Annotated in this window: 46 protein-coding genes, 3 tRNA genes and 1 other RNA gene (1 of these 50 running past the window's edge); 26 read left to right on the top strand and 24 right to left on the bottom strand. The window is 65.6% G+C overall.

Annotated elements, in window-relative coordinates; all coding sequences use genetic code 11:
• On the bottom strand, positions 1 to 1,687 hold the 5' portion of the coding sequence (locus FPP74_RS06820) for a hypothetical protein (protein ID WP_144717634.1). Its footprint begins 470 nt before the window's first position; the window shows 1,687 of its 2,157 coding nt (coding positions 1–1,687); it begins with the start codon at positions 1,685 to 1,687; the stop codon falls past the left edge of the window.
• A gap of 276 nt (positions 1,688 to 1,963) precedes the next feature.
• Here FPP74_RS06820 and FPP74_RS06815 point away from each other — a divergent pair.
• From FPP74_RS06815 to FPP74_RS06805, 3 genes are all read left to right on the top strand, one after another.
• Positions 1,964 to 2,036: transfer RNA gene (locus FPP74_RS06815), tRNA-Arg, on the top strand.
• A 1,030-nt stretch (positions 2,037 to 3,066) separates the two neighbouring features.
• A complete protein-coding gene (locus FPP74_RS06810) occupies positions 3,067 to 9,957 on the top strand; it encodes a carboxypeptidase regulatory-like domain-containing protein (RefSeq protein WP_186439403.1) in 6,891 nt (2,296 codons plus the stop codon).
• 169 nt (positions 9,958 to 10,126) lie between these two features.
• Positions 10,127 to 12,550: an LPXTG cell wall anchor domain-containing protein gene (locus tag FPP74_RS06805; protein WP_144717630.1), complete on the top strand. Its 2,424-nt coding sequence runs from the start codon at positions 10,127 to 10,129 to the stop codon at positions 12,548 to 12,550.
• A 74-nt stretch (positions 12,551 to 12,624) separates the two neighbouring features.
• Here the strand turns inward: FPP74_RS06805 and FPP74_RS06800 are convergent, their stop codons facing one another.
• Positions 12,625 to 13,671, bottom strand: coding sequence for a prephenate dehydrogenase (locus tag FPP74_RS06800; RefSeq protein ID WP_144717628.1), 1,047 nt, complete (start codon positions 13,669 to 13,671; stop codon positions 12,625 to 12,627).
• Positions 13,672 to 13,713: 42 nt separating this feature from the next.
• On the opposite strand from FPP74_RS06800, the gene FPP74_RS06795 reads away from it, so the two are divergent.
• From FPP74_RS06795 to FPP74_RS06780, 4 genes are all read left to right on the top strand, one after another.
• The gene (locus tag FPP74_RS06795) at positions 13,714 to 14,205 is read left to right on the top strand and encodes a tRNA adenosine deaminase-associated protein (RefSeq protein ID WP_095275246.1); all 492 of its coding nucleotides are present in this window, start codon (positions 13,714 to 13,716) and stop codon (positions 14,203 to 14,205) included.
• The gene (locus FPP74_RS06790; protein ID WP_255456088.1) at positions 14,195 to 14,662 is read left to right on the top strand and encodes a nucleoside deaminase; all 468 of its coding nucleotides are present in this window, start codon (positions 14,195 to 14,197) and stop codon (positions 14,660 to 14,662) included. Before FPP74_RS06795 ends, FPP74_RS06790 begins: the two co-directional genes overlap by 11 nt.
• Positions 14,663 to 14,706: 44 nt before the next feature.
• Positions 14,707 to 14,919 (top strand): CsbD family protein, encoded by a 213-nt coding sequence (locus tag FPP74_RS06785; RefSeq protein WP_095275245.1) that lies wholly within the window; start codon positions 14,707 to 14,709, stop codon positions 14,917 to 14,919.
• A 50-nt stretch (positions 14,920 to 14,969) separates the two neighbouring features.
• Positions 14,970 to 15,057 (top strand) — tRNA-Ser (locus FPP74_RS06780).
• Between the two features lie 136 nt (positions 15,058 to 15,193).
• On the opposite strand, the gene FPP74_RS06775 is transcribed toward FPP74_RS06780, so the two are convergent.
• Together FPP74_RS06775 and FPP74_RS06770 are read right to left on the bottom strand one after the other, a co-directional pair.
• Positions 15,194 to 15,487, bottom strand: coding sequence for a hypothetical protein (locus FPP74_RS06775; protein ID WP_144717626.1), 294 nt, complete (start codon positions 15,485 to 15,487; stop codon positions 15,194 to 15,196).
• A gap of 17 nt (positions 15,488 to 15,504) precedes the next feature.
• The gene (locus FPP74_RS06770; RefSeq protein WP_133064068.1) at positions 15,505 to 15,729 is read right to left on the bottom strand and encodes a hypothetical protein; all 225 of its coding nucleotides are present in this window, start codon (positions 15,727 to 15,729) and stop codon (positions 15,505 to 15,507) included.
• A 278-nt stretch (positions 15,730 to 16,007) separates the two neighbouring features.
• Between FPP74_RS06770 and FPP74_RS06765 the strand changes: the two genes are divergently transcribed.
• Entirely contained in the window at positions 16,008 to 18,434 is a 2,427-nt protein-coding gene (locus FPP74_RS06765) for an MMPL family transporter (protein ID WP_144717625.1), read from the top strand.
• Entirely contained in the window at positions 18,431 to 19,696 is a 1,266-nt protein-coding gene (gene tgt / locus FPP74_RS06760; RefSeq protein WP_144717623.1) for a tRNA guanosine(34) transglycosylase Tgt, read from the top strand. Before FPP74_RS06765 ends, tgt begins: the two co-directional genes overlap by 4 nt.
• Positions 19,697 to 19,787: 91 nt before the next feature.
• Here tgt and FPP74_RS06755 read toward each other — a convergent pair whose 3' ends face one another.
• The 3 genes from FPP74_RS06755 to FPP74_RS06745 all read right to left on the bottom strand — a co-directional run bounded on the left by FPP74_RS06755 (position 19,788) and on the right by FPP74_RS06745 (position 22,319).
• Positions 19,788 to 21,176, bottom strand: a complete 1,389-nt coding sequence (locus FPP74_RS06755) for a WHG domain-containing protein (RefSeq protein ID WP_144717621.1) — start codon at positions 21,174 to 21,176, stop codon at positions 19,788 to 19,790.
• A 163-nt stretch (positions 21,177 to 21,339) separates the two neighbouring features.
• The gene (locus tag FPP74_RS06750; protein ID WP_095275241.1) at positions 21,340 to 21,504 is read right to left on the bottom strand and encodes an antitoxin; all 165 of its coding nucleotides are present in this window, start codon (positions 21,502 to 21,504) and stop codon (positions 21,340 to 21,342) included.
• Positions 21,505 to 21,623: 119 nt separating this feature from the next.
• Entirely contained in the window at positions 21,624 to 22,319 is a 696-nt protein-coding gene (locus tag FPP74_RS06745; protein ID WP_144717619.1) for a queuosine precursor transporter, read from the bottom strand.
• A gap of 15 nt (positions 22,320 to 22,334) precedes the next feature.
• On the opposite strand from FPP74_RS06745, the gene gluQRS reads away from it, so the two are divergent.
• Complete coding sequence (gene gluQRS / locus FPP74_RS06740; RefSeq protein ID WP_144717617.1) at positions 22,335 to 23,240, top strand: tRNA glutamyl-Q(34) synthetase GluQRS; 906 nt, start codon at positions 22,335 to 22,337, stop codon at positions 23,238 to 23,240.
• Between the two features lie 12 nt (positions 23,241 to 23,252).
• Here the strand turns inward: gluQRS and FPP74_RS06735 are convergent, their stop codons facing one another.
• Together FPP74_RS06735 and ffs are read right to left on the bottom strand one after the other, a co-directional pair.
• A complete protein-coding gene (locus FPP74_RS06735; protein ID WP_095275238.1) occupies positions 23,253 to 23,744 on the bottom strand; it encodes a ferritin in 492 nt (163 codons plus the stop codon).
• A 281-nt stretch (positions 23,745 to 24,025) separates the two neighbouring features.
• Positions 24,026 to 24,124: signal recognition particle sRNA small type (ffs, locus tag FPP74_RS06730), an RNA gene on the bottom strand.
• 149 nt (positions 24,125 to 24,273) lie between these two features.
• On the opposite strand from ffs, the gene FPP74_RS06725 reads away from it, so the two are divergent.
• The 6 genes from FPP74_RS06725 to recR all read left to right on the top strand — a co-directional run bounded on the left by FPP74_RS06725 (position 24,274) and on the right by recR (position 29,742).
• Positions 24,274 to 24,362 (top strand) — tRNA-Ser (locus tag FPP74_RS06725).
• 121 nt (positions 24,363 to 24,483) lie between these two features.
• On the top strand, positions 24,484 to 25,764 hold the full coding sequence (locus FPP74_RS06720) for an aminotransferase class I/II-fold pyridoxal phosphate-dependent enzyme (protein WP_095546866.1): 1,281 nt from the start codon (positions 24,484 to 24,486) through the stop codon (positions 25,762 to 25,764).
• Positions 25,754 to 26,296 carry a hypothetical protein gene (locus FPP74_RS06715; RefSeq protein ID WP_233125664.1) on the top strand — a complete coding sequence of 181 codons (543 nt, stop codon included), beginning with the start codon at positions 25,754 to 25,756 and terminating at the stop codon, positions 26,294 to 26,296. Before FPP74_RS06720 ends, FPP74_RS06715 begins: the two co-directional genes overlap by 11 nt.
• An 11-nt stretch (positions 26,297 to 26,307) precedes the next feature.
• Complete coding sequence (locus FPP74_RS06710) at positions 26,308 to 28,521, top strand: DNA polymerase III subunit gamma and tau (protein ID WP_144717615.1); 2,214 nt, start codon at positions 26,308 to 26,310, stop codon at positions 28,519 to 28,521.
• Positions 28,522 to 28,629: 108 nt separating this feature from the next.
• Positions 28,630 to 29,016 carry a YbaB/EbfC family nucleoid-associated protein gene (locus tag FPP74_RS06705; protein ID WP_095275234.1) on the top strand — a complete coding sequence of 129 codons (387 nt, stop codon included), beginning with the start codon at positions 28,630 to 28,632 and terminating at the stop codon, positions 29,014 to 29,016.
• A gap of 99 nt (positions 29,017 to 29,115) precedes the next feature.
• Positions 29,116 to 29,742 carry a recombination mediator RecR gene (gene recR / locus FPP74_RS06700; protein WP_095275233.1) on the top strand — a complete coding sequence of 209 codons (627 nt, stop codon included), beginning with the start codon at positions 29,116 to 29,118 and terminating at the stop codon, positions 29,740 to 29,742.
• A gap of 10 nt (positions 29,743 to 29,752) precedes the next feature.
• Here the strand turns inward: recR and FPP74_RS06695 are convergent, their stop codons facing one another.
• The 6 genes from FPP74_RS06695 to FPP74_RS06670 form a co-directional block, all read right to left on the bottom strand.
• On the bottom strand, positions 29,753 to 30,457 hold the full coding sequence (locus FPP74_RS06695) for a type 1 glutamine amidotransferase (protein WP_144717613.1): 705 nt from the start codon (positions 30,455 to 30,457) through the stop codon (positions 29,753 to 29,755).
• Positions 30,450 to 31,727 carry a MurT ligase domain-containing protein gene (locus FPP74_RS06690; RefSeq protein ID WP_144717611.1) on the bottom strand — a complete coding sequence of 426 codons (1,278 nt, stop codon included), beginning with the start codon at positions 31,725 to 31,727 and terminating at the stop codon, positions 30,450 to 30,452. Before FPP74_RS06690 ends, FPP74_RS06695 begins: the two co-directional genes overlap by 8 nt.
• A gap of 10 nt (positions 31,728 to 31,737) precedes the next feature.
• Complete coding sequence (locus tag FPP74_RS06685) at positions 31,738 to 32,757, bottom strand: DNA polymerase III subunit epsilon (RefSeq protein WP_144717609.1); 1,020 nt, start codon at positions 32,755 to 32,757, stop codon at positions 31,738 to 31,740.
• A 47-nt stretch (positions 32,758 to 32,804) separates the two neighbouring features.
• Positions 32,805 to 34,145, bottom strand: coding sequence for a hypothetical protein (locus tag FPP74_RS06680; RefSeq protein ID WP_144717607.1), 1,341 nt, complete (start codon positions 34,143 to 34,145; stop codon positions 32,805 to 32,807).
• Positions 34,146 to 34,545: 400 nt separating this feature from the next.
• Positions 34,546 to 36,381, bottom strand: a complete 1,836-nt coding sequence (leuA, locus tag FPP74_RS06675; protein WP_144717605.1) for a 2-isopropylmalate synthase — start codon at positions 36,379 to 36,381, stop codon at positions 34,546 to 34,548.
• Between the two features lie 215 nt (positions 36,382 to 36,596).
• The gene (locus tag FPP74_RS06670; RefSeq protein ID WP_144717603.1) at positions 36,597 to 37,448 is read right to left on the bottom strand and encodes a DMT family transporter; all 852 of its coding nucleotides are present in this window, start codon (positions 37,446 to 37,448) and stop codon (positions 36,597 to 36,599) included.
• Between the two features lie 121 nt (positions 37,449 to 37,569).
• Here FPP74_RS06670 and FPP74_RS06665 point away from each other — a divergent pair, with 121 nt between their 5' ends.
• From FPP74_RS06665 to FPP74_RS06655, 3 genes are all read left to right on the top strand, one after another.
• A complete protein-coding gene (locus FPP74_RS06665) occupies positions 37,570 to 38,832 on the top strand; it encodes an aspartate kinase (protein WP_144717601.1) in 1,263 nt (420 codons plus the stop codon).
• 51 nt (positions 38,833 to 38,883) lie between these two features.
• A complete protein-coding gene (locus FPP74_RS06660; RefSeq protein WP_144717599.1) occupies positions 38,884 to 39,915 on the top strand; it encodes an aspartate-semialdehyde dehydrogenase in 1,032 nt (343 codons plus the stop codon).
• A gap of 101 nt (positions 39,916 to 40,016) precedes the next feature.
• Positions 40,017 to 40,697 carry a hypothetical protein gene (locus FPP74_RS06655; RefSeq protein WP_144717597.1) on the top strand — a complete coding sequence of 227 codons (681 nt, stop codon included), beginning with the start codon at positions 40,017 to 40,019 and terminating at the stop codon, positions 40,695 to 40,697.
• A gap of 7 nt (positions 40,698 to 40,704) precedes the next feature.
• Here the strand turns inward: FPP74_RS06655 and FPP74_RS06650 are convergent, their stop codons facing one another.
• From FPP74_RS06650 to FPP74_RS06640, 3 genes are all read right to left on the bottom strand, one after another.
• Entirely contained in the window at positions 40,705 to 42,150 is a 1,446-nt protein-coding gene (locus FPP74_RS06650) for a hypothetical protein (protein ID WP_144717595.1), read from the bottom strand.
• A 116-nt stretch (positions 42,151 to 42,266) separates the two neighbouring features.
• Positions 42,267 to 43,703, bottom strand: a complete 1,437-nt coding sequence (locus FPP74_RS06645; protein ID WP_186439402.1) for a hypothetical protein — start codon at positions 43,701 to 43,703, stop codon at positions 42,267 to 42,269.
• An 83-nt stretch (positions 43,704 to 43,786) separates the two neighbouring features.
• Complete coding sequence (locus tag FPP74_RS06640; RefSeq protein ID WP_122086096.1) at positions 43,787 to 44,332, bottom strand: RNA polymerase sigma factor; 546 nt, start codon at positions 44,330 to 44,332, stop codon at positions 43,787 to 43,789.
• Positions 44,333 to 44,413: 81 nt separating this feature from the next.
• On the opposite strand from FPP74_RS06640, the gene FPP74_RS06635 reads away from it, so the two are divergent.
• From FPP74_RS06635 to FPP74_RS06615, 6 genes are all read left to right on the top strand, one after another.
• A complete protein-coding gene (locus FPP74_RS06635) occupies positions 44,414 to 45,979 on the top strand; it encodes a catalase (protein WP_144717593.1) in 1,566 nt (521 codons plus the stop codon).
• 143 nt (positions 45,980 to 46,122) lie between these two features.
• Positions 46,123 to 47,064 (top strand): ABC transporter ATP-binding protein, encoded by a 942-nt coding sequence (locus FPP74_RS06630; protein ID WP_144717591.1) that lies wholly within the window; start codon positions 46,123 to 46,125, stop codon positions 47,062 to 47,064.
• Positions 47,061 to 47,222 (top strand): hypothetical protein, encoded by a 162-nt coding sequence (locus tag FPP74_RS12230; protein WP_186439401.1) that lies wholly within the window; start codon positions 47,061 to 47,063, stop codon positions 47,220 to 47,222. Before FPP74_RS06630 ends, FPP74_RS12230 begins: the two co-directional genes overlap by 4 nt.
• Before the next feature lie 3 nt (positions 47,223 to 47,225).
• On the top strand, positions 47,226 to 47,870 hold the full coding sequence (locus FPP74_RS06625; RefSeq protein ID WP_144717589.1) for an ABC transporter permease: 645 nt from the start codon (positions 47,226 to 47,228) through the stop codon (positions 47,868 to 47,870).
• Between the two features lie 26 nt (positions 47,871 to 47,896).
• Positions 47,897 to 49,060: a sensor histidine kinase gene (locus tag FPP74_RS06620; RefSeq protein ID WP_144717587.1), complete on the top strand. Its 1,164-nt coding sequence runs from the start codon at positions 47,897 to 47,899 to the stop codon at positions 49,058 to 49,060.
• Positions 49,057 to 49,665 (top strand): response regulator transcription factor, encoded by a 609-nt coding sequence (locus tag FPP74_RS06615; protein ID WP_095554334.1) that lies wholly within the window; start codon positions 49,057 to 49,059, stop codon positions 49,663 to 49,665. Before FPP74_RS06620 ends, FPP74_RS06615 begins: the two co-directional genes overlap by 4 nt.
• A gap of 3 nt (positions 49,666 to 49,668) precedes the next feature.
• Here FPP74_RS06615 and FPP74_RS06610 read toward each other — a convergent pair whose 3' ends face one another.
• The 6 genes from FPP74_RS06610 to FPP74_RS06585 are packed head-to-tail and all read right to left on the bottom strand — an operon-like array spanning position 49,669 to position 55,625.
• Entirely contained in the window at positions 49,669 to 50,007 is a 339-nt protein-coding gene (locus FPP74_RS06610) for a Na+/H+ antiporter subunit G (RefSeq protein ID WP_095546852.1), read from the bottom strand.
• Positions 50,007 to 50,273 (bottom strand): cation:proton antiporter, encoded by a 267-nt coding sequence (locus FPP74_RS06605; RefSeq protein WP_095554533.1) that lies wholly within the window; start codon positions 50,271 to 50,273, stop codon positions 50,007 to 50,009. The genes FPP74_RS06610 and FPP74_RS06605 overlap by 1 nt, the downstream gene beginning before the upstream one ends.
• 3 nt (positions 50,274 to 50,276) lie before the next feature.
• Entirely contained in the window at positions 50,277 to 50,741 is a 465-nt protein-coding gene (locus tag FPP74_RS06600; protein ID WP_144717585.1) for a monovalent cation/H+ antiporter subunit E, read from the bottom strand.
• 1 nt (position 50,742) lies between these two features.
• Positions 50,743 to 52,281: a monovalent cation/H+ antiporter subunit D family protein gene (locus tag FPP74_RS06595; RefSeq protein WP_095546850.1), complete on the bottom strand. Its 1,539-nt coding sequence runs from the start codon at positions 52,279 to 52,281 to the stop codon at positions 50,743 to 50,745.
• Entirely contained in the window at positions 52,281 to 52,709 is a 429-nt protein-coding gene (locus FPP74_RS06590) for a cation:proton antiporter subunit C (protein ID WP_095275212.1), read from the bottom strand. The genes FPP74_RS06595 and FPP74_RS06590 overlap by 1 nt, the downstream gene beginning before the upstream one ends.
• A 3-nt stretch (positions 52,710 to 52,712) precedes the next feature.
• Positions 52,713 to 55,625: a DUF4040 family protein gene (locus FPP74_RS06585; RefSeq protein WP_144717583.1), complete on the bottom strand. Its 2,913-nt coding sequence runs from the start codon at positions 55,623 to 55,625 to the stop codon at positions 52,713 to 52,715.
• A gap of 253 nt (positions 55,626 to 55,878) precedes the next feature.
• Here FPP74_RS06585 and FPP74_RS06580 point away from each other — a divergent pair, with 253 nt between their 5' ends.
• A complete protein-coding gene (locus FPP74_RS06580) occupies positions 55,879 to 57,270 on the top strand; it encodes a hypothetical protein (protein ID WP_144717580.1) in 1,392 nt (463 codons plus the stop codon).
• Positions 57,271 to 57,671: the final 401 nt, after the last annotated feature.

The raw sequence follows: 57,671 nt of genomic DNA, 5'->3' as shown, positions 1-57,671 counted from the left end.
CATCGGGGTTGCCGTTGTCCGTGACATTGACGTCCGCCTTGGCATTGTCGGTGACCTTCACATCCGCCTTGGCGTTGTCGGAAATCTTCACGTCTGGGTTGCCGTTGTTGTTGGCGTTGTCCTTGATCTCTGCCTTGGCGTTGTCTGTGACCTTGACGTCGACGGTGGCCTTGGCATTGTCGGAGATTTTCACGTCCGGGTTGCCGTTGTTGTTGGCGTTGTCGGTGACCTTGACGTCGACGGTTGCCTTGGCATTGTCGGAGATCTTCACATCCGGGTTGCCGTTGTTGGACAGGTTGTCGTGCGGGTTGGCGTTGTCCGTGATCACCACGGTCGCCTTGGCGTTGTCCTTGATGTCCGCCTTGGCGTTGTCGGAGATTTTCACGTCCGGGTTGCCGTTGTTGGACAGGTTGTCGTGCGGGTTGGCGTTGTCCGTGATCACTACGGTCGCCTTGGCGTTGTCCTTGATGTCCGCCTTGGCGTTGTCGGAGATCTTGACGTCCGGGTTGCCGTTGTTAGACAGGTTGTCGTGCGGGTTGGCGTTGTCCGTGATCACCACGGTGGCCTTGGCGTTGTCCGTGATCACCGGGTTGCCGTTGTTGGACAGGTTGTCCTTGATCTCGGCCTTGGCGTTGTCCGTGATCACCGGGTTGCCGTTGTTGGACAGGTTGTCCTTGATCTCGGCCTTGGCGTTGTCCGTGATCACCGGGTTGCCGTTGTTGGACAGGTTGTCCTTGATCTCGGCCTTCGCGTTGTCCGTGATGACCACGCTCGGGTTGCCGTTGTTGGACGCGATGTTGATGTTCACACCGCCGCCCTTGCCGTCCCCGGAGCCAGAGCCGGAGCCCGTGCCAGAACCCGAGCCGCCACCGGTCAGGCCGCCGAGCAGCCCGCCACCGGTTGCGCCGCCAACGATGCCGCCGAGGATCTTGCCAAGCACATCACCGGCGATGCCGGCGACCTCGCCACTCGAGGTCTGCGGGTTGGACGCGTTGATCTTCAGCGTGCGCTTCACGGTAGTGGTGCCGTCGGAGAACTCGACCGGCAGGTCTTGCGTGCCCGCAACGAAGTTGCTCGGCGCGGTGATCAGGACCTTTCCGTCCTTGGTGGACACGCCCCACAACGGCTTGCCCGTACCCTTCTTCACGGTCACGCCCTCGGGCAGTGTGATCTCGTCGACGGTCTTGGAAAGTTTGCCCTCAAAGTCCACGTCGTAGGGGCTGCCCAAGTCCGGCAGGTCCGCCACCCACGCCGCATCGTTCTTGGACACGTTGACCTTGAGCGTCACGTTCCGCTGTTCCTCGCCCGGCAGCGTCACCTTCGCGGGGATGCTCTGCAGTCCGTCCCTGAACGCGACGTCGCTCTGCGGGCGGGTCAGTTCAACGGAGCCGTCCTCGTTTGCAGCCAGCTTCCAGTTGAACAGTGTCGCTGCCGCGGCCTCGATTGTCGAGCCCTCCGGCAGCACAAGGCCCTCGACGGTCGCGGGCTCATTGCCGGCAAAGTTCGCGTCGTATTCCTTCTCCCAATCCACGGCGCTGTCCGGAACGCTCGTGGCGGAGGTCGCAGTCGTTTCGGTGGTCGTGGTGTCCTGCGCGTAGCCGTTCGGCACGACGATGGATGGCGCGGTCAGCGCGAGGGACAGGGCGCTCGCGGCGACGAGCGCGCGGCGGCGCGGAGTGTGGGCCATGGAGGTTCCTTTACGGTTGGGTGGGCACGTGCGTGCCCTGAGCTGGCAAGAGTTGGACAGAGTTGCAAGTACCTTAATATTTCTAGCACCTTACTGCCTGCGCGTATAGCGTTCCGTACATTCGCGTCGACCTTCTACATACATTCGGGGGCTATTGCTTATCGACGCCCCACCGCCCCTCACGTTCCATCAACTCCCCCATTCACCTGGCGTTTTGGCGCTTTGCGAGCAACGGTGTAACGTATCTCTTCGTTGTCAGAGAGAATCTGACAGGACGCGCCCGTAGCTCAACGGATAGAGCATCTGACTACGGATCAGAAGGTTGGGGGTTCGAATCCCTCCGGGCGCACAGCACAAACCCCGCTCCGGCGGGGTTTTCTTCTACCCGGTCAGGCGGGTGGAAACGCGGGGTGTTAAAGGGCGAGGGCACGCACTTATGCAGGTCAAGACTCAGTAAATATTGCATGAGTGAATCTTAAGTGTATCCTTAGGCGTAAAAGTTGGCATACGCCTGTCTACGGCATTATTGTCAATAGAGATTAAATGGAGAGTTTTCCCAGCTCTCGTAAAGGCCTCAAGTACTTACTCACGTATTGGAGAGAACTATGCGCGGAAACAATAAGCCTGCACGCGGGCTGTTTTCCGGAATGAAAAGGACCGTCGTTGCCTCGGCGACGGCCCTTTCGCTTGCCATCGGCGGCATGGCCGTCCCGGCGATCCCGACCCCCGCGGGAGACAGCCTGTTGCCGACGGCTTCGGCGCAGTGGACTGACGCTGACGTGCCCGATCTCGTAGATCCTTTGAAGGAATTGAACAAAACGCAAACTAAAGGGGTCGCGGGAAACACCTCTGCGTCTTTCGAAAATGCGGACCCTCTCACAAATTACGGAGAGAATTGGGCTCAGGCCCCAGAAGTATTGCGTGAGCTTTCTCAAAATGGGCAGACCGGGTATCGAGTTGAGATACTTGGAAGGGACGATAAAGAAATCCGTTTGCACGGCGTTGAGCTTTACGGCCCGTTAGAACTAAAAAGGGACGAATACAAAAGGGATTACTACGGGCCAGAGCAACAGAGTCGCGCCTTTGAGGAGGGGGAATACTACGTCTGGGTTGATGAGGCTCGCGCAGGCGAATATCGCGTCCTAGGCGACGGCCAAGATCGCGTGTTCAAGGTGAAGGCGACCGCCACGCAAGACGAGGAATATGGCGCCGAAGGTTACGGCAACGGGTTGCGGCTTGAATTTCCGAGGGAGTTGACGATCCCGAAGAGCGGTGGCGGTTCAAACGTTAGGCTAAACATATTCGGCCCGGGCTTAGGCGGTCCGGAGCTTAAGCGACTGAACAATTATGTTAAGCATGTGACAGAGCCTCAACGAGCTGTGATTAACGGCGTTGTCAAGGGTGCACCTGCCGACGGCGCGCCTGTGCTTGTCAATGGTGAGCAAAAGGGCACTGTTCAGGATGGCAAATTCTCCATCGACGACCTCGCTGCAGGCTCGTATGAGGTAAAGATCGGTGCGACCGAAACAACCGAGGAATCTGCGGCCCAGAACATCTCCGTGAGCGCTGGGGAGTCCCCGACTCGGGAATTCACCGTCAACGCGAAGACCGGCACCGTTTCGGGTACGGTGACGGCGCCGACGAGCTTTACCGATACCGCAAAGGTCGAGCTCCTGGACCAGGACGGTAACCCGGTCGGTCAGCCGCAGAAAGTTGGTCGCGGGAAGTTTGATTACGAGTTCAATGACGTGCCGGTGGGCGAGTACTCCGTGAAGGTTTCCCCGCAGGTTGACGGGTTTTACGGCGAAAAGAAGGGCCCATTCAACCTTGGGCACAACGCGAGCGTAACGCGTGACCTGACCATCAAGGCGAATGCCGCCACGATTCGCGGCAAGGTCGTCGATGAAAACGGAAACACTGTTAAGGATGCGACAGTGAAGCTTCGCGGGACCAACCATGAAGACACCACTGGCAGCGACGGCCTGTTCACGCTGTCGGGAATCACCGATCTCGACACTGCGAGCGGCGAGTACACGCTTGAGGTCGGTCAAACTGAGAAGACCGAAGCGGCTACGAAGACGGTCACCGTGAACGTCGGTAAGCCGACGAACGCCGGAGAGATTCAGGTCGAACTGCGTAAGGGCTCGGTGTCTGGCCGAGTCACCAATGAGGCTGGGGAAGCCGTCGACAATGCGACGGTACGCCTTGCCGGTGCTGGTCAGGAAGAGAAAGTCACGTCTACAGACGCTGATGGTAACTACACCTTCGGCGACGTAACTCCGGGTAAATACGACGTACGCGTCGAAAAGACGGCGAAGAACGGGGAGGGCGGTACCGGCGCTGTAGTGAGCCCGAACCAGGATGCCGAGGCAAACATTGAGGTCTCGCGGAACAAGGGGTCCGTCTCCGGCACCGCAAAATACGAAGGAACCAACGAAACTGCCTCTGACATCCCAGTCGTGCTTTACCGGGGTGCTGACGTTGTGAAGCGCACCAGTACTGGTGCGGACGGTACCTTCAATCTCTCTGGCCTGGACGCGGGAGATTATGACATTGAGTTCGAAGCAACCGAGTCCACGAAGAGCACGGGTAGGGGACACCTGACCGTTCCCGCAGGCGGCGGAAAGAACGTCAATGCGACTATTCCGTACAAGCCAACAACGATTGGTGGTCAGGTCAATTTGGACGGCCTTCCCCTTCGCGGCGTCGAGGTGACTGTCGAAGGTAACGGCGAAACTTTCACGACGGAGACCGATGCACGGGGTTTCTACGAGTTGCCGGATCTGAAACACGGCGACTACACGGCCTCGATCGCGGGGACCAATACCTACAAAGGTATTACCGTCGGCCCGGAGTACGCAGGCCCGGGCAAGACTCTTGATTTGAACCTCAGCGTGGTTTCCCTGCCTGGCACCATCACCGGCACGGTCGTTGATGACGCGGGTAACCCAGTTGAAGGCGCCGAGGTTTCCGCGGGCGGCAAGAAGGCCACGACGGACGCCGACGGCAAGTACACCATCCCCGGCGTTGTCCCTGGCAAGAAGACCGTGACCGTCAAAGACGGCGACAACTTCGCTGGAAACTCCACCGGCGTCACCGTGACCGTGAAGCCGAATGAAACCATCACGGCAGATGACATCACGGTGACCCGAGCAAACGGCTCCATTGTGGGCAAGATTGTCGACGACGCCGGTAACCCCGTCTCCCCGGATAACGTCACTGTGACGCGACCGGATGGAACGAGAGTCCCCGTATCGGTGGTAAACGGCGAGTTCGAGCTCAAGGATCAGAAGCCGGGTCAGTACAAGATCCAGGTCGGTAAGACGAAACTGACGAAGCCGTACACCGAAGAAAAGGTGAATGTAGAACCGAACAAGACGGCTACGCCCACGATCACGGTTGAGCGGTTTAACCCGGGGTACACGGTCACCGTGCTCAATGACCTCGGCGAACCCGTGGAAAATGCCGAGGTAATCCTTTCTCGCGACGGCCGGGAGCTCGAGCGCAAGCCGGCAGACGCGAATGGCAATGTTGATTTCCCGAACCAGGCCCCCGGAGTCGGCTACTCTGTCGCCGTTGTCCCAGGCGAGGACTATGTAAACGTCAAGGACAACAATCTGCCCGACCTGGTGGAGGACGCCAACGTCACCTGGAAGATCAGCGTGGCACCGCAGCCCGGGTCCGTTACCGGCACGATCACCGATGACGCGGGTAACGCGGTCACGGGAGCAACCGTTGTCATCGACGGTGAGCGTCGCGCCAAGGACGCGCCTGACGCCGAATTCAAGACCTCGACCACGACTGGCCAGGACGGTACCTACAAGTTCGCAAGCGTTCCCGCAGGTGAGTTCAGCGTTTCGGTGGTGCCTACCAACGCACGCAGCGGCGAACCCAAGGAAGTCACGGTGCGCCCCAACCGTCCGTCGACCGCAGACATTCAGCTCACCCGGGCGCCGGGCAACCTCGAGGGTGTAGTCACCAACGATGCTGGCGAATCTGTCAACGACGCTAAGGTGATCCTCAAGGACGCCGACGGCAACGAGGTGGCCACCGCACAGACGGACGCCAACGGCAAGTACCAGTTCAACGAGCAGAAGGCTGGCTCGTACACGGTTACCGTGGAGGCGGGTACCGCTCACGAGGCAAACTCCGTGGACGCGACCATTACCCCTGCGAACACTGAAGTTGCTGATGTCCAGGTCAAGCGCACCAACGGCTGGGCCGAGGGCACTGTAGTGGACGAAACCGGTGCACCGGTTGAAGGCGCAACCGTCACTATTGACGGCGCTGACACCTACACCACCGACGCGGACGGCAAGTTCACCACGGACAAGTTGAACCCGGGCCCGCACGAGGCGACCGTTGCAAAGACTGATGAGCACGGCGGTTACGTCAGGGGCTTCGAAGTTAACCCAGGTGTGAAGACCGACGTCGCCCTGACGGTGAACCGTGCGACGGACACCGTCAATGGCTTCGTGAAGGATGACAGCGGCAAGCCGATCGAGGATGTGGACGTTGTGATCCAACGCGGCGGGCAGACCGTCGACACCGTCAAGGCCGATAGCGATGGCCTGTTCTCCATGGACTCCGTGACGCCGGGCGACTACACCGCGGTTGTTGCGGGCACCGACGAATACAAGGAAGGCAAGACTGCCTTCACCGTTGTCGCCGGTACCCACACCGACCCGGTTGAGATCGAGGTGCAGCGTAATCCTGGTTCGGTCGATGGCTCCGTGAAGGACTCCACTGGTCAGCCGCTGGAAAACATCAGTCTGATGCTGACCCGCGGCGATGAAGAGCGCAACGCGGCAACCGCAAAGAACGGCTCCTTCAACTTCGATGGTGTTCCTGCAGGTCAGTGGACACTCAGCGTCGACGCACCGAAGACCTACAAGAAGGTCTCCAACATCGTGGTGGACGTCCCGGCGAACGGGAAGGTCACTAAGGACATCACGTTGACGTCGACAATCGGCTCCGTGCACGGCGTGGTCACGGGCGCGAAGAACGCGCCGATTGAGGGCGCGACCGTGACCATCACAAACGTTGAGAACGGCGCAAGCTACGAATCCACCACCGACAAGGACGGTAATTACTCGCGCGGCGACCTGTCTGTTGGCCAGTACCGCATCGAGGTCCGTGCGGCGAACTACGACTCGCCCGAGGCGCAGGTAGTGGACGTCACGCCGAGCGCGAACGTACAGAAGGACTTCCAGCTGGAGAAGACGCCGGACGCCCCGCAGACGGGTACCGTCAAGGGCTCCGTGCGTGACACCGACGGCAACGCAATTGACGGCGAGGTCGCTGTCGTGCTGGAGAACGTGGACACCGGCGACGTCATCCCGGCAACGGTTGACGCCAACGGCGACTACACCGCGGCTGACGTGCCGGCCGGTAACTACAGGGCGAAGGCGAGCGCGAACGGGTACCGCCCGACCAGCGCGCCGAGCGTGACCGTCAACGTTGGCAAGACCAGCTCGGTCCAGGCGATCGAGATGGCGAAGGTCGCCGCCCAGGACGCCAAGGTGTCCGGCAAGGTCACCAACACGGCCGGCGACCCGATCGAGGGCGCTGTCGTGGAGATGGTTGATGACAACGACCCGGAGAAGTTCGTGGTGTTTGTCACCAACGAGAAGGGCGAGTTCTCCGGTGAGGCTGCCCTGGGCGCCTACACCGCGACCGTGTCCAAGGACGACGGCAACTACGTGGCCAAGAGCGGCCTGAAGTGGGACGTTACCGACGCCGACGGTCACTCCTTCAACGTCGTGCTCGACTCCAAGCCGAGCGATCACCCGAACAACACGGGTAACTTCGAGGGCGGCGTGCGTGACCAGGAGGGCAAGCCCGTCCCGGGCACCACGGCCACGGTCCGTCACCCGGACGGTTCCACCTCGGAGCTGGAGATTGACCCCACGACCGGTGACTTCACGTCGGACGACCTGGAGCCGGGCGACTACGTTGTCGTTGTGGATCCCGCCGACGGCCACCGCACCCCGCGCTACACCGAGGTGACGGTCAAGGACGGCGAGAAGGTGACGGTGCCGCGCATCATCACCCCGACGACCAAGAAACCGATCAAGGTGGACAAGGGCGAGCCCGGCACCATCAACGGCTGGCTCGTTGATGACCTGAACGAGCAGATCCCGGGTGCCAAGGTCATTGTGAAGGGCAAGGGCACGGATGCCGACGGCAACCCGACCGAGACCTTCCCGGCGGTGACCGTGGACAAGGACGGCCACTTCACCACCGACAAGCTGCCGGCCGGCGACTACGAGGTTGACCTCGAGCTGCCGGAGGGCTGGACCAAGCCGAAGGATTGGCCGAAGACGGTCAAGGTCACCGACGACAAGCCGGCGCACCAGGGCATTGTCAACGTCAAGGCACCGCGCTCTGAGATCAAGGGCCAGGTTGTCGACGGCGACGGCAAGCCGATCGACGGCGTGCTGGTCACAGTCACCGACTCCCACGGCGACACCAAGGAAGTTCCGGTGGACAAGAACGGCAACTACACCACGGATGTGGTGCCGGGCGACGCCATCGTGGAAATCTTCACGCCGGAGGGCGTGCAGAAGGTCGACCCGATGTACATCCCGGTCCGCCCGGGCAAGGACGTCGAGCTGCCGACGGTCAACCTGACCAAGAAGGTACTGAAGCTGGAGAAGCGCGTGCGCGGCTACGACGCCAACACGCCTGACGACGCTCCGGGCCTGCCCAACGACGAGGACCTTATCTACGGCTTCATCGTCACCAACGAGTCCGACGTGACGGTCCACGACATTGAGATCGAGGACCCGTTCGCGCAGGGTGCCATCAAGGCACCGAAGGGCTGGGACGGCACCCTGAAGCCGGGCGAGTACAAGGTGTTCTCCGCGGTCATGGCACCGCCGGTGGAGAAGGGCGCGTTTGCCAACATCGCGGTCGCGCGCGGTAAGGACGACCAGGACAAGATGGTCGCCTCCACGCCGAACGAGGCTTACGTGAAGTTCATGGACATGAACATGCAGAAGAAGGTCAACGCCCGCTTTGCTACTAACGCGGATGACCCGGTCCACATGGCCGCGGACGAAGATCTCTACTTCACCTACGAGGTGGTCAACACCGGTTCCATCCGTATGGAAAACGTGACCGTGAACGACACCATCTACGAAGGCGATGAGGAGAGCTTCGACCCGAAGCACCCGGGCAAGGGCACGCCGATGGAGATCATCCCGCCGAAGGGCTTCAACGGCACCCTGATGCCGGGCGAGCGCGTCGTGTTCAAGGGCGTGCTGCCTCCGCTGGCCAAGGGCAAGCGCCACCACAACGCGGCAGAAGCCGCGGGCCAGGCCCCCGAGCCGCCGAAGCGCGCGAAGCCTGTCGACGGCGAGCCGGACTACGGCGAGGACGTCTCCGGTCTCCTGGTGATCACGCCGAAGGAGAACGTGGAGGGCAACGCCCACATTGTGGTCGAGGAAGGCGCAGCACTGCCGGCCGTGACCAACGTTGATGGCAACATTTGGGTTGACATGAACGAGGATGGCAAGCGCGATGCCAAGGACACCAACTTCGGTGGCATGGACATCACGCTGCACTCCCTCGACGGCCTGCCGGACGTGAAGACCACCAGCGACAGTGACGGCACGTTCAACTTCGCCGCCGCGCCTGCTGGCAAGTACACGCTGCAGATGCGCAACCCGGGTGGCGTGATCCTCGCGGAGCCGCTGGACCCGGACAAGAACGAGAACGGCATCGGCGCTGCGCTGGAGTCGAAGGAGTTCGAGATCACCGGCGACGAGGAGAAGATGGACGTTGACGTCCGACTCCTCGACCGCCCGATCGAGTACACCGAGACGACCACCCCGGCACCCGAGCCGAAGGGCAGCTCGCTGGGCAAGTGCCTGGCGGACACCTCCTCGGTCTCCAACCCGGCCACCTGGCTGATCCCGATCGGCATCCTGATCGCGGCCATGGGCGGTGCGGCGGTCCTGTTCGAGGACGAGTTCAACGCAGCAGCGGCGCAGTTCAACCAGGCCATGCCGAGCCTGAACATCCAGCGCCCGGAGTGGATGAACGAGATCTCCCGCCAGCTGGCGCAGATCGACCCGGCCGTCCCGGCGGGCGTCCTCGCGGCAGGCATCATCGGCCTGGGCGCGCTCGCGCTCGGCCTGACCTACGCCTCCTGCCAGTCCGGCGGAGAGATGGGCAGCAGCACGGGTGACGCGAAGGGCTCCTCCTCCAAGAAGGAAGAGAAGACCCTCACCACGGCCGCTGAGCCGACCAAGGTCAACGCCTAACGCCAGGCACCACTGAGGCGAAAGCCCGTCGCGGAAACGCGGCGGGCTTTACGCTTATATACAGCTAAGAAACTGAGCGGCGCTGCGTATTGAGAACGCCTGCCAACACGGATACATTAGTAATGGTTTTTGGGCTGAGTGCGCCCGCAATAACGCTGAGAGGTACCACATGATTTTGAAGAAGCACACCGGCAAACTGAGCTGCGTCGCGCTCGCGGCAGCGGTCGCGGGCACGGTTGCCCTCACGCCCGTCGCGAGTGCGCAGGACCCGTCGCTCGCTGCGGGTCTGGCAGACCTCGCCTCGAAGGCGAACGAGGCGCTCCCCTCCGTGCAGGAAGCACCTGCCGGCACGGGCTCCTACCAGGCGCACTTCACCTCCGGCGGCTGGGCCTACACCGCACTCGCACTCAACCCGTTCAATGACCGGGTTTACGCGGTGTCGAAAGCCGAGCAGGGCAAGCCGGCCAACCACCTCCTGCGTATCCACCCCGTCACCGGTGAGGTGCTCGACATGGGGCCTTTGGCGCTTGACGACGCCACGTCGACCCCCACCATCACCTCCGCCGCCTTCACCCGCGCCGGTGACCTCGTGCTCAACACCGGCGACGCCATCCACACCCTGGACCTCTCACAGGATGCGGCAGGCAGCCCCCACGAAGGCGCCCTCACCTTTGATTTCCACGCACTGGAGCAGCGCGGCGAGACCGACGCGAAAGCACCGCACGCGTGGGGCTCCCTCGGGGGCGACGCAGATGCCAACACCCTCTACGCCGTGTCTACGGGCAAGGACCCCAAGACGAAGAAGGAGGTCCCCTTCCTGTGGACGCTCGACGTGCGCGAGGCCACCGTCAGCGCCGAGCCGCTCGCCGTGGCGAAGGGCGTCGACGCTGCCAAGGTGGGCGACCTGAACTACGCCTACACCAACCGCGCCGGCAACCTGGTCTTCGCGGACGACAAGGCCTCCACCGTCGAGGTGAAGGACGCGGCAACCAAGCCGCTGCTCATCGCCGCGACCACCGAGGGCACCCGCGTCACGGACAACTTCCTCAACCTGGCCAGCCTGCGCGCCGGCGCCTGGTACAAGCCGGTGACGGAGCCGCAGAAGCCGTCCGCAGAGCCGGCGACGCCCCGCGTCGCTACCGGTGTCCCGACGGAGCCGACCGTGAAGGCCGCCGAGCAGGCATCCCCGAGCGCGAAGGAGCCTGCTCCGGCGCCGGCCCCGGCCGTGCCTACGGAGGTGGCAGAAGTGTCGGAGCCGAGCTCGTCGGTAAGCACTGAAGCCCCGGCGCCCACCGCGGCCGAGGCGCGCGACGTGCTGGTGACCGTGATGGACGAGAACGCGCACGCGGTCGGTGACTACGAAGTGATTGTGGACGAGGACCCCTCGATCTACGCCAAGACTGACCGCGAGGGCCAGGCGCGCCTGTCGCTGCCCGAGGGCATGGGCGACGTGAAGGTCGCGGCTGGTGACGAGCTGTTCCCTGTCGCTGCGGGCGAGACCTCGCTGCGCGTGCAGTTCAACGCGGGCGAGGCAGATGGGACCGCGACTGACACCACCTCGAAGACCGCCCCGGTGACCACGACCACGACGACCGGGGCCGACCTCGAGGCGGCGAAGGTGAAGCTCACGCTGCTGGACGAGGACGACAAGCCGGTGAAGCGCGTGCATCTGGAGGACCGCAACGGCGACGATGCCGGGCGTACGAACAAAGACGGCGAGTTCACTGTCACGATTCCCGCCGGTAAGAAGAGCGTCCGCGTTCGGTTGGAGGAAGACGACGTCCCGAAGGGCTACAAGAACTCCTACTTCACCGTCGACCGCGACATGGATGGGGATGAAATCGTCCTGAAGAAGGACTCCAACTCTGCTGACGGCAAGTACCCGGAGAAGAACGCGCGCATCACCGTCGTGGACGAGGACGACAACCCGGTAGAGAGCGCCGTCCTGGTGTCGGGCGAGTCGATCCTCGGCGTCACCAATGCCAACGGCGTGGCCGACGTGGTGATCCCGTCCGGCGACGAGCGCTACGTGCGCATCACCCTGGATGAGGTCCCGGACGGCTACAGCAACAAGGAGCTCGTGTTCAGCCGCGAGAACAACTCCGGCGAGATCGTGCTGAAGAAGAAGGGGAGCACCACCTCCACCAAGTCCAAGCCGAAAGAGATCCTGGAGGTCATGGATGAGGTGAAGCCGCTGCTGGCCGGCATCCTCGGCCCGGTGGGCGCCGCAGCCGGCGCGCTGGGTGGCGGCAAGGCCCGCAGCAAGACGACGGGCACCAAGTCCACCGCCACTTCCACCACCGGTACGTCCACGGAGAGCACCAGCTACTCCCGCGCGAACCTTACCGGCGGCGTGTCCACCGGGCGCACCACCAGCGTGGAGCAGAAGCAGTCCGTGGTGAAGCGCACGGTGAGCAACAAGAAGTCCGGCTCCTCCAAGGACGATTCGGACGAGACCACCAAGTCCTCCAGCCGCGACGGCGATCTGGCGGAGACCGGTACGCCGATGACCACCGTTATCACCCTCGGCCTCCTGCTGCTCCTGGCCGGTGGCGCCTACATGTACATGGGCCGCCGCCGCGAGGGCGAATAGCACCGGACGCAGAGGCGAACCCCCAGACACCGTGTCTGGGGGTTCTTCGTGTCTCAGGCCGCGCTAGAACACGGCTAGAACACCTCGACGCGCCCGCCCAGGGACTCGATCTGCTGGAGCTGGCGCACCCACCCCGGCGCACCCGGGTGCAGGCGCATGACGGGCCGTGAGGAGATCTTCACCGGGGAGACGGACTCGCGGCGGGCGCCGGAGCGGGCGCTCATCCGGGTGTAGGCGCGGTGGCCGGACTCGGCCAGCTGCTTCATCGACGGGGTGGCGCCGGCGAGGTCGGCGCGTGCGGTGCGGAGGACCTCGATGTATTCGTCAAGCACGCGGACCAGGGATTCCGCGTTCGTCTCGCACATGTTGCGCACCAGGACGGGGTCAGTGCCCGCCACGCGCGTGCCGCCCTTGTAGGAGCCGGCGGCCAGCGACTGCGCGAGGGTCCCGCCCTTGTCGCCCACCAGGGCGAGCGCCTCCGCGAGCACGTGCGGCAGGTGGGACACGCGGGCGACCGCCTCGTCGTGCGGGTTCACCCGCACCGGCACTGCCTCGGCGCCGGCGGCGGCCGCCAGCTTGCACACCTGGGCGAACAGCTGCGACCAGCACTCTGGCACGCGGTCCACTTCCAGGGCGTAGTCGTAGGTGACCACCCAGGCGGCGCGGGAGAACAGGCCCTCCTGGGACGCCACCCAGCCGGAGTGCTCGGTGCCCGCCATCGGGTGCCCGCCCACGTAGCGCTCGCCCATCCCGCGCGCGAGGACGAGGTCGTACACCGGCTTCTTCACCGAGACGACGTCCGTAAAGCCGCAGCTCGGGGCGTACTGGGCGATGGCGTCCAGCACGTCGGCTACTGCCTCGAAGGGGACCGCAATGACGATGAGGGCGTCGTCGCGCTGGGCGCGCTGGAGGACGTCGATAAGCGAATTGGTTGCGTCGAACCCGTCGCGCTGCGCGGCGCGGGTGCCATTGCGGGAGTGGGTGTAGCCGTAGGCGGTGTGTCCCTGGGCTACGAGGTCGCGGAGGAGGGAGCCGCCGATGAGCCCGAGGCCGACGATGCAGATGGGCTTGAGGCGGGTGCTGGGGATCCGGGATGCGTCGCTGAGATTCACGCCCCTCATTCTAATGACAACGGCCCGCCGTGCCGACTACTGTGGGCGAACATGAGCGAGGATTACACGGGCGGCTGGGCCGTGACGGTGGCGCAGCACAACGGGGTGTGGAATGTCCGTGGGTACGCGGATGATTTTGGGGACATGGGGGCGTCGATAAGCGCGGTGCGCGCGCTGCGCAACGAGGGGCCGGCGTTTGCGATGCTCAACGTCGAGGACGATTACCTGGTGGTCGTGCGGCCCGGGCCGGTGCGTGCGCGGGTGCTGCTGTCGGACGCGACGATGGCCGTGGATGACGAGTTCGCGGAGTCTGTGCTCGCGGAGGCGGGGATCGACGCGCCCGACATCGACCCCGATGAGCTGGACATGGTCGACGCGTGGGGCGACGGTGACTTTGACATCTTTGCGGACCTCGGGGTTTCCAGCGAACAGATCAGTGTGCTTATCGACGAAGACGCGGACCCCGAAGACCTCGCCTTCATGCTCGCCGACGAGCTCGGCTTCGGCGACGAGCTCGCGGACGCACTCGGGGATGCGGACTAGCGCACCGCAGCGCCGCGCCGAGGCCCGCATGCGCGAGGCGCTGGACCTGGCGCGCACGACCCCGGCCGGCGACGTGCCGGTCGGCGCGCTCGTCTTTGATGCGGCGGGGCGCGTCGTGGGCAGGGGAGTCAACCGCAGGGAGGCGGACGGCGACCCGACCGCGCACGCCGAGGTGGAGGCGATCCGCGCCGCCGCCCGTGAGCTGGGCACGTGGCGCCTGGACGGCTGCGAGCTGGTGGTCACGCTGGAGCCGTGCACGATGTGCGCCGGCGCCATCCTCGGAGCGCGCGTCGCCTCCCTGGTCTTCGGCACGTGGGAGCCCAAGACCGGGGCGGTGGGCTCGCTTTTCGACGCCCTCCGCGACCCCCACCACCTGCACACCGTCGAGGTGCGCGCGGGGGTGCTGGCGGAGGAAAACGCGGCGCTGCTGGGGGCGTTCTTCCGGGACCTTCGGTAAGCTGGGCTGCGTTAGCAACAGACTCGACCGAAAAGGAGACCGTCATGGGTTTTGAGGACAAGGCAGACCAGCTCAAGGGCAAGGCCAAGGAGGCAGCCGGCGAGGTTACGGACAACGAAAGCCTGGAGAACGAGGGCAAGGCCGACCAGCTCAAGGGCGGCGTGCGCGAGAAGCTCGAGGACGCTGGCGACGCAGTGAAGGACAAGTTCAACGAGGTCGCTGGCAAGGTCCAGGACCGCGTCGACGGCGAGAAGTAAGCCGCGGGCGGATTTGGTCTCCGGCGCACCCTACCGTTATTCTGTTTCACGGTAGCGTGTCCGAGCGGCCGAAGGTGCTCGCCTCGAAAGCGAGTGAGGGTCAAACCTCCGCGGGTTCAAATCCCGCCGCTACCGCCAAAGAAAAGTGGCGCATCCCCGGATGTTGGGGGTGCGCCACTTTTGCGTTCGTGTCCCAGTTTTACCCAGTTTTGGCCTGTTTGAGCCTCTAGACTGGCTAACTGTATTGGCCTTACAGCGGTTCCATATCTATTGACTATGCGAAGTTTCCATAGCCAGAAATGGTGCTCACCCATAAGAACGCTGATAAGACGAAAAACGCGACGAATGTGAAGGCAAAAGCACGCCATGATCGGTCGCTAAGCCGATCCTTTTTCAACATGTAGACAGACATGGCTAATACGCCCAACACCACCAATGAAGGTAGAGGTAGCCCATAGAAAACGAAAGGTATTGGAAGCCATGTGGACAGGAGCACTCCGCCATAAAGGGTTGCGAAGCCCAAGACAATTCCAAAAAGCACTTCCGGAATGATCGTTCTTTCTTTCACAACAAATTCCTTACCAATCAGTTTATCTTGATCAGACCACCGTTTTTAGCCTGCGCATGACATTCATTGATGGCGCCCGCTTCATCTCCTTCGTGTCGCAATCCAATGTCTCGACCAATGGCATTGTTTGTTTGATCCATGTGCCCAGCTTCAGGAGAACCAGGATGGTCTGTTTCGTGGGCATCGCCAATTTTTCGTGCAAAATCTGCGTTAACCCGGATCGTTGTCAGCGCCTGCCACACACAATGCCTATCAGCGTCCTGAATGTTATTCTGCCGAGTTCAAAGAGCGAGTTCAAAGAGAAGGCGGTCCATTGCCACTAACTGCACAAACAAAAGAGCCTGTTTGACGAGATCCCCGTGACGAGCCCCTGGCGTTCGGGACCGCATCTTCGTCAACCCGTCCTCGTCATCTGAGTTGTGACCCCTTTGGCCCAGCGTGCCCGACCACTATGATTGGCCGAGTACTTGAAACGTACGCAAGACCTCTCTTTCCCAACACCCGAAGGGCCGTGTGATCTGTGGCGAAGCTCCTCTTCCGGCTAGGACGATGGTCCTACCTGCGCAAATGGCGGGTGATCGTGGCGTGGCTGTGTATCCTCGGCGCGACCGCGGCGGGCGCCCTCTCGCTGATGCGGCCGTTTACCTCCGAGTTCTCCATCTCCGGCACGCCCGCCATCTCCGCGCTGGACACGTTGGAGGAGAACTTCCCCGGGGAGGGCAACGTGGCCACCGCGCCGGGCGTCAACCTGGTGTTCGCCGCGCCCGACGGCCAGTCGCTGGACAGCCCGGAATACATGCGGGCGATGGATGACACGGTCGGCTACATCGAGGACAACCTCGAGGGGCTGAGCGGCACCGACCGCTTTGGCAACCCGGTCGAGGTCAACCGCGAGCTGCAGGACATGATCGTCACCCAGATGACGGACATGGGCCTGCCGGAAGAGACGGCGAAGGCGGACGCGCACAACCTGCGCACGGTCTCGGACGACGGCCGGATCGGCTACACCACCTTCGAGTTCGGGGCCGAGTCCTCCATGACGGTGGAGCAGGCAGACCGCGACGTGGTGAACCAGGCGATGCAGATCGGCCGCGACGCCGGCCTGGAGGTGGAGGCCGGCGGCGCCGGCTTCGGCGACCCGATCGAGATCAACACCACCTCCGAGCTCATCGGCCTCGGCGTCGCCTTCCTGGTCCTGCTCATCACGTTTGGCTCCCTCGCGGCTTCCACGATCCCACTCATCACTGCGGTGGTGGGCGTGGGCATCGGCGCGCTCGCCATCGTGCTGACCACGCACTGGGTGGACCTGAACAACGTCACCCCGGTGCTCGCCGTGATGATCGGCCTGGCGGTGGGGATTGACTACGCCCTGTTCATCCTGTCCCGCTACCGCCAGGAGCGCAGGACGCTGCCCGGGCCCGACGCGGCCGGCATGGCGGTGGGCACCGCCGGGTCCTCCGTCGTGTTCGCGGGCACGACCGTGTTCGTCGCCCTCGTCGCGCTGGTGTTGGCGGGGATCGAGTTCCTCTCCTGGATGGGCCTCGCCGCCGCGCTGACGGTGCTGGTCTCCGTGCTCGTGGCGCTCACGCTCCTGCCCGCGCTGCTCGGCCTGTGGGGCGACCGCGCGTTCGCGGGCCGCATCCCGGGCGTTGCCGGCCAGCCCGGCCCCGGGAAGCGCCCCGCGAAAGATTTGGACGAAAAGTCCATGGGCCGCACCTGGGTCAACTTCGTGCGGAAGTTCCCGGCCGTGGTCATGGCGTGCGTGGTCCTGGGCCTGGGCGCGCTGGCTGCACCGGTGCTGGACTTGGAGATGGCGCTGCCGTCGGATAGCACCTCGAACCTCGACACCACCCAGCGCAAGTCGGCGGAGCTCATGGCGGAAGGCTTCGGACCTGGCGTGAACGCGCCGTTCCTCGTCGTGGTGGACGCGCACGCGGCGAAACCCGACTCGGAGATCCTGCGGCCGTACATGGACGCGATCCCGGACGAGCAGGGCGGCGACGCCGAGAAGGCGGCGCTTGCTTCCTTCCTCTACGCCGTTGGCGAGGCCGGCACGGTCAGCGGCATCCAGCACGCGCAGCTCATCGGTGTCAACGACGACATGACCGCGGCGCAGATGGTGGCCTACCCGCAGGGCGGCCCGGAGGAGGAGTACACGCTCGAGGTCGCGCACGGCCTGCGCGAGACCCTGCACCAGGTCGAGGACGCCACCGGCGTGACCATTGGCCTGACGGGGCTCACGGCGGTGCAGATGGACATCACCGAGGAGCTCAGCGGCGCGATGCCGCTCTACCTGGCGATCGTGGTTGGGCTGGCGATCCTGCTGCTCATGATCGTGTTCCGCTCCATCCTCGTGCCCGTGGTCGCGGGCCTGGGCTTCCTGCTCTCGGTCGGCGCGGCCTTCGGCGTCACGGTCCTGTTCTGGCAGGAGGGCTTCCTGGGCCTGGTCAACACGCCGACCCCGATTCTGTCCTTCCTGCCCATCTTCCTCATCGGCGTCACCTTCGGCCTGGCCATGGACTACCAGGTCTTCCTGGTCACGCGCATCCGCGAGCACTACCTCAAGCTGCGCCGCGAGGGCGACCCCGACGCGGAAATCCACGCCGTCCAGCACTCCACCGTCGACGGCTTCGCGCAGGGCGCGCGCGTGGTCACGGCCGCCGCGATCATCATGATCGCCGTCTTCGTGGCCTTCATCAACCAGCCGCTCCCATTCATCCAGATCTTCGGCTTTGCGCTCGGCGTCGCAGTGCTTTTCGACGCTTTCTTCGTCCGGATGGCACTCGTCCCGGCCACCATGTTCATCCTCGGTCGTTCGACCTGGTGGATGCCCCGCTGGCTCGACCGGATCTTGCCGCACGTGGACGTGGAGGGCACCGGCCTGGAGCGCGAGTTTGAAGACCACCGCACCCACCCCGACACTGCAGAACTGGAGCCCGCCCGATGAACCCCACACACACCGATCTTTCCTACACCGTCGGCACTGAGCTCGAGCCCGCGCCGGGCCGCCACGGCCGCACGGGCACGATCCACACTCCGCACGGCGACATTCAGACGCCCGCGTTCATCCCCGTGGCCACGAAGGCGACGGTGAAGACGCTGACCCCGGAGCAGATCCACCAGACCGGGGCCCAGGCCATCCTGTCCAACGCCTACCACCTATACCTGCAGCCGGGCCCGGACATCGTCGACGAGGCGGGCGGCGTGGCCGCGTTTGAGCACTGGGACGGGCCGACCTACACCGACTCCGGCGGCTTCCAGGTGATGAGCCTGGGCGTCGGCTTCAAAAAGGTGCTGGCGATGGACATCGCGGACCTGGACGAGAGCGACATCCGCGCAGCCAACAAGGACCGCATGGCGCGTGTCGACGACGACGGCGTCGACTTCAAGTCTGTCATCGACGGCTCCTCGCACCGCTTCACCCCTGAGGTGAGCATGCAGATCCAACACCAGTTGGGCGCGGACATTATGTTCGCCTTCGACGAGCTGACCACCCTGGTGGACACCCGCGACTACCAGGAGCACTCCGTGGAGCGCACCCGCCGCTGGGCGAAGCGCTGCCTGGACGAGCACGACCGTCTCACCCACGCCCGCGAGGGTAAGCCGCTGCAGTCGCTGTGGGGCGTGGTGCAGGGCGCACAGTACGAGGACCTGCGCCGATCCGCGGTGCGGGGCCTGCTGGACTTGGACCGTGAGGCCCGCGAGGAGGGCAAGCGCGGCTTCGGCGGCTTCGGCATCGGTGGCGCCCTGGAGAAGGAGAACCTGGGCACTATCGTCGGTTGGGTCACCGACGAGTTGCCCGCCGACAAGCCCCGCCACCTGCTTGGCATCTCCGAGCCGGACGACATCTTCACCGCCGTGGAGGCGGGCGCGGACACCTTCGACTGCGTCGCGCCGACCCGACTGGGCCGCCGCGGTGGCGTGTACACCCTAGATGGGCGAATGAACCTCACCGCAGCCCGCTTCAAGCGCGACTTTGCAGGGGTGGACGAGGAGTTTGGCGGCTACGTCTCTCAGAACTACTCCCGCGCCTACATCCACCACCTCCTCAAAGCGAAGGAATTCCTCGCTGGCACGCTGTGCACCATGCACAACCTGGAGTTCATGATCCGTCTCGTGGACAACATCCGCGCCGCCATCGACGCCGGTGAGTACGAGGCGTACCGCGACGAGTTCATGGGGCGCTACTACGCCAACGCCCGCACATAACCAGGGGAAATGAACTTTTCGCCCAAAAGTTAGTCGGCGATCGCGTCGAGCGGCGGGCAGGCCAGAGAGTGGACGCGTGACTTATGCGCTACTACTGCGGGCGCAGCTCGAGGATGTTGATCATGCCCCGGAGCAGGATGTCCATCACTCGGGAGGCAATTCGGTAGCTGAAGTCCTGGTTGTCGTAGGTGAGCACGCCGATCGTGGCGAGCTGAGAGACGCCGTGGATGGACGCCCACAGCGCCATCATCTGGGTGTAGAGCACCCAGGTGGAGCGCGGTCCTTCGGACTGCGAGATCGCGTCGCGCACGATGTTCATCAGGAAGGTGAACGCCTTGCCCATGTCGAAGGGCTGGGCGGTGCCGCCCTCGTCGTCGAAGGAGACGGGGACGATGGAGCGGCTGGAAATCTCGATGAGGGCGACGAATCCGACCGGGTCGGTCAGCGCGTACTGCAGGTAGCCGAAGCCGGTGGCCTTGATGTAGGTCAGTCCCGGCGAGCCTTCGGAGACGAAGCTGCTCTGGCGCAGGATCGCCTGGGTGTTGGCCTCGTCGAGGTGGACCTCAAGCTCGTGGAGGAGGGCCGCGTCGCCGTCGAAAAGCTGGCGCGCGGTGCTCACCGGGAGGCTGGCTTGCTCGGCGGCGGCCTCCAGGGTCATCTCGGCGACGCTGCGGGTGACGACGACCTCGGCGGCGCCGCGGAACAGGGCTTCGCGAACCTCGTCCCTGGTGTCACGCGGCATGTCCTTGGCCTTGGTGGTAAATGGCTCGAGAAGCTCGCCTTTGATGTGCTCCGGCTCGAAGGCCAGGATGTGGCCTTCCTTGATTGTGTCGACGAGGCCGGACAGCAGGGTCTGCAGGGCCGCCTGGAAGGTTTGTCGCTTTGCCGTGGGGGAGAGGTGGCGCATGATGCCAAACGTGGCCAGGTGGGTGAGTCCGTGCATCTCCGAGAGGACCGTTATGGTCTCGCGGAGGATGAGGGTGTTGTCCACCGGCATGCCCATCTCCTTGGTGAGCTCCACCAGCAGCCGGATAATGCGCGTCGTCGCCGGCGGGAAGGCGTCCAGGTCCGGGGCTTTGTCGACCTGCTCCTCAAAGTTGGGGAACTGGTGCGCCACCTTCGAGCGGCTGTACGCGGCGAAGTAGGTGGGGTTGTCCAGTGCCTGGTTGAAGTAACCGGTGGCGTTGGCGCGCAGCTTCTGCGTGACCGACGCGTCCGCGGGCAGCTTTGCCAGCTCTTGGTCGGTGAAACCACGGAGGCGCTCGTCAAGGAACGCGCTGACCTCGCTATACAGATCCTCGTCGGAGCTGAAGAGCGTCTTCGCTTCATCGACGGTGGCGCCTGCCAGGTCAGCGGCTGCCGGGATGGTCAGCGCGTCGCGGCCCCCGCGGCCGAGGAGGCGGGTGGCTTGGTCCAACAGGTGTAGCTTGGCGGAACCTGTGAGGCCTGTGGGCGAGGCGGGGCGTTGTTCTGCATTCACCCTCGCCAGTGTACCTCGTCTTCGACACCTGTCCCACCAAACCGCCGCTTCTTATTCGGTGTTTATGCACAACTTATGCGTAGCTTGGGTGACTAAAGTTTTTGCATGAAAAACGGGCCGCACCCCGGGAGGGGGTACGGCCCGTCAATACGGGAACCGAGGGTTACTCGGAGCCGAGCTTGCCGTCGATGGCATCGCGAGCCTGGTCGACCTTGTCGGCCTTATCCTCGCCGAGCTTGCCCTTGGCAGCGTCCGCAGCCTTGTCCAGGCCCTTGTCGGTAGCTTCCTCGGAGTTCAGTGCATCCTTTGCCTTGTCAAAAACGCCCATTGTGCTAATTCCTTTCGTTCGGGTTTTGCTAATCCGTGGCCCCTTTCGGAACCAGTGGTACCCAACGTAGCGACCATTTGCGGACGCGTCGACCAATCTGGCGGATTTTAAGAGAATTGTTACTTCGTCGTGAGGTCTGCGTGGCCAGCATGACGCTTTTCGACGCCACGCACCCACGCAATCGTCGGGTAGGTAACCGGCAATAGCACGACCTCCAGCAGCGTCTTCCACAGGAAGCCGACCAGGACGTAGTTGATGAAGTCGCCCGCCGTGCTGATGCCGATCACGCTCGCCGCGATCGCGCAGAACAGGAGCGTATCCACGAACTCGCCCACGACGGTGGAACCGATCAGGCGCGCCCACAGGTTGCCCGTGCCAAAGCGGTCCTTCATCTTCTGCAGGACCCACGCGTTGGAGAGTTGCCCCACCACGTAGCCGGCCAGCGACGCCGCCACGATCTGCGGCACCAGACCGAGCACGGAGGCGAACGTGTCCTGGGCGTCGTAGAAGTCCGCGGCGGGGAGCCAGATGGCGATGTAGAAGGAGACGACCGCGAGGATGGCGATGCCAAAGCCGGTGAACACGGCGCGGCGGGCCGCCTTGAAGCCGTAGACCTCGGCGAGGACGTCGCCGATGACGTAGGAGAGTGGGAAGAGGAAGAACGCGCCGTCGGTAAGCAACGGCCCCAACGCCACGCCCTTCTGCGCGGTGATGTTGGAGATGAGGAACACTGCACAGAAGACGGCGAGCAGGATCGGGTACGGGGAGCGGGAAACTGGGGTATCTGGGGTTGTCACGGATGAGTATTCAACCATAAGTAGGCTCGGGGCATGTCTGCTGGGAGATACGCGCCCTCGCCGAGCGGGGACCTGCACATTGGCAACTTGCGCACCGCCGTGCTGGCGTGGCTCTTCGCTCGTCGCACCGGCCGTGACTTCTCCCTGCGCATCGAGGACATCGATTCGGAGCGTTCCAGCGCGGAATCGGCCGCGCGGCAGATCGAGGACCTCGAGGCGCTGGGCCTGGACTTCGACCCGCCGGTGACTTACCAATCCGACAACGGAGAGCGCTACGCCGCGGCGCTGGAGGGGTTGGAGACCTACGAGTGCTACTGCACGCGCCGCGACATCCGCGAGGCCGCCAGCGCTCCGCACGCCCGCCCCGGCCTCTACCCGGGCACGTGCCGCGACCTCACCGAGGCCGAGCGCGAGGCGAAGCGGGCCGAGCTGGCCGAGCAGGGGCGGATGCCGGCGCTGCGGCTGCGCGCCGGAGTCGCCGAGTGGTTCGCGCGCGATTTCTATGCCGGCGAGGTCGCCGGGCCGGTCGATGACGTCATCCTGCGCCGCGGCGGCAACCTCAACCAGGCCCAGGCGGGGGATTGGGCGTACAACCTCGCCGTGGTTGTGGACGACGGTGAGCAGGGCATCGACCAAGTCGTGCGCGGCGACGATCTCACGTTCTCTGCGCCCGCGCAGGCCTACCTGGCCCACCTGCTGGGCTACGAGCAGCCCGAGTACGTGCACGTGCCGCTGGTGGTCAACGGGGAGGGTCGAAGGTTGGCAAAGCGTGACGGGGCGGTGACGCTGCGGGAGATGACGCGCGAGCGGCCGGTGGAGGCGGTGGTGGGGGAGATTGCGGCGTCGATAGGCTGCCCCGGCGTGGACAGCGTCGGGGAGCTGCTGACACAGTTCGACCCAGGGGCGCTGCCGCGCAAACCCTGGGTCTGGAGGGGCTGACTACTCCTCGCCTTAATTGTCGCCGCGCTGTGCGAGCTGCTCGTCGATGCGCAGCAGCCCCGCGCCGTCATTGCCAACGAGCTCCAGCTTGTCGATGATGCCCTGCGCGCTCGACTCCTCTTCAACCTGCTCGGAGAGGAACCAGTTAATGGTGTCGCGGGACTCCAGATCCCCCACCTCGTCGGCAACGCGGGCGATGTGGCGAATCTCCGCCGTCACCTTCTGCTCGTGCTCAAGCGAAGCCTTGAAGGCTTCGAGCAGGCTCGCGATCTTTGGCGCGTCGAGCTCGATGCTGGCGAGCACCACGCGCTGCCCGCGGTCCTGGAGGTGCTTGGTGAACTTGGCGGCGTGCTCCACTTCTTCCTGCGCCTGCGCGATGAACCAGGTGGCAGCGCCGTCGAAACCGAGCTCTGTCATCTCGTTGGCCAGGTGGCGGTACAGGTACGCGGCGAGGTACTCCTCGGTGACCTGGGCGTTCATGACGTCGTAAAGCTTTGCGTCCATGGTGATTGGGCCTTCCTTCTACGGGGCTGATGTCGTGTGGCCCAGCCTAGCCGAAAACGGTATATGAGCGTTGTGCCGCTACGCTACCTCTCGAAGACCTCCGGCGTCCTCGTCAAACGGGGCTGTTGCCTGCCGGGGTGTGGGGGCTTCCGGTGTTATTCGGCTAGATGACGAGCGCAGGATGACGAGGATGCGGACAAGTCTGCGACTTCGTCAAGGGGTTCTCGTCAAACAGGTCAGAACTCGCCCCGGCGCCCCGCCAGGCGCACGGCCCCACGGCAAAAATAAGGGGACCCCACGCACCTGCCAGAGCTCGCTGACCCTTGCTGCGTTCCCGCCCTGGGGGAGTTCACAAGATAAGCACCGCGTGGGATCCTGCCCCACACTGTAGCCAACAATTCCCGCGAGCTCCAAACCCCGCCAGCGCCCAATGCCTATCGACGCCCCGCCATGCCGCTTGCCCAGCGGTTTTGGACCGAATAGGTGCATGCGCTAAAGTATTGCCACGACGCTGTGAGCGTTACTCATTGGAGGATTCGACTAGCGGCCTATGTCACACGCCTGGAACGCGTGCGGGTAGCAATACCCTCGTGGGTTCAAATCCCACATCCTCCGCCAACTCACCGGCACCCCGCAATCACGCGAGGTGCCGGTTTTGCGTTGCTGGGCGATCGCAGCCCCGTTGTAAGATCGGGGCAAAACGTTATCGCCTACCCACGATTGGATGCGTGAATCGCACATGGGACACACTCCGCTGACAGACCACACCCCGGAGCAGCTCGCTGAGCTGGCGCAAGAGGTCCGCGCGCAGTACGCCGACCTGCAGGCGAAGGGCCTGAAGCTGGATCTGACGCGCGGCAAGCCGTCGTCCGAGCAGCTGGACTTTGGTAACGAGCTCCTGGAGCTGCCGGGCAAGGACCGCTTCACGGACAGCTCCGGCGGCGACGTGCGCAATTACGGCGGCGGCGTGGGCATCCCGGACATCCGCAACCTGTGGGCGGAGGTGCTCGGCGTGGACCCGAAGCTGGTCATCGCCGGCGATTCCTCCTCGCTGAACATCATGTTTGACCTGGTGTCCTTCTCCTACATGTTTGGCAACAATGACTCCGCGCGCCCGTGGAAGGATGAGGAGCACGTCAAGTGGATCTGCCCGGTGCCGGGGTACGACCGCCACTTCTCCATCACCGAGCTGTTCGGCTTCGAGATGGTCACCGTGCCGATGCGTGACGGCGGCCCCGACATGGACAAGGTCGAGGAGCTGGCCAAGGACCCGCAGGTCAAGGGCATGTGGACCGTCCCCGTCTTTAGCAACCCCACCGGCACGGTGTACTCGCGCGAGGTGATCGACCGCCTCGCCGCGATGGAGACGGCCGCGCCCGATTTCCGCATTGTGTGGGATAACGCGTACGCGGTGCACACGCTGACCGACGAGTTCCCAGAGAACCCGAACGTGCTGGAGATCGCCGCACAGGCGGGCAACCCGAACCGCTTCTGGTACATGAGCTCCACGTCCAAGATCACCCACGCGGGCTCGGGCGTGGCCTTCTTCGCCTCCTCGGAGGAGAACCTGGCCTGGTACACCAAGATCGCAGGGGTGCGTGGCATCGGTCCCAACAAGCGGAACCAGCTCGCGCACGCCATGTATTTCCACGACGCGGAGGGCGTGCGCGTGGTGATGCGCAAGCACGCCGGTTCGCTCGGTCCGAAGTTTGAGGCGGTCGAGCGCGCGCTGGAGGAGCGCCTGGGCGGCTACGGCATCGCGGAGTGGACCAGGCCGGAGGGCGGTTACTTCGTGTCCCTGGACGTGCCGGACGGCACCGCGACCCGCGTGTGGCAGCTGGCCAAGGAGGCCGGCATCAAGCTCACGCAGGCGGGCTCCCCGTTCCCGCTGCACGACGACCCGCACGACCGCACCCTGCGCCTCGCGCCGTCGCTGCCGCCGCTCGATGAGGTCGTCGAGGCGATGGACGGCGTCGCGCTGTGCGTCCTCTTCGCCGCCATCGAGCAGCGTGAGGCCTAACCAGGCTGCCGAGTGGCTCGGGTCGTTGCTACCTCCCGAGCCCATGCTTATCGACGCCCCACCCGCCCCCTTCCCCGCCCTCGCCGCCGAGGGGATCGCCGCCACCTGCGGGTTCTCCGAGGTAGATACCGGGCTCGCGCTCGAATCGGAGACGGGTACGGATGTGCGGTGCGAGATGGTGGTGCACGCGGGCGTCGATAAGCAACTGCTCGGTGCCGCACTGGGTGCCGCCGCGACGATGGTCCTGGAGCTCGGCGTGCCCGCGCAGCCTGGGGTGCTGCTGGAACACCTGCTTGACCGGGTGGACCTGCCCGACGGGGTGAGTGTGCGGCACGGGTTGCTGCGCGAACCGCGCCTGTTCGAGCAGGGCACGCCGCTGGTACGCGAGCCCGGGCGGCTGACCCTGCTGCTGGAACTGGCGCTGCTCACGGACGACGAGTTCGCCATCGCCTCGGAGCAAGGTGGGGCCGTGCTCGAGCGGCGGATGCGGCGGCGCGGGGCCGCAATGGCCGACTGGTATCGCGATGCCTAAACTTGGGCGGCGTGGCTCTCTACCGGAAATATCGTCCCGCGACCTTTGGTGAAGTAATTGGCCAAGAGCAGGTGACAGTCCCGCTGTCGACCGCCCTGGACAACGGGCGCATCAACCACGCCTACCTGTTTTCAGGCCCGCGCGGCTGCGGCAAGACCTCGTCGGCGCGCATCCTCGCCCGCTCCCTGAACTGCGTGGAGGGGCCGACGTCCACCCCGTGCGGGGTGTGCGACTCGTGCCGCTCGCTCGCGCCGGGTGGCTCCGGAAACCTGGACGTGATGGAGCTGGACGCGGCGTCGCACGGCGGCGTCGACGACATGCGCGACCTGCGCGAGCGCGCCATGTTCGCGCCGGCGGAGTCGCGCTACCGCGTCTTCATCATCGATGAGGCGCACATGATCTCTCAGTCCGGGAACAACGCGCTGCTGAAGATCGTGGAGGAGCCGCCGGAGCACCTCATCTTCATCTTCGCTACCACCGAGCCGGAGAAGATGCTGGGCACGATCCGCTCCCGCACCCACAACTACCCGTTCCGCCTGCTCACCCCGCAGGCGATGCGCGAGCTGCTCGAGCACGTCGTGGCTGAGGAGGGCGCGCAGGTGGAGGACACCGTCTACCCGCTGGTCATCCGCGCGGGCGGCGGCTCGCCCCGCGACACCCTGTCTGTGCTGGACCAGCTGCTCGCCGGCGCCGGCCCCGACGGGCTCACCTACGACCTGGCGCTGCCGCTGCTCGGCGTGACGGACCTTTCGCTTCTCGACGCCGCCGTGGACGCCCTCGCCTCCCGCGATGCCTCCGCCATCTTCCACACCATCGATAACGTCATCGAGTCCGGCCACGAGCCGCGCCGCTTCGCCCTCGACCTCCTCGACCGGCTGCGCGACCTGCTCGTGGTGCGCACCGTCCCCGACGCGTTTGGGCAGGGGCTTGTCGACGCCCCCGTGGACCGCGCCGACATCCTCCGCGCAGAAGCCGAGCAGTTTAGCCCCGCGCAGCTCTCGGCCCTAGCCACCGAGGTCAACGACCGCATCCAGGACCTGCGCGGCGCCACCTCGCCGCGCCTGCTGCTGGAGGTCATGATGGCGCACTTGCTCACCATCGATGGCGGGGCCGGGGCTCCCGCTCCCGGTTCTGCCACACCGGCGCAGCAGCCAGCGTCCGGCGGCCCTGCTGGTGGCAGCGCTGCGGCTGCGGCGGCGGCCGCTGCGGCGGCTGCCGGTGGGCGAGGCCAGGTACGCAGCAAGTCCACCCCGCCGCCGCAGCGCGCTCCGCGGCCGGAGTCGCAGCAGCGCGAGGAGGCGCCGCAGGAAACTCCGCCGCAGGAAAAGCCGCAGCCCACCCCGCCCGCGGAACCCGCCAGGCCCGCTGCGCCAGCCGAGCCCATGCCGCGGGAGCCGAAGCAGCAGGAGCCTGCTGCTGCTCAGGCCCAGGATTCCCAGGACCCTGACGAGCTGTTCGAGCGCGTCCACCGCGATTGGACGCGGCTGCGCCAGTCCGTTGGCGAGCGCAACAAGGTCGCGGAAATCATGCTCACGGAGGCGAAGCCCCTTGGCATGGATGGTCAGACCCTCGTGATCGGCCACAACACGGGCGCGCTTGCAGAGCGCATCAACGCGGACCGCAACAACGCCGACATTGTCGCTGTGTTTGAAGAGAAACTTGGACGTCGCGTGCAGGTGCGCTGCGTGGTGGGCACCGACCCGTCCGCGGCGAACGTGCGACCGCGGGCGACCCCGCGCGCGGAGCAGGTGTGGAACCCGAACCAGGGGACCTCCTCGAACGAGCCGGCGCCTGAGGAGCCTGCGGGGGCGCCCACAGCACAGAAGAGCCAGAAGAACCAGAAGAACGCAGCCAACGACTGGAAGGCTGCCGCGCAGGCGGCGAGCCGGAAGGCTGCGGAAAAGGCGCAGCGCGAGCGCGACGAGATCCCGCTGCCGCCCGAGCCGATGGACGACGAGCCCGACTACGACCCGTACGCCGACGGCGACGGATTGCCGCAGGACCCGGCGCAGGCTCCGGCACAGTCACAGTCACAGCCACAGGCGGCACCGGCACCGCAGCAGCCAGAGCCGGCACCGCAGCCGGCCCCTGCGTACACGCGCGAGGACGAGGAGCGCGACATGGCTGAACAGGCGTTCTCGGAGGAGGGCACGATCGATCACCGCGACGCCACCGAGGTGGCCATGGAGCTGTTGAGTAAGGAACTCGGCGCGAAGCCGATGTAGCCGTTCGCTGGTAGCAAGCAGGCGCGGAAGCCCGCGCGGGAACGGGTACACTAGGCCGGGAACTCACCGCCCCAGTCGGGGAAACAATACTGAGAAAGGTTGCACACCATGACCGAGCCGAACATGCCGAACGATATGCAGGACCTCATCCGCCAGGCGGCGGAGGTGCAGGCGCAGCTGCAGCAGGCCCAGCAAGAGCTGCTGGCTACTGAGGTCACCGGTACCGCCGGGGGCGAGCTGGTGAAGGTCACCATGACCGGCGGCGCTGAGATCACCAACCTGGAGATCAAGAAGGAAGCGGTGGACCCGGAGGACGTCGAGTCCCTGCAGGACCTTATCCTCGCTGCGTACCGCGACGCGCACACGAAGGCCGGCGAGCTCGCGCAGGAGAAGATCGGCCCGCTGACCGGCGGCTCGGGCCTGGGCCAGCAGGGCGGCCCGACCGGCGGCCAGTCCGCTGGTGACGGTGAGATCCCGTTCGGCGGCATTATCTAAGCACCGCACCGTTTTTACGTCTGTAGCGCCTGGCCGTGGGGCCGGGCGCTTTGGCGTGTAGTACCCCCGCAAACCAGGGCAAACCAAGGAGGCAATGCCATGTTTGAAGGCCCGCTGCAGGACCTGATCGACGAGTTCTCGCGCTTACCCGGTGTCGGCCCCAAATCCGCCCAGCGCATCGCCTTCCACCTGCTGAAGACGGAGCCGGAGGACATTGACCGGCTGCGCTCCGCGCTGGCTGCGGTGCGCGACGGCGTGACGTTCTGCCGGATCTGCAACAACGTCTCCCGCGACGAGGTGTGCCGTATCTGCGCCGACTCCGGCAGGGATGCCACCACGGTGTGCGTGGTGGAGGACGCCAAGGACATCCAGGTCATCGAGCGCACCGGCGAGTACAGCGGGCGCTACCACGTGCTCGGCGGGGCGCTAGACCCGCTGGCCAACGTCGGACCGAAGGACCTCGCCATCGCCCCGCTGCTCAAGCGCATCGGTGGGGTGCTGCCGGACCGCGACGGCGAGGATTCGCCGCAGGTCAGCGAGGTGATCCTGGCCACCGACCCAGACACCGAGGGCGAGGCGACCGCGTCCTATTTGGTGCGCTTGCTCAAGGACTTCCCGGAGCTGACCATTTCGCGCCTGGCGTCGGGTATGCCGCTGGGCGGCGACTTGGAGTTCGTGGACGAGCTCACGCTGTCGCGCGCGCTTAGCGGCCGGTTGAAGCTGTAAGCGGGACTCGTTACTTCAGCCGCTCGGCGCGCAGCGCGTCCACCACGTTCAGCTCCAGCGGGGCGAGCTCCGCGGTGTCCACGCCGAGGGCGCGGGCGAGGAGGAGGTCCGCCAGCTGCGGGTTCCGGGCCAGGACCGGGCCGTGCATGTAGGTGGCGATCACGCTGCCCTGGACCGCGCCCTCGACGGTGCTGTCCAGGTTGCCCACGCCACGCGTGACCTGGCCGAGCGGCTGGGCGTCCGGGCCGAGGACGGTGCCTCCCATGTGGTTTTCAAAGCCGGTGAGGGGCTCGGTGAGGAGGTCGGTCGCCGGGGTGGTGGTGACTTCGCCGATGGCGCGGGTGGAAAGGGGGGTGGTGGTGGCGTCGATAAGCGAGATGCCCTCGACCGAGCGACCGGCGGCGTTGAAGGAGTGGCCGAGGACCTGCAGGCCTGCGCAAATGGCCAGGATCGGGGTGCCGTTGTCGGCGGCGCGCTGCAGGCCTGGCGACGCCTTGAGGCGCTCCGCGGCGAGCACCTGTGCCGAGTCCTCGCCGCCGCCGAGCGTGTAGACGTCGCAGTCGGCGGTGATCTCGTCGGTGAGCAGGAAGGGGCGGATCTCCGCGTCGAGGCCGCGCATGCGGGCGCGCTGGCGCAGGACGAGCGCGTTGCCGTCGTCGCCGTAGGTGCCCAGGACGTCGGGCAGAATCAGGCCGATTGTCAGTTGCTTAGCCACGGTAATCCTCCTGCTTGGCCAGGTCCCGCTTCAGGTCGCGGAACGCGGTGTAGTTTGCCAGCACCTCGACGCGCCCCGGCGGGCAGGCGCGGATCGCCTCAACCACGTCGTGGACCACCTCGTGCTCGATGCCCGCGTACAGCAGGCGCACCGCCAGGTCCGTGCCGCGCTCGCCGGCGGATTTCACCGCGATGCCGTCGAAGTCCTCGAACTTCACGTCCCACAGCCAGGACACGTCCGCGCCGTCGCCCTGCTGGGCGTTGACGGCGATGACCACGCCGTCCGCGTCGCGGTCCAGCATGGTCAGGGCTTCCTGCCACCCGGCCGGGTTCTTGGCCAGCAGCAGGCGCACCTCGTGCTCGCCGAGCGTGACCGTGGCGTAGCGGCCGGCCACATTGTCCACGTCCTCGACGGCGCCCACGGCCTTGTCCAGCGGGACGTCGTAGGCCTCGACGGCCGCGGCGACGGCCTGGGCGGCGTTGCCGCGGTTGGCGCGGCCGGGCAGCGTCAGGTGCATGGGCACCTGGCCGGACGGGGTGGTCAGGCCCTGCGCATCGACCGTGTAGGTGGGGGAGGGGCGGCGGAACTCGGTGCCGTCCGCGAGCTTCTCGGTGGCGTACCAGTCGCCCTCCGGGGTGCGCACGACGTAGCCGGGCCCGCGCGGGTTGGTCACCGAGTCATTGACCCAGCCCGCGCCCGCGGACACCCACACTACGTTGGGGTGGTCCCACGCCACCGACGTCATGAGGACGTCGTCGCAGTTGGCCACCACCGTCATCTCGGGGCGCTTTTCCACACACGCGCGCAACGCCCGCTCGATCTTATTGATCTCGCCCACGCGGTCCAGCTGGTCGCGCGACAGGTTGAGCAGCACGAGCGCGTCCGCGTCCAGGCTCTCCGCCACGTGGGGGACGTGGAGCTCGTCCACCTCGAGGACGATGTTGGCGGCGTCGCCGCCCGCCATGAGGGCGGAGATGATGCCGGCGTCCATGTTGTCGCCGCCCTCGTTCGTGGCCACCGTGTACGTGGTGCGCAGCGCCTGGGCCAGCATGCGGGTCGTGGTGGACTTGCCGTTGGTGCCGGTGACCAGCACCGTGGGCCGCCCGCGGCCCAGGCCGTCCATAATGTTCGGGTCGATCGCGCCCGCGACCAGGCCGCCGATCATGCCGCCTGCGCCGCGACCGGTGGCGCGGGAGGCGGTGGTGGCGAGCTTCGCCGCTGTGAGCGCGGCGTTCGTGCGGATGCGTGCAAGGCGTCCTCTCGGATTCATGAGCTCTACGTTAGTGCACGCGCTCTGCAGAACCCATCTGCTCCACGGCGGTGAGGAACTCCTCCCCGGTCAGTAGCGGGATGTCCTTGCGGTGCCCGTGCATCGCCTTCCCGCGGAGTTCGTCCGGCGACGCGCCCCTCGCCAGGGCGTCCGTGACCACTACGGAGCTCTCGCGGGTGAGCTTTTCGGTGTAGGTCAGGCCGGCGCGGACGGCGGCGTCGATAAGCGTGTCGGGCTCGAGCGCGATGTTGTCGGTGACCACGACCTCCATGCCCTTGCGCAGGCCGGTCTCCGGGGAATACTTCCCGGGGTTGTCCGCCGCGGCGCCGGCCTTCTCCGCGTCGACGCGCACGGTGGAGCGCTGCAGGCCGAAGCGGTCCGCGGCGAGCTCGTCCGGCGCGCGGCCAGGCACCTCGCCGTGCTCACGGAGCTGCATGTACATGGCCACAAGCTTGAGGGTCTGCTCGCGCGAGATCTCCGCCTCGGGGCGGGCGGCGCGCTCCGCATTGGCCACGGGCGACTCGGAGGCCACGCCAATCAGGTCCGCGACGGCCCCGATTCGCAGGTCCGTGGGCACCACGCCTTGCCGACGCGCCGCAGCCAGCAGGTCCACGATCTGGGTGGGGTGCGGGACGTGGCCCACGCGCTGGCGGCGGCGCCCGTTGCGCTTCTTGCGCGAGCGGTTGGCGCGGGCGGCGGCGCTCATGGCGCGGCGCGCCTCGCTGACGATGAAGCCCCAGGTAGTGGGGGTGTCGAAGGTGACGAGCACGCGGTCGTCGAGAAGTTTGTCCAGCGACTTGAGGAAGCGGGTAAAGCGCGGGGCCTGGGCGACCTCGTGGGTGCTCAGGCCGTGGGTGTGGCGGGGGCCTGGGTCGCAACCGGGGTTGATGACGGCGTGGAACTCCTCGCCGACGCGGCCGCCGTCATCAAAGGTCACGGCATCGATGGTGAGGATCCGCCCGGTCGACGGGTGGATGCCCGTCGTCTGCGCGGAGAGCGCAACGTAGGGGTAGGACTCGTTCGATGTCATTGTTCACATAGTAGTCGGGCCGCGGGCGGTGCGGCCCGCGCCCTGGCCTACTGGTCCAGCACTGCCGGATCCTGCGGGTCCTCCACGGAGGCAACGACGGTGTCGTCGTAGCGCGTCGGCGAGATGCGCGCCGCGGCGCTGTTGCCACTGTTCCACTGGGTGCTGATGGCAATGACGCCCGCGATGGTCAGCAGGATCAGCAGCGTGCCCGCGGCGATGCAAGCCGGGTGGAGGCGGCTCGCCGCCGCCGGCTTCTTCTCCGTGTCCTCCGCGACCGCTGCGGCTGGCTGGTCCGGGGTTTGCTCCGCGGCGAGCGCGGCTGCTTCCGCGTCGTCGTCGGCGCGGAAGCGCGGGAAGCGGCGCCGGGGCTGATCGGGTTCCGCGACGCTCTCCTCGGACTCGCCGATGAGCGTGGTGGACGCGGCCACAGCACCCGCAGGTTCCTCAGCGTCGTTGGCGTCCTCAGCGTCTTTGGCCACCGTCGCCGCGGCGACCTCGCGCGACGCCGGGTCCACCTCGGGCTCCGCCGGCGCTGGCTCGTCCAGCAGCGGGGAGGGGGCTAGTGGGGTCGAGTCGCCGGTGAGCTCGCCCGACGCGAGGGAGGGGCGACCGCAGGATGCCTCGTTCGGGGCGCCGACGGTGACGAGCTCCGGAATCCGCTGCGCCTCCGGCAGCGGGAGGAACGGCACCGGCGAAACTTCATTCGGAGTACCGGTCTCGTCCACCCCGCTGAGGTTGACGGTGAGCTCGACGCCGTTGGCGGTGGGCGCATGGTAGCCGCGCACGACCACGATGAGGCCGCGCTGCTCAAGGTTGCGCAGCGTCGGGGTGATCTCGGACGCGGTGCGCGGGTCAAGCGTGCCCACGCCGCCCTTGCCCAGGCAGGCGATGACGTCGCCGGCCTCGTCGAAGCCGAGGCGGACAAGCAAGCTCATCCGGTCATCCATGTCGCGCTCCGCAGCGTCCGGCAGGTAGGACACGACGCGGGGGCCGGTGCCGTCCAGCAGTGCCCAGGGCTCGGTCGGGGGCTCGTTGGCGGGGATGCACAGGCCCGGGCGGGGGAGGCGGAGGGTGAGGTTCACGGTGCCGTCGGCAAGCGACTCGGCCCTGGCGGTGACCTCCGGGGTCAGGCCCGCCTCGGCGATGTGGGCGAGCTCCTGGTACTCCAGTGCGTCGTGCTCGGCCATCGTGCCCAGAATGTTGCCGTCAGCGGTGATGTAAAAGCCTGCGTCCTCGCCGCGCTGCAGCAGCGTGACCTGGAAGTCGGCGTGCCCGTCGCGGGCATTCGCCAGGTAATTGCGCACAAGTGCCTGATCCACATCGCAGGTAGGAATGCTTCGGACGGCGCCGATCCCGTGGTCGGGAACCACGTAGTTCGGGCTTTGCATGATCCTTCTCCACCTTACTGTTCGGATTGGAAATACGGGCGGGATGTTGTTGTGTCACGTTGCTCTTAGCTGGCAGCCTATCTCAGAGCGCGGTGATGTTCGACGTGCCGGGTGTCTCCCCAGTGCAGAACTTGCGCTGCGCTGCAACTGCCGGTTCTGGATCAAGTATATGTGTCGCCGTAATCGGGACGAAGTGTGCCTGTTGAACAATCGTGTAATTTACGGGGTTTACGTGCAATAACGCGCGTTCTGATAGAAATCGGCTGAGAGAGCGCCGGGAGGCGAGTGGTCCGACGTGCGTGAACCACTTAAGAGACTCGGGCACATACTCAGGATCCCCGAGCCGCGCCGCCACCCCCGAAGCGGGGCAGCAAAACGTTGGACTCGCGATGGTGATCGGCTACACGCCGCCAGCCTTTCCCGCAGTCAGGCCGCGGTTCACAGCCGAGGTGATCGCCTTGAGCGACGCGCGCGTCGTGGACGCGGCGATGCCAACACCCCAGGCTGTAGCTCCGTCGACGTCGGCGTAAATGTAGCAGACCGCGTCGGCGTCGTCGCCCGCCGTGCGCGAGCGCTGCGAGTAGTCCTGCACCTCAAAGTCGATGCCCAGGGACTCGAGCGCGTTTGCAAACGCGGCGATCGGGCCGTTGCCGGTGCCGCGCAGCTCGTGGCGCTCGCCCTTATAGTCCACCGTCACCTGGACCGCGGAGTCGTCGTCCTCCGCGACCGCGCCGGTGACCTCGTAGTCCACCAGTTCCAGCGGGGAGTCCAGGTCCAGGTAGGCGCCGGCGAAAATGTCCCACATGTTCTTGGAGTTGACCTCGCCGCCCTCGCTGTCGGTGATGTTCTGCACCACCGCGGAGAACTCGGGCTGCATCGCCTTCGGCATGTTGATGCCGTGGTCCGTCTTCATAATGTAGGCCACGCCGCCCTTGCCGGACTGCGAGTTCACGCGGATCACGGCCTCGTAGGTGCGGCCCACGTCCTTCGGGTCGATGGGCAGGTACGGCACCTCCCACACCGTGTCGCGCAGCTCCTCCCAGGTGACATCGTTGGAGGAAGCGTTCGGGTGCACGCGCTGCGCCAGCGCGTCCAGGCCCTTATTAATCGCGTCCTGGTGCGAGCCGGAGAAGGCGGTGAAGACCAGGTCGCCGCCGTACGGGTGGCGCTCCGGGACGCGCAGCTGGTTGCAGTACTCCACGGTCTGGCGGATCTTGTTGATGTCCGAGAAATCGATCTGCGGGTCCACGCCCTGCGTGAGCATGTTCAGGCCCAGGGTGACCAGGTCCACGTTGCCGGTGCGCTCGCCGTTGCCAAACAGGCAGCCCTCGATGCGGTCGGCGCCGGCCAGGTAGCCCAGCTCGGCGGCGGCAACGCCCTCGCCGCGGTCGTTGTGCGGGTGCAGCGACAGGATGATGGACTCACGGTGCGCCAGGTTCCGGTGCATCCACTCGATGGAATCGGCGTACACGTTCGGGCTGATCATCTCCACCGTGGACGGCAGGTTGATGATCATCGGGTCCGCCGGCGTCGGCTCCATGACGTCCACGACCGCGTCGCAGACCTCCTTGGCGAAGTCCAGTTCGGTGCCCGTGTAGGACTCCGGCGAGTACTCCCAGCGCCAGCGCGTATCCGGGTAGTCCTCCGCAATGGACTTGATCAGCTCGGCCGCGTCGGTGGCCAGCTTCTTAATCGCCGGGCGGTCCTTGCGGAAGACCACCTCGCGCTGCAGCTTGGAGGTGGAGTTGTAGAAGTGGACGATGACGTTCTTGGCACCCTCGCAGGCCTCGAAGGTGCGGCGGATCAGGTGCTCGCGTGCCTGCACCAGGACCTGGATGGTCACGTCCTCTGGGATCATGTTCTTCTCAATGATCTCGCGCACGAAGTCGAAGTCTGTCTGCGAGGCCGACGGGAAGCCTACCTCGATCTCCTTGTACCCCATCTCCACCAACAGGTTGAACATGCGGCGCTTGCGCTCGGGGCTCATCGGGTCAATCAGCGCCTGGTTGCCGTCGCGCAGGTCTACGGCGCACCACTGCGGCGCGACCGTGATCTTCTTGTCCGGCCAGGTGCGGTCCGGCAGGGTGATGTCCTCAACTTCTTCGGCGAACGCCAGGTACCGGTCCGCCGGCATCTGGGATCCGCGCTGCTTGTTCCACGCCGGCTGTCCCTGATTCTTGGGGCCGTTCGGGGTCTTGATCTCGCGGGGTACGTAAAAGTCGTTGGCGTTGCTCATTGGTCTTCCGTCCACGGGTGGGCGTTTGCACTATTCACGGCCGGCAAACACGAACTCCGCGACGGGGTGCCGGCCGTGTTAGTGAAAGGCCTGATTCCCGCCGCGGCGTAGAAGGAGTAGCTGCCTGTGTGACATGCCAGACATCTTACATAGCCCAGCCACTGTGTCACGCGGATCACATATTTATATGCAGGGGGTGCTTATTAACACCACCGTTACCGAATGCTCACGCGCGTCACCATCGCCGCGCTGAACAGCATGCCCGCGATGAGCAGCACCATCGCTGTCCAACCGAGGGCCCCGGACAGCGAGAACTTTTCGCCCAAAAGTACAAGTCCCAAGGTCAGAGCCACGAGCGGCTCGACGACCTTCATCGCCGGCAGCGTGGTCGCGAGCTTGCCCGCGCCGAAGGCGAACTGCTGCACGACGGTGCCGATCACGGCGCAGGCGAGCATGGCCCAGAACTGCCAGGAGGCGAGGATGCCCAGGACGCCGCCGTGGACGTAGGCGTCCACGGCCACCTTGGAAAACACGGCCAGGTAGCCAAAGATGGCGCCGCAGAGGATGCCAAAGGCGAGGCTTTGGACGGCCGCGGAGTAGGCGCGGGCGAACGCGAACGTCGAGAAGAGCCCCACGAACCCGATGCCGACGGCGGTGAGCCACTCCCAGGTGTGCGGCGCGCGCTCGCCGGGTAGCGGGCGACCGACGACGACCACGACGCCGACGAACACGGTGAGCAGGATGGCCCAGAACGAGGTGGCGGCGGACATGCGGCGGCGCTCGACACGCGCGGAGAGCAACAGCGTGAGCATGAGGGAGAGCACGAGGACTGGCTGCACGACGAGCAGTGAGCCGAACGCGAGCGCGACCGCTTGGAAGCCGTACGCCGCGAGCGCGAGCGCGAGGGAGAACCACCAGGCGGGGCGCTTGAGGGCGCTGAGCGGGGAGTCATTGACCTCCCCTTGGTCGCGTCCGGCGCGCAAGATTTGGTGGCGCCAGACGGTGCCCACCGCGATCAGGAGCGCGGACGTGAATGCGAAGCCGACCGCAAGATAGTTGTTGTGCACGCAGAATTATATTAGTGCGATACCTCGAATCGTGAGTTTTCGCCCGCTAAGGTTGGATGACGGGTTTGCAACGTTTGCGCGGCCCCAGAATTGTCACCTGAATGGAAGGCGTACAACACCAATGGCACTGATCGTCCAGAAGTACGGAGGCTCATCCCTCGAAAGCGCGGAGCGGATCCGCGCCGTCGCTGAGCGAATCGTTGCCACGAAGAAGGCCGGGCACGACGTCGTCGTGGTGTGCTCCGCAATGGGCGACACCACCGATGAGCTCCTGGACCTCGCCGCGGAGGTCAACCCGACCCCGCCCGCGCGCGAGATGGACATGCTGCTCACCGCGGGCGAGCGCATCTCCAACTCGCTGGTGGCCATGGCGGTAGCCTCGTTCGGCGTGGACGTGCGCTCCTTCACCGGCTCCCAGGCCGGCGTGATCACCACCGAGCGCTACGGAAACGCGCGCATTATAGAGGTCACCCCGGGCCGTGTGCAGGAAGCGGTGGACGAGGGCAAGGTCGCCATCGTCGCTGGCTTCCAGGGTGTGAACCGCGATACGCGCGACATCACCACCCTGGGCCGCGGCGGGTCCGACACCACCGCGGTGGCGCTCGCCGCGGCGATGAACGCGGACGAGTGCGAGATCTACTCGGACGTGGACGGCGTGTACACCGCGGACCCGCGCATTGTCTCGGACGCCCGCAAGCTGGACAAGCTCTGCTTTGAGGAGATGCTTGAGCTGGCCGCGTCCGGGTCGAAGATTTTGGTGCTGCGCAGCGTCGAGTACGCGCGCGCGTTTAACGTGCCCATGCGAGTCCGCTCGTCTTACAGTAACGACACCGGCACTCTCGTCGCCGGAGCATTGGAGGATATTCCCATGGAAGAAGCAGTCCTGTCCGGCGTCGCCACCGATAAGTCGGAGGCAAAGATCACGGTGCTCGGCATCCCGGATACCCCGGGCGAGGCCGCGAAGATCTTCCGCACGCTCGCGGACGCGGAGATCAACATTGACACCGTGCTGCAGAACATCTCCACCCGCGAGGAGAAGACGGACATCACCTTCACCCTCCCGGTGGCGGACCGCCCGCGCGCCATGACCCTGCTGACCAAGCTGCAGCAGGACGAGGGATGGACCGACGTGACCCACAACGATGAGATTGGCAAGGTCTCCCTTGTCGGCGCGGGCATGAAGTCGCACCCCGGAGTCACCGCTGACTTTACCGAGGCGCTTCGCGACGCCGGCGTGAACATCGAGATGATCAACACCTCAGAGATCCGCATCACCGCCGTGATCCGCGAGTCCGAGCTGGACAACGCCTGTCGCGCCATCCACGAGCGCTTCGACCTCGGCGGCGACGAGCCGGCCGTGGTCTACGCCGGCACCGGCCGCTAAGCTCACGCCACACCGTATATAACCGCAACGCTTTCAAGGAGCTGTTTTCCCATGACCACCATCGCCGTCGTCGGAGCAACTGGGCAGGTCGGGCGCGTTATGCGCACCATCCTCGCGGAGCGCGAGTTCCCGGCAGACACCGTCCGCTTCTTCGCCTCCCCGCGCTCTGCGGGCAACAAGTTGGACTACCGCGGCACCGAGGTGGTCGTGGAGGACCTGACCCTGGTCACCGAGGACTCCGTCAAGGACATCGACATCGCCCTGTTCTCCGCGGGAGGCTCCACCTCCAAGGAGTGGGCCCCGGTCTTCGCCGCGGCTGGCGTGAAGGTCGTGGACAACTCCTCCGCGTGGCGCAAGGACCCCGAGGTTCCGCTCATTGTCTCCGAGGTCAACCCGGACGACGCGAAGACCCTGCCCAAGGGCATCATTGCCAACCCCAACTGCACGACCATGGCGATCATGCCGGTGGTGAAGGCGCTGCATGACGCAGCCTCGCTTACCACCATGCGCGTCGCCTCCTACCAGGCCGTTTCCGGCTCTGGCCTGGCGGGCGTGGAGGCTCTGGCGGACCAGGTCGCGGAGATCGGCGACCGGAACACCGAGCTCACCCTGGACGGCTCCGTGCTCGCCCCTGAGGATCTCGGCCCCTACGTTGCCCCGATCGCCTACAACGCGGTCCCGCTGGCGGGCAGCCTTGTTGACGACGGCACCGAGGAGACCGACGAGGAGCAGAAGCTGCGCAACGAGTCCCGCAAGATCCTGGGGATCCCTGAGCTCAATGTCGCCGGCACCTGCGTCCGCATCCCGGTCTTTACCGGCCACACAATGGTGGTCCACGCCGAGTTTGCCAAGGCGATCACGCCCGACGAAGCGCGGGCCGTGCTTGCGGACGCGCCGGGCGTCTCCGTTGTGGACGTGCCCACGCCGCTCGCCGCCGCGGGCAAGGACGAGTCTCTGGTTGGCCGCATCCGCCAGGATCAGACAGTTGAGGGCAACCGCGGCCTGATCTTCGTCGTTTCCGGCGATAACCTGCGCAAGGGCGCGGCGCTGAACACGATCCAGATCGCCGAGCTGCTGGTGTAGCAATACGGTCGTCCTGCGATAGGTCACGAGCAGGGCGACAAACAGTTGCAATTCTATAACGAGAGTTGCCCGTAGCTGAGATTTCGCCAAAAATAGTGGCTATGAGTATTCGACGCCGACGCCACCGTGCCCAATTCGCGGCACACGCAGCAGTCGGCGCTCTGCTCCTGGGGGCTATGGGGGCCGTCACGCCAGCGCCTGGCGCGCTGGCGGCGGAGACGGGCAAGTGGTCTAATACCACGATCAAACCCGGCCAGACGCTGTTCTTGGTAACGGCGAAGGAGAGCGGGGCGTCGCTGCGCATGAATTCTGAAGACCCAAGCACGCTGCCCGCGGGCTGGAGCGCCATTTCCCGGCCGAACGGGCTGCGCCTTACCGCGCCGCAGTCCGCCAATGGCAGCGATTACGCCACCGTCCAGGTGACGGAGGGCGGCGCCGTGGTTGATGAGTTCAAGGTGCGCCTGGACACCAGCGGCACCGGCAAGCGCGCCCGAGCCACCGTCACGTCCACGCTGGCGCCCGCGCCGGAAACCAGCGAACGCAAGCAAGAACAGGACGAAAAAGCCCCCGCGACAAGCGCGGGGGAGCGTCCGACCCCGACCCCCGTGGCTGCGCAGCCCGTCGCGGTGGTGGCGACCTCGGAGGTGCCCACGACCTCGGCTGAGCCGACCAGCGAGACGGCGGTACTGCCCGCCGCGCTACCGGGATCCGAGACCGGCGCGGCGTCCGAGGGCTGGTTCGGCGGGATCGTGTCCCGCGTGAACAGCCTCTTCGGCCGCTAGGCGGCCGCTACAGGCGGGTGCTGCCGTTCCCGTTGCCCGTGTCGGCGTCGTCGCCGGACTCGGCCTCCTCGGCCTCCTCCTTGGCAATCATGTCGTCCACGGTGGTGTCGTTCCACGGCTCGTCCGGGTTCTTGGCGTACTCCTCCTTGGACTGCGGCTCCGTGTATGACACGTAGACCACGTCGCCGTCGGGGTCCTCGGGGTCGTATTCAACCTCGTCGTCGTCGATAAGCTCCTGGCCCACCTCGTCCTCGAGGGCCTCGGTGAACTCCTCCTCCTCGATGACGGATTTGCTGGTCAGGTATTCCAGCTCCTTCTCATCGTTCTTGGTAAAGCGCTCACGCGGATCCAGCTTGAGGCGGGTCAGCTCGAGGGCGCGACGGCGGCGGTTGCCCTCCTTGCGCAGCTTCTGGGCGCCGCGCAACCATGCCGCAGCGACGACGACGATGAGCAGGATGCCAATGTAGCCTAGGACCGGGTAGACGTACGCAACCAGCGTCTTAAAGCCGACGAAGGAGAGCGCGAAACCGACCAGGCAGGTCACGCTGAAGATGATCGGGTACTTGTCCTCGCGGCCGCGCGAGAGGCGCTTGCCCAGCGCGTAGAACATGCCCATCGCGGTGGCGAAGATCATGCCGAAGACCACAAGCGCCATGATGGTGCCCAGGATCGGGTTGATGTCATTGATCAGGGTCAGCATCGGCATGTCCTCGCCGGAGACCGTGTCAATCTTGACCATCAGCGCGGTGGCCAGCAGCATGAGCATGACCAGGTAGCCCATGCCGCCAATGAAGCCGCCCAGGCCCGCGGCGCGGGTGTCCAGGTAATTGCCGCCGATCACGAGGGCCATCGAGACCACGCACATCACGTTGAGGCCCGTGTAGTTCAGCGCCGCCATCCACCAGTTCGGCAGGGTGGTGTTGACCTGCTCTGCGGACATGTTGATGCTGTGCCAGTCAATGTCGGTGGTGATGAGGGTGTACGAGCAGCCGAAGATGACAAAGGCCAGCAGGAACGGGGTGAGCGAGCCGATCGCGGCCGTCACCTTGTCCACGTCGAGCATGCCCACACCCAGTACGAGCGCGAGCATGAGCACCGCGCCAATCCAGACGGGGATGCCAAACTGCTGGTTCAGGTTCGACCCCGCACCGGCGAACATGACGAAGCCGATGGAGAACAGGGTGGTGATGGTAGCGATGTCCAGAATCCAGGACATCACCTTGCTGGAAATATTTCCCAGCACTTCCATGTGCTCGTTGGCCTGGAAGTACGACCCGAGCTGGAGGATGGACACGCCGGCGATGAGCATGAGCACGGAACCGAGGATGGCGCCGTAAATGCCGTCAGTGCCGAACGCCGAGAAGTACTGCATTGCCTCCTGGCCGGATGCGAAACCCGCGCCAACAACCACGCCGATAAAGGCGAAGGAGATACCTATTGCGTTTTTAAGCATGAAATCTTTCCGTAAGAAATCAGGAATGTTCGGATAAACCTTTGCAATAGTATCGTCATTTGCTCTCAATGGCAGTTAAGCGGGGAGCATGCTTTGCGACGCCACGCTGCCCACAGCTACCGCTCGCTCACGACAGTGCTGCCGCCGTCCTCCCGCTCCGACTCGTCGTCGGCCCACTGAGCCGCGAGGTCTTCCTCGCTCGGGTTGCCCTTCCACGGCTCGTCGGGGTGCTTGGCGTAGTCTTCCTTGGACTGCGGGTCCGTGTAGGTGACGTAGACCACGTCGCCGTCCCGGTCCTCGGGGTCGTATTCGACCTCGTTGTCGTCGATAAGCTCTTTGCCTACCTCCTCCTCGAGGGCGGCCTCGAGCTCCTCGTTGTCCACGATGGAAGCCTGGATGATGTAGTCCAGTTCCTTTTCATCGTTTTTGGTAAAACGCTCGCGGGGGTCGAGCTTCAGGCGCATGAGCTCGCGGGCGCGGCGGCGGCGATTCCCTTCCTTGCGGAGCTTCTGCGAGCTGCGCAGCCACGCGGCGGCGAGGACAGCGACGAGCAGGATGCCCAGGTAGCCCAGGATCGGGTAGACCACGGACACCAGCGTCTTGAAGCCGACGAAGGAGAGCGCAAAGCCGATCAGGCAGGTGGTGATGAAGATGGGGCGGAACCGCTCCTGGCGGCCGCGGGCCAGGCGCTTGCCCAGCGCGAAGAACATGCCGAGTGCGGTGGCGAAGATCATGCCGAAGATGACCAGGGACATGATGAAGCCGAGGACCGGGTGGATGTTGGTGATAAGGGTGAGCATCGGCATGGCATCGCCCGCGATGCTGCCCACTGCGGCGAGCAGACCGCAGGACAGCAGGAGCAGCATGACGAGGTAGCCCATGCCGCCGAGGAAGCCGCCCAGGCCCGCGGCGCGCGTGTCCAGGTAGTTGCCGCCAATAACCAGGGCCATGGAGGCGACGCAGATGGCGTTGAGTCCCGTGTAGTTCAGAGAGGAGATCCACCAGTTGGGCAGTGTGGTGGAAACCTCCTGGGCCTGCACGTTGAGGTTGGACCAGTCGAGGTCGCTGGTGCACAGGGTCCAGATGCAGCCGAAGATGACAAAGAACAGCAGCAGCGGGGTCACGGCGCCGACTGCGGCGGTGACCTTGTCCACATCCATCATGCCGATGACCAGCACGAGCGCGAGCATGAGCGTCGCGCCGATCCACACCGGCCAGCCGAACTGCTGGTTCAGGTTGGCGCCCGCGCCGGCGTACATGACGAAGCCGATGGAGAACAGGGTGGTGATGGTGGCGATGTCCAGGATCCAGGACATGACCTTGCTGGACACGCTGCCCAGTACCTCCATGTGCTCGTTGGCCTGGAAGTACGAGCCAAGCTGGAGGATGGAGACGCCGGCGATGAGCATGAGCGCGGAGCTTAAGGCCGCGCCCCAGATGCCCTGCGTGCCGAACGCGATGAAGTACTGCATTGTCTCTTGCCCGGAGGCAAAACCGGCGCCGACGAGGACGCCAATGAACGCGAAGGCGATGCCAATTGCGTTTTTGAGCATGAGAGGCTCACTACTTTCAAGAATGTTCGTGTGATTTCCGCACACAAGTGTAGCGTGACCTAGCTCACCGTGTGTGACTTCGCTTATTCCGCCTTGGTGTGGTGAATGAGGTCACGCCTCGCGCGCGCGACGCGGGAGCGGATCGTGCCAACGCGCACGCCGGTGATCTCCGCCGCCTCCTCGTAGGTGTAGCCCAGGACTTGGGTCAGCACGAGGGCTTCGCGGCGCTCGGGGCGGAGGCTGTCGAGGAGGAGGCGGGCGTCGATAGCCTCTGACCAGGCGTTCGCATCATCGGGGCTGGCTTCCTGCGCGGCCACTTCGTCGTACTCGGCGGCCGATTTGCGGGGCCGTGCCATGTCGTGGCGCACCGAGTCGACCCACGCGCGACGCGCGAGCGAGAGCAGCCAGGTGCGTGCCGACGAGCGTGCCTTGAACCGAGGGAGTGAGCCGAGGACGCGCAGGTACGTCTCCTGGGCGAGGTCGTCGGCGTGCTCGGCGCCGGCGAGGTGGGCGAGCAGCCGCCAGACGTCGTCTTGTGTGGCGGCGATAAATTGCGTCAGCGCGGCCTTGTCACCGCGACCTGCTTTGAGCGCGAGGTCGGTGACGTAGGCGTCGTCAGTGCTGCTCACGAATGCTTAGGCTACCAGCGCGCGCGAAATTCCCTAGGCTTGGCGGGGTACGTGCTAGCGACAGTCAAGGAGGAGCCACCAATGGCTGAGAAGAGCAAGGCAGAAGACATCGTTGCCAAGGGCGAGCGCCCCGCGGGCAACGGCCGCACCACCGAGTTGAGTGGGCAGCCGGTCGCCTCGGAGCACCTGTCGATCGTCCAGGGTCGTCGTGGGGCCAATGTGCTTAACGACGTCCACCTGATTGAGAAGCTGGCCCACTTCAACCGGGAAAACGTGCCGGAGCGCATCCCGCACGCGAAGGGCCACGGCGCCTTCGGTGAGCTGCACATCACCGAGGACGTGTCCAAGTACACCAAGGCCAAGCTGTTCCAGCCCGGCACCGTGACCCCGATGGCGGCGCGCTTTTCCACCGTCGCCGGTGAGGCCGGCTCCCCGGACACCTGGCGCGACGTCCACGGATTTGCGCTGCGCTTCTACACCGAGGACGGCAACTACGACATCGTGGGCAACAACACTCCGACGTTCTTCATGCGCGATGGGCTAAAATTCGCCGACTTCATCCACTCTCAGAAGCGTCAGCCCAACTCCGGCCTGCGCGACGACGAGATGCAGTGGGACTTCTGGACCCGCACGCCTGAGTCCGCGCACCAGGTGACCTACCTGCTGGGCGACCGCGGCACCCCGAAGACCTCGCGTCACCAGGACGGCTTCGGCTCCCACACCTTCCAGTGGGTCAACGAGGAGGGCACCCCGGTGTGGGTGAAGTACCACTTCAAGACCCGCCAGGGCTGGGAGTGCTTCACCGACGAGGAGGCCACCGAGAAGGCCGGCACCGACCCGGACTTCCAGCGCGAGGACCTCTTCAACGCCATCGCAGACGGCGACTACCCGATCTGGGACGTGAAGGTCCAGATCATGCCGTTCGAGGAGGCGAAGGACTACCGCTTCAACCCCTTCGATCTGACCAAGACCTGGTCGCAGAAGGACTACCCGCTGATCCCGGTCGGCTACTTCGTGCTTAACCGCAACCCGAAGAACTTCCACGCCCAGATTGAGCAGCTAGCACTGGACCCGGCCAACCTGGTCCCGGGTGTTGGCCTGTCCCCGGACCGCATGCTGCAGGCCCGCGTGTTTGCCTACTCCGACCAGCAGCGCTACCGCATCGGTGCGAACTACAAGGACCTGCCGGTCAACCGCCCGCTCAACGAGGTGAACACCTACTCCGAGCGCGGCAGCATGGCGTACTTCTTCAACGAGGAGAACGAGCCGAACTACGTGCCCAACCGCACCGAGAAGGGCGCCGGCTACCTGGACAACAACGAGGATTCTTCCTCCAACTTCACCGACTACGGCCAGGCGGAGAACCTCTACGTCAACCCGGATCCGGAGGGTACTGACCTGGTGCGCGACGCCTACGTGAAGCACGCCGAGGACGACGACTTCGGCCAGGCCACCACGCTCTACCGCGACGTCTTCGACGACGCGGCCAAGGAGCGCTTCGTGCACAACATCACCAACAAGATGATGGCAATCAAGAACAAGGACGTTGAAGAGCGCGTCTACGCCTACTGGGGCAAGGTCGACGCAGACCTGGAGACCAAGGTCCGCGAGTCCCTGGCCAAGAAGCGCGCTGAGCAGGAGAAGTAGTTCCTCTCTCGCTGCGTAAGCCAGCGTAAGCCACATGCCCGTTTAGTCTGCGGCCGCAGACTAAACGGGCATGACTTTTGTCATGTGCAATCGGTGACAAACGCTTCTACCAGCCGGGATGCATTCTCGGCAGGGTAGAAGTCATGGAAAACGTCATCGAAGTAGATAATTTACAACGCCGGTACGGTGAGTTCACCGCAGTCGACGGCATCAGCCTCCATGTCGCTCGCGGCGAGGTGTACGGCCTGTTGGGCACCAACGGCGCGGGCAAGACGTCCACGCTGGAAATCCTGGAGGGGCTCGCCGCACCGAGCGCGGGCGAGGTGCGCGTCTTGGGGATGGACCCGGTGGCGGATCGGGTACGCCTCCGTCCGCACACGGGCATCATGCTGCAGTCCGGTGGGCTGCCGCGCGCACTTTCCGTGGAGGAAACGTTGACCATGTGGGCGGGCACGTGCACCGCCCCGCTGCCAATCGACGACGTGCTGGCAGACGTCCAGTTGACGCATAAACGTGAGGTGACAGTCGGGGCGCTGTCAGGCGGCGAGCAGCGGCGCCTTGACCTTGCCTGCGCGCTGCTGGGAAGTCCGGACGTGGTGTTCTTAGATGAGCCGACGACCGGACTCGACCCTGAGTCCCGCCGCCGCGTGTGGGAGCTGCTGCGCGGGCTGAAGGACCGTGGGGTGACGATTGTGTTGACCACGCACTACCTCGAAGAGGCCGAGTTCCTCTGCGACCGCATCGCGATTATGCACGGCGGCCGCATCGAGGTCGAGGGCACGACCACGGAGTTAACGAGCACGGTGCCCTCCACCATCGAGTTCGTACTGCACAGCACATCAGCCCCTGCGCTGCCAAACCTTCCCGGGGCGCTGGTGCGCAGCACCGACATTTCCGAGGGCACGAAAGTATCGGTGCACACCTCCAGGCTGCAGGACGACGCCTCCGCAATCCTGCAGTGGGCGCGCGAGAGGAACCTCGAACTGGCCCAATTTGTAGCGCAGCCCGCGAACTTGGAACGAGTCTTCCACGGCGTCGCAGCAACGCAGCGTACCCACACCACCCGAAAGGACGAAGCAGCATGAGCACGACCACGATGAACCCCACGAACCACGCCGCGCGCAGGCTGCGGGCCCTCGGCCGCGCCGAGTGGCTGCAGTTCACCCGCAACCGGCTGCTTGTCTTCGCCGGCCTCGTTTTCCCGCTACTGTTGCCACTCTTCCTGTGGCTGGTCGGGGACTAGTCGGTGGGGTCGACCGCGGCGGCATCTGAGGTGTTCGTGTTGTTCGCGCTGAGCTTCGGCGTGTTCTATCCCGCGCTATCCATGGCGGTGACCAGGCGCGACGAGGGGGTGCTCAAGCGTCTGCGCACGGGCGAGTCCCGCGACTGGGAGCTTCTGACTGCCATTTGTCTCCCGCTTGCTGCGCTCACCCTCGTGCTGGCGGTCATCGTGGTAGTCGCGTTTTCGAGCATGTCCATGGTGCTGCCGATTGACCCGCCGGTACCCCACGTGTGGCCGAAAAACCCGTTGATCATGGTGATTGCGATGCTGCTCGGCGTTGCGGTCTCCCACGGGTTGGCCATGCTGACCAGTCGTTTTACCCAGAACGCGGAAGGCGCGCAGATCACGTCGATGCCGGTACTGATGCTCGTGATTTTCTCGCAGACCGGTATACGTGAGCACCTTCCGGAGTCCCTTGCCAACGTCATCAACCGGACACCCTTTGTGCTGGCAAGCGACGTCTTTCGCGATGGTTGGGTCGGCGAAGGCTCGTTCGCTTCGCTGCTGGCAGGCGCGGCAACGCCGATGCTCCTGCTCGCGGTGTGGGCCGCGGTGCTGATCTCGGTGGGGTATCGGCGCATGCGCTGGGAAACGCACCGCGAGGTGTGAGACCACTGCTACGCTCGGAGCACACTATGACGCAAACACCGCCCCGCACCTCGGCGAAGCAACCAGAACCGAAGTACTCGTCGCGGTTCCTCACGCTCAACCGCTGGTCGCTCATAGGGATGCTGTGGCTGTTCGTCGGGACCTTTTCCTCGGTCATTGTGAAGCGCTCGGGGGCAACCCTCGCCGAGACGTTCGTTGGCGTGGGCATTGCGGTGCTGGCGAGTCTTGTCGGGACGGTGGTGCTGGAAACCAGGCCAGAGTTGCGTCTGGAGACGCGCGAGCACAGCAGCGGCTGGCTGCGGTGGGGGATGCTCGCCCACCTTCTCGTCTTGACGGTGTGCGCGGTGGTGCTCCTCGTCGGCCCGGCGGAGTGGAAGGCGGCCTCAGCGATCGCGGTCGGGGCGGCGTTCTTTAGCATCCAGCTTGCCTTTCTGCCCTTCATGGCCAAGCAGCGGATGTGGACGACGCTTCCCCTCGCGTGCGCGCTCGCGAGCGTATTCCTGTTCGGCTCGGTGGAGATCGCTGCGATCGTCTTGGTGTACAGCATCGCGTGCGTGGTCACGGTCCCCTTCACCACGTGGTTTTCCCGCGCGATCATTGAAACGGAGCGAGCCCGCCGTCTGGAGTCGCAACTCGCCGCCGCGGAGGAGCGTCTGCGCATGTCGCAGGATCTCCACGACACCATGGGGCAACATCTTGCGGCGCTGACGATCAAGTCGCAGCTTGCGCTCGCGCTCGCCGAGCGCGATGATCCGCGCGTGCCCCAGGAACTGCGTGAGCTGCACCAGCTCACGCAGCGCGCAGCCGCCGATATGCGCAGTGTGGTGAACAACTATCGGACCCCGGACCTCGCCACCGAGCTCGAAAGCGCGAAGCAGGTGCTCGGCGGCGCCGGCGCCGAGGTTTCCATGGCCGGAACCAGCGACGACGTGCGCCCGGACCTGCGGGTGACCGCCGCGTGGTTCGTGCGCGAGACCACGACCAACATCTTGCGCCATTCCCAGGCCACGGCGGTGTCGATTGATCTGCAGCCGGACGCGATCACTTTGGTGAACAACAATCCGCGCCCTGGAGAGGGGAGCGGTACGGGCCTGGAGGGGCTGCGTCGGCGGGCGGCGGCGCATGGGGCGTCGATAAGCGTGGAGCGAACAGCTGAATCCTTCCGCGTGCGACTGGAGGTGGGCGCATGATCAGGGTCGCGCTGATTGATGATGAGACGCTGGTGGCCGATTCCCTCGCCATGCTCATCGGCTTGGAGGAGGACATTGACGTGCTGCATGTCGCTTACTCGGGCGCGGGATTCCTCGAGTGGTGGCGGTCGCTGCCCGCCGCCGCGCGCCCGGATGTAGTGGTCACCGACCTGCAGCTTGGGCAAGGTGGGGCGGATGGCATTGAGGTCGCCTCGCTTATCGACGCCCACGTGGTCGTCGTCACCAGCCACGCGCGGCCAAGCGTTGTCCGGCGGGCCCTGGACTCCCAAGTGCTCGGCATCTTGCCTAAGACGGCCGCGGCCGGCGAGCTCGCTGCGGCGGTCCGTGCGGCGCACGCCGGCAAACGCTACATCGACCCGGAGCTGGCAGCCGCCACGATTGCTGCCGGGGAATCGCCGCTGACTGCGCGGGAGGCCGAGGTGCTCGAACTGGCGGGCCAGGGCGGGTCTATCGAGGCGATCGCCAGCGCAGCGCACCTGGCCACCGGCACCACGCGGAACTACATCTCTTCCGGCATCGCGAAGACCGGGGCGGAAAACCGCTTCGAGGCGTACACCATCGCCCGCGAGCGCGGCTGGCTGTAGCGCCTACTGCGGCACGTTGCGCGAGGTCTTGTCCTTCGGGTCCACCACGGTGACGCCGTGGATGGCGCGGCCGATGACGAAGGAGCCGACGGAACCGATGATCCACACGCCGGCGATGGCCAGGATCGCGCGGATGAAGGCGTTGATGCTGAATCCCTCGGCGGACCAGCTCATCAGCAGGTTCGCCACGATCAGCAGCGGGAAGGCGAGGCAGACAAGGGGGCCGAGCAAGTTCGCGCGGGTGAGCGCGTCGGGGGCGCGCAGCTGCAGGGAGGCGGTGGCCACCACGAAGATGGTGGAGATGATGACCAGGACAGCGACGATGATTTCGATGATGCTCATTAGCGGCGTCCTCTCGAGATGATGCGGGCCATGGAAATGGTGGGGATCACGCCGCAGACCAGGGCGGCCAAGACGGCGATCTCGTAGGTGATCATGCTCTGGTTGAACAGGGTCCACACCAGGTAGATGGCGACCATAGCGTAGAACACAAGGTCCGCCAGCACCGAGCGGGACAGCTCGTCTGTGGTGACGATGATCTTGGCCAGGCCCGCGAGGAGGCTCAGCGCCATAATGACGATGCAGACGGTCATGATGGTCTGGAACATGGGTTAGTCCATCCTTTCTGCGGCGGGTAGTTGCTCGGCGTGCTCCTGGTCAAGGTCGGGGCCCAGGTGCTCATACGGCTTCCAGAGGACCTTGGAGGCGTCGAGAGGCGTGTCCTTGAGCTCCGGTTTGAGGTGCTCCTCCATGTCGGCGAGGTCCTCGATGACGCCGAGGGGGTCGTCGCCAAACGCGGCCTGCACGATGAGCAGGTCGCTCCCGCCCTCAGACGCCGCGTGGCGGAACCCCAGCGAGAGCGTGCCCGGGGTGGCGGTGATGGACGTGGAGAACCAGAAGCGCTCCCAGTCGGTGCGCACCCGCATGGGGTAGAAGATCACGCAGGGGCGCAGGCCGGAGTCTGGTTTGAAGGCGGCGACGGTGGCGTCGATGCCCGCGGCGTAGATTTCCTTGATCAGCCAGGCGCCGTATCCGATCGCGTGGCCGACGTGTTTCAGTGCAGATTGCTGTGCCATGTTAGTGCTGGCCTCCCTGCAGCGAGTCGAGGTCGGGGATGCCGATCGGGTCGGTGCCCAGAACGGCGGTGGAGTAGGCGTCGACGTCCAGGAGGTCGTCGACAGCCGAGGTGGTGATGCCCCACAGCTGGCCCGCGCCGATGAACATCACCAGCGAGAGCACGATCAGCGCGAGCGACGGAAGCAGGAACTTCCAGCGCACGTTGAGCGCGTCCGGGTACTGCTGCATCGGGCGGCCCCAGAACACTTCCTTCCACACGCGCATCATGGACAGCAGCGCGCCGAAGGAGGCGATGATGATGGCGGCAATGACCACCCAGGTGCGCCAGTCGTGCGCGCTGGCGGCGGCCATCGTGATGGTCACCTTGCCAAACAGGCCCGAGAACGGCGGGAAGCCGACGATGGAGAAAGCGCCGGCCGCGAAGACGGTTGCGGTGAAGGGGTCGCGCCGGGCCAGGCCGGAGAGCTTGCCGATAGCGCCGGTGCCGTAGGTCTCCTCGATCGCGCCCGAGTTGAGCACGAGCGAGGCGACGGTGATCATGTGGTGCAGCGTGTAGATCAGGCCGGCGGCCAGCGCGTAGCGCGCGTCCGCACCCGCGCTGGTAAACGCCAGCATGATGAGGATGAACGGCATACCGTTGACCATCTGGTAGGCCAGCACGCGGCGGATCGTGTGCTCGCCCAGGCCCGCGAAGCCGCCGATGAGCATGGAGATCACCATGACCACGATGATCAGGGTGTTCCAGCGCGGGTCCATGTCAAAGATGACGACCCAGATGCGGAAGAGCATGTACACGGCCACCTTGGTGTGCAGCCCCGAGAAGAGGCCCATCACCGCAGCGCTTGACGACGGATACGTCCTGGGCAGCCACGTGTGGACCGGGAAGACACCCGCCTTGGCGGCGATGGCGATGACCACCAGGCCCATCGCCACGGTGACCGGGCCGTTGCCGGCCGCGGCGCCGCGCAGGGCGGCGATGTTCACCGCGCCCGCGACGCCGTAGAGGTAGCCAACGCCCATCACGAGCATCGTGGAGGCGGCCAGGTTGACCAGCACGAAGGCGCGCGCGGAGAGCAGGCGGCTGCGCGTACCCGTCATGGCGATCAGGCCGTAGGAGGGCAGCAGCATGACCTCGATCATGACGAAGAAGTTGAACAGGTCGGCGGTGAGCAGCGCGCCGGAGACGCCGGTGACCAGCACGAGGGTGAGCGGCGTGTAGAACCGGGCCTGCGTCTCGCCCGCGGCGATTGCGAACCAGTTGGCGGTCAGCGCCACGATCATGGTGGTCACGATCATCACGGCCGAGAACTGGTCGGCGGCGAAGGAGATGCCCACGCCGCCTTGGTAGAGGCCGATGACGTGGGAGATCGTGCCGTGGGAGGCGGTGTAAGTGTAGAGCCACACGCCGAGGCCCAGGTTGATGGCTGGGATGAGGAGCGAGAGGGCGTCGTTAAGCGTCTTGCTCGGGCTCAGCGCGGTGACGGCCGCGACGATGAGGGGCAGGGCGACAAAGACGGGGAGGATCGCGTCGACTGACATCAGTTGTTTGCCTCCAGCTTCTTCGGGTTGAGGCGCGAGTTGCGGCCGGCGGTGGACAGGGCGGACGGGGAGAGCTGGTTCGGGTCGAACTGCTCGCCCTCGCGGGACTTGCCCACCGTCTTGGGCACGTCGAAGGTGTCATCGTTCTTGCCCAGCGACGCGAGCATGAGCATGATCGTCGTGGTGGCCATCGCGATGACGATGGCGGTGAGGACGAACGCCTGCGGCAACGGGTCAGAAAGGTCGTCGAACGCGGTGCGCGACGGGAACGCCTCGCCGCGCCAGGCGCCGACCCCCGTGGCCAGCAGGGTGAGGTTGGAGGCGTGGCCCAGCAGCGACATCCCGAAGACGACGCGGACCATGCCGCGCTGCATCACGAGGTAGACGGCGCCGGCCACGAGGACTGCGACAGAAAGTGCCATGACCATGGTTTATAGCTCCTTTGTCTGCATAGGCTTGGGGTTGTCGGCGGGGTTGAGCGGGGCCGGGTGTGCGTCCACCGCGTCCTCCGGCTCCTCCGGCGCTGGCACGTCCGGGAGCGGGTTTTCTGGCTCGTCTCGCGTGTAGTCCAGGTTGTCGCGCTCGGTGCCCGGGCGGAGGTAGCCGCCCAGCGCGTTGATGGCCTGGGTGACCATGCCGAGCACGGCGAGGTAGATGCCGAAGTCGAAGATCAGCGACGTCGTCATGTGCTCCCCGGCGATCTCGCCGTGGATGGCGTACATGAAGCCGCCCTCGAGGAAGCCGAGGAAGCCGGAGCTGATGGCGATGATGATGCCCCAGCCGGTCAGCGCGATCGGGGTGAACGGCTTGACCACCTCGGTGTCCGCGCCGCGCGACAGGTAGTTCAGGCCGAACGCCGTGGCCAGCACCAGGGCGGCGACGAAGCCGCCGCCGGGCGCGGTGTGGCCGCGGAAGAAGATGAGCACGGACAGGACGACGAGGATCGGCACGACCAGGGCCGCGCCCTTGCGCACGGGCAGCGAGTTGAACTGCGACTGGCCGAACGGGCGCGGGCGGGTGCCCGCCTCGAACATGTGGCGCGGCATGGACTGGGTCACCGCGGCGATCACCACGGCGGCCATGCCCAGCACGGAAAGCTCGCCGAGGGTATCAAAGCCACGGAACTCCACGATGATCACCGCGACGATGTTGTCCGCCCCGGTGGCCTCGCCGCCCTCGGTGAGGTACCAGAGTGCCAGGTCCGAGCGGTCGTGGCGGCCGAGCAGCCCGTAGACGCCGAAGAATGCGACCACGCCGGCGATGACCGCGAAGATGGCGGCGAACAGCTTGCGCCGGTTGTTGGTCTGCGGGAACATGCGCGGCTGGTAGCGCAGCACCACCATGATGACGATGACGGTGAGCGACTCCACTAGGAACTGGGTGAGCGCCACGTCGGGCGCGCCCAGCATGAGCATCTGCAGCGACATGCCCACACCCGCAGTGCCCAGCAGGACCGCGGACGCGAGACGGGAGCGGGTGAGCACCATGCCCACCACGGACAGGGCAATGATGGAGAATGGGATGAGGTCACACCACACGTCGATGCCCTCGGCGCGCGGTGCGAGCGGCATGCCGTCGACGCCGTCGGTGCCCAGGAGCGTGGTCAGCCCCAGCAGGACCACCAGGATGAGGATGGGCAGCAGGTGGCGCGACGGGTTGAAGCCGTTGGCCATCTGCCCCAGGCCCCTGCCCACGGCGCCCAGCCCGGAGACAGTGGCGGCGAGGAGGTCGTTGCCGCTGGTGGGCAGCAGCTGCTTGTTCTCCACCGAGGCGAACATGCTGCGGCGGGCGAACGCGACGAGCGCGACGCCGATGACCAGCACGGCCATGGAGACGATGAACGGGGCGTTCACGCCGTGCCACAGCGCCAGGTGGGAGTGGTACTCGGTGTTGCCCGTGATCGTGTGGACCGCGGCGTCGAGCGGGCCGTCGACCCAACCGAGCAGGAAGGGAACGACCAGCGACATCGCGCCGGGCAGCGCGGCGGGCAGCCAGAGGCTGACGGGTGCTTCGTGGACGCCGCTCATGTCCTTCGGGCCGTCGAAAAACGCCCCGAACACGATCTTGGCGGAGTAGATGAAGGTGAGCAGCGCGGCGAAACCGGCGATGAGCAGCAGCGCCATGCCGTACTCGGTGTCCTCGAACGCGGCGAGGATGGACTCCTTGGAGATGAAGCCGAACAGCGGCGGGATCGCGGCCATGGAGGCGGCCGCGATGACGGTGGAGGCGAAGGTGAACGGCATCTTGTCCCACAGCTTGCCCAGGCGGCGCATGTCGCGCGAGCCCGCCTCGTGGTCCACCACGCCGATGAGCATGAAGAGGGAGGACTTAAACAGCGCGTGCGCGAGCGTGTGCGTGAGCGCCGCGGCCAGCGCGATTGGGGTGCCCACGCCGATGGCGGCGACGATCCAGCCCAGGTGGGAGACCGTGGAGTAGGCGGTGAGGTGTTTGAGGTCCGTCTTGGTGATGGCAAACAGCGCGCTCATGATCGCGGTGCCCAGGCCGACTACGAGCAGCAGCCAGTTCCACGCGGCGACGTCGGAAAAGATCGTGGAGAAGCGCAGCAGCAGGTAGATGCCGGCCTTCACCACGGCCGCGGCGTGCAGGAACGCGGAGACCGGCGTGGCCGCGGCCATCGCCTCCGGTAGCCAGAAGTGGAAGGGGAACTGCGCGGCCTTGGTAAAGCCGGACACCGCCACCAGGATGGCAACGGTGGTGGTCAGGCTCGGGTTCTCGCGCCACACATCGGACGCGAGCACCTCCGTCAGACGCGTGGTGCCAGTGCTTATCGACGCCACCGCCAACGCCGCCAGCAGCGTCAACCCGCCAAAGAACGTGAGCATCAGCGTGCGGTAGGACCCGGCCTCGCCGCCGGACCCGGAGCGCGCGATGAGCAGGAAGGAGGCGATGGACACCAGCTCCCAGCCGATGAAGAGCACCACCGTGTCATTGGCCAGCACGAGCAGCAGGACCGAAAGCGTAAACGCCGTCATGATGGTGTAGAAGCTCGTGTTGCCGTCCCGCTTTGGCAGGTAGGCGGCCGAGTACACCATCACGACCGTGCCGATGACCAGGGCGAGCAGCGCGAAGAAGATGCTCAACCCGTCGGCGCGCAGCGCAAACGATACGGCGCTGCCTTCCCCGAGGATGTCGCGGGCCCAAGTCACCTCCCACTCAAGGGGCTGCCCGTCGGCGACGCCCGGGAACTCTCGCCCAAGGACGACGGCGGCGGCCGCGAGGATCAGCGCGATCGGGTAACCGGCTTTGCGGTCCATCGCGCGCACGAGAATGGGTGACAGGATCACTGTCGCCGCAACTAATGCGAGCACGACAGGGAGTGTCATGGTGAACCCTCTCCAAAACATAGGTGGCCAATTCGTGTGCGCCTGCCACGGTGAGCCGATCCGGGCAGCGCACACGCGCACAGAGCCACCCAGCCGTGGCGACAACACCTGAAACGGTACCAGGCAGTTTTGATGAATCTGCAACAGCGCTGAATCCCACCTTATTAATGGTGCTGCTGCGCGTGGGCGTCGAAAAGCGCTTTTCGGTGCGCCGAACCCAGTCACGCCAGTAACTCGGGTTACATTGAGTTGCATGAAATGGCGATTCTGTTGTGCCGTCCTTGTCCTCATTGTCGGCGTGTTCCTGCCCTTAAGCCCCGCGAGCACGTGGACCCGCTCCGGCGACGACACCACCGGTGCCCCGGCCGTGGCGCCCGGGCAGGACGGGTTGGTGGAGGCTCGCAAGGCGGCCGGCGAGGCCAGCGCGCAGGCCGGCTTCCTCACGCAGGGCACCGGGCAGCTTGTCGACGGAGTGTCCCAACTCGACACCTCCTCGCAGGAATTGATCAACGCGATCGCCGCCGCCCAAACCGGCTCGCAGGAGCTGTCCAACGGCATGGTCCAGCTGCAGGCCGGCACCGGCCAACTGGCGGGCGGCGCCACCCAGGTCGCCGACGCCATCGGGGGAGTGGCCGACCAGGTCGCCGGCTTCGACGCGGTGCGCGGACAGGTCGTGGCTACCATCGACCGCACCCTGGAGTCCACCAAGGACGCGAAGGACCCGGACGTGAAGGAGGCCCGGACAGCGCTCGAGGGGCTGCGCGGCCAGGCGGAGACCGCCCAGCTGCCGCCCGAGATGCTGGGCCAACTCGAGGAGTTGCGCAAGGGATCGCGCGACGTGGCCAACCAGCTCTCCGTGCCCGGGTACGCCTACCACGACGGCATCTACTCGGCCACCAACGGAGCCGCCGAGCTTGCCAACGGCCTGACCACGCTCAACGACCAAGCCTCCGGCGCCACCGACGGCGTGACGCAACTGCAGGAGGGCGCGGCCAAGATCGACGACATGGCCAACAAGACCTCTGATCAGATCGCCGCCGTCCGCAAGGCGATGCCGGCTGCGGCTGGTGCTGGCTCTAGTGCTGGTGCTGGTGCCTCCGAGGCTCCGGCGCCGCGGTCCACGCTCGCACCGGTCGCGGCGATGCTGATCGCGGCGCTGGTCATGCTCGGTGGCACCGCCACGGGCGCGGCCGCGCGCTTCGCCCCAGCCCGCCGCTGGTGGATCCTCGGGTTCGGCAGCCTGTTTGTCGCCGCGGCCGGCGGCGCCCTCGTCGCGGTCCTGGGCAGCGGGCTCACCGCCGCGACCGCCGGGCTGCTCGCGCTCGGCCTGGTCGTCGGTGTGGCCGCGAGCGCCGGGCTTACCGACGTGCTGAGCGCTGCCCTCGGTACCCGTGTCGGCCTGCCCATCGCGGGCGTCCTCGCCGTGGCGCAAGTCGGCCTGGTCGGCTGGCTGTGGAGGACCGCATCCACCGCACCGGTTGGCAAGGTCTGGGAGTACGCCGCCGGCGCAACCCCGATGCACTGGACGACGGCGAGCCTGTCTGCCGCCGGCAACGGGGGCTCTACCACTGCGCTCTGGGCCGGCATGTGCGCTGGTCTCGTCCTTGCTGTGGTGTCGTTCGCCGGCGCAAAGGGGCGCGGATAAGCAAAGGTGCATACCGTGTGTTACGCTTTGCTGGCTCATTCCAAGTAATAGGGGCTTGGAAATGAGTGGTCTCCTTTCGCCCCACTGGGGTGAAATGGGTTAGGGATGGGATGGACCCCGCCAGGACGCTTCGCGCGGCCGGCGGGGTCCTCTTTTTGTGCGGTAAGTGCTGACGGTGGGGTTTGGCCGGACGGGGCTGTTGCTTGCCGGGGTGTGGGGGTCTGCTGCTATGCGGCTAGATGACGAGCACAGGATGACGAGGATGCGAGTAAAGGGGACCGCGGACAAATAGTTGGAGTGCCTCAGGGGCGGAGAGGTTTCTTCGATGTCTGCTCGGTTTCCCCGTGAGATCCGGGAGCAAGCAGTTGATAAGTTTCTTGAAGGCATGCCGTACAAGCGCA

It is taken from the genome of Corynebacterium sp. NML180780 (assembly GCF_007786415.1).
In the GTDB taxonomy this organism is placed as follows: Bacteria; Actinomycetota; Actinomycetes; order Mycobacteriales; family Mycobacteriaceae; genus Corynebacterium; species Corynebacterium gottingense.
Note: the sequence above shows the minus strand (reverse complement) of the source record. Positions and strands in the feature narration are given on the sequence as shown.

Coding starts and splice junctions, on each gene's coding strand:
- FPP74_RS06805 (WP_144717630.1), top strand. CDS start 10,127: ATGATTTTGAAGAAGCACACCGGCAAACTGAGCTGCGTCGCGCTCGCG.
- FPP74_RS06800 (WP_144717628.1), bottom strand. CDS start 13,671: ATGAGGGGCGTGAATCTCAGCGACGCATCCCGGATCCCCAGCACCCGC.
- FPP74_RS06795 (WP_095275246.1), top strand. CDS start 13,714: ATGAGCGAGGATTACACGGGCGGCTGGGCCGTGACGGTGGCGCAGCAC.
- FPP74_RS06790 (WP_255456088.1), top strand. CDS start 14,195: ATGCGGACTAGCGCACCGCAGCGCCGCGCCGAGGCCCGCATGCGCGAG.
- FPP74_RS06785 (WP_095275245.1), top strand. CDS start 14,707: ATGGGTTTTGAGGACAAGGCAGACCAGCTCAAGGGCAAGGCCAAGGAG.
- tgt (WP_144717623.1), top strand. CDS start 18,431: ATGAACCCCACACACACCGATCTTTCCTACACCGTCGGCACTGAGCTC.
- FPP74_RS06750 (WP_095275241.1), bottom strand. CDS start 21,504: ATGGGCGTTTTTGACAAGGCAAAGGATGCACTGAACTCCGAGGAAGCT.
- FPP74_RS06745 (WP_144717619.1), bottom strand. CDS start 22,319: ATGGTTGAATACTCATCCGTGACAACCCCAGATACCCCAGTTTCCCGC.
- gluQRS (WP_144717617.1), top strand. CDS start 22,335: ATGTCTGCTGGGAGATACGCGCCCTCGCCGAGCGGGGACCTGCACATT.
- FPP74_RS06735 (WP_095275238.1), bottom strand. CDS start 23,744: ATGGACGCAAAGCTTTACGACGTCATGAACGCCCAGGTCACCGAGGAG.
- FPP74_RS06720 (WP_095546866.1), top strand. CDS start 24,484: ATGGGACACACTCCGCTGACAGACCACACCCCGGAGCAGCTCGCTGAG.
- FPP74_RS06705 (WP_095275234.1), top strand. CDS start 28,630: ATGACCGAGCCGAACATGCCGAACGATATGCAGGACCTCATCCGCCAG.
- recR (WP_095275233.1), top strand. CDS start 29,116: ATGTTTGAAGGCCCGCTGCAGGACCTGATCGACGAGTTCTCGCGCTTA.
- FPP74_RS06690 (WP_144717611.1), bottom strand. CDS start 31,727: ATGAATCCGAGAGGACGCCTTGCACGCATCCGCACGAACGCCGCGCTC.
- FPP74_RS06685 (WP_144717609.1), bottom strand. CDS start 32,757: ATGACATCGAACGAGTCCTACCCCTACGTTGCGCTCTCCGCGCAGACG.
- FPP74_RS06680 (WP_144717607.1), bottom strand. CDS start 34,145: ATGCAAAGCCCGAACTACGTGGTTCCCGACCACGGGATCGGCGCCGTC.
- leuA (WP_144717605.1), bottom strand. CDS start 36,381: ATGAGCAACGCCAACGACTTTTACGTACCCCGCGAGATCAAGACCCCG.
- FPP74_RS06665 (WP_144717601.1), top strand. CDS start 37,570: ATGGCACTGATCGTCCAGAAGTACGGAGGCTCATCCCTCGAAAGCGCG.
- FPP74_RS06660 (WP_144717599.1), top strand. CDS start 38,884: ATGACCACCATCGCCGTCGTCGGAGCAACTGGGCAGGTCGGGCGCGTT.
- FPP74_RS06655 (WP_144717597.1), top strand. CDS start 40,017: ATGAGTATTCGACGCCGACGCCACCGTGCCCAATTCGCGGCACACGCA.
- FPP74_RS06650 (WP_144717595.1), bottom strand. CDS start 42,150: ATGCTTAAAAACGCAATAGGTATCTCCTTCGCCTTTATCGGCGTGGTT.
- FPP74_RS06645 (WP_186439402.1), bottom strand. CDS start 43,703: ATGCTCAAAAACGCAATTGGCATCGCCTTCGCGTTCATTGGCGTCCTC.
- FPP74_RS06635 (WP_144717593.1), top strand. CDS start 44,414: ATGGCTGAGAAGAGCAAGGCAGAAGACATCGTTGCCAAGGGCGAGCGC.
- FPP74_RS06630 (WP_144717591.1), top strand. CDS start 46,123: ATGGAAAACGTCATCGAAGTAGATAATTTACAACGCCGGTACGGTGAG.
- FPP74_RS12230 (WP_186439401.1), top strand. CDS start 47,061: ATGAGCACGACCACGATGAACCCCACGAACCACGCCGCGCGCAGGCTG.
- FPP74_RS06620 (WP_144717587.1), top strand. CDS start 47,897: ATGACGCAAACACCGCCCCGCACCTCGGCGAAGCAACCAGAACCGAAG.
- FPP74_RS06615 (WP_095554334.1), top strand. CDS start 49,057: ATGATCAGGGTCGCGCTGATTGATGATGAGACGCTGGTGGCCGATTCC.
- FPP74_RS06610 (WP_095546852.1), bottom strand. CDS start 50,007: ATGAGCATCATCGAAATCATCGTCGCTGTCCTGGTCATCATCTCCACC.
- FPP74_RS06605 (WP_095554533.1), bottom strand. CDS start 50,273: ATGTTCCAGACCATCATGACCGTCTGCATCGTCATTATGGCGCTGAGC.
- FPP74_RS06600 (WP_144717585.1), bottom strand. CDS start 50,741: ATGGCACAGCAATCTGCACTGAAACACGTCGGCCACGCGATCGGATAC.
- FPP74_RS06595 (WP_095546850.1), bottom strand. CDS start 52,281: ATGTCAGTCGACGCGATCCTCCCCGTCTTTGTCGCCCTGCCCCTCATC.
- FPP74_RS06590 (WP_095275212.1), bottom strand. CDS start 52,709: ATGGTCATGGCACTTTCTGTCGCAGTCCTCGTGGCCGGCGCCGTCTAC.
- FPP74_RS06585 (WP_144717583.1), bottom strand. CDS start 55,625: ATGACACTCCCTGTCGTGCTCGCATTAGTTGCGGCGACAGTGATCCTG.
- FPP74_RS06580 (WP_144717580.1), top strand. CDS start 55,879: ATGAAATGGCGATTCTGTTGTGCCGTCCTTGTCCTCATTGTCGGCGTG.